The organism is Rhizobium sp. 01L419 (genome assembly GCF_056400025.1).
Genome location: NZ_JBFTSM010000002.1, coordinates 113,712 through 169,702, shown reverse-complemented (window position 1 = coordinate 169,702; position 55,991 = coordinate 113,712). Strand labels below are relative to the sequence as shown.

Below are 55,991 nucleotides of genomic sequence, written 5' to 3'. Positions count from 1 at the left end.
CCATCGGGACACAGGTTCCCCTTGAGCACGGCGAGCGAACCCTCGTGATAGACCGGGTTCGACAATGGCCGGATAACGTCGTCATTGTAGACCTTCACTTCGTCGAGACCATCCATCAAGGGCTTGCCGGTGACGGTAATCGCGGTTGGATCCAACTTGTCCCCGAGTTGCTTCATCAGTGCGCGCAAGCCACCCGCATAGAAGAAATCCTCCATCAGGTAGGTCGAACCGGAAGGCCGTATGTTGGCGAGAACCGGCGTTGTGCGACCGATGCGATCGAGATCGTCCAGCTCCAGCGGAACGCCGGCGCGTCGGGCCATGGCGATCAGGTGGATGATCGCATTGGTGGAGCAGCCGGTCGCCATGGCGACCGTAACGGCATTGTCGACGGCCGCCGGAGTGATGATCTTGTCTGGCGTCAGATCTTCCCACACCATATCGACAATGCGCCGGCCACAGGCTGCTGACATGCGCTGGTGGTTGGCGTCGGCTGCCGGGATCGACGAAGCGCCCGGCAGCGTCAATCCCATAGCCTCTGCGATCGCCGTCATCGTCGACGCCGTGCCCATGGTCATGCAATGGCCGTAGCTGCGGGCGATCCCACCTTCGATGCCCTGCCACTCCTCCTTGGTGATCGTGCCGGCGCGGCGCTCGTCCCAGTACTTGAAGCCGTCGGTACCGGAGCCGAGCGTCTTGCCGGCATAGTTGCCGCGAAGCATCGGGCCCGCGGGAAGGTAAACGAAGGGAATGCCCATGCTGACTGCACCCATGACCAAGCCCGGTGTCGTCTTGTCGCAGCCGCCCATCAGAACGGCGCCATCGATCGGATGGCTCCGCAGCAGCTCCTCGGTCTCCATCGCCAGCATATTGCGATAGAGCATAGTGGTCGGCTTGACGAAGTTTTCGGAGAGAGAAAGCGCAGGGAGTTCCATGGGGAAACCGCCCGACTGTAGGATTCCCCGCTTCACCCAGTCGGCGCGTTCACGGAAATGCATGTGGCACGGCTGGGCTTCGGACCAGGTATTGATGACGGCAATGATCGGCCTTCCCTGCCAATCCTCCGGCGCATAGCCCATCTGCATCGTCCGCGACCGGTGACCGAATGAGCGTTGATCGTCCGGCAGCATCCATCGGGCAGACCGCAATTGCTCGTAAGTTTTCTTCGCGGTCACGGCTTTCTCCCACCTGTCCACTCGTCCACCTGCACGTTCGCTCTAACTGATATTTTAGTTCAACACATATATCAATCACATTTTTGCATTCTTGTGCATTAGGCGGCACGCAGCTATGAATGGAGTGAAAAGGATTGCCTCACATGAATTCCCAGTTCGCCTCCACATTCGGTCTCACCGCACCCGGTTTTCCAGTCGCCGCCGCCGGTACCGTCCAACGGGTCTATGATGATCTGCGAAAGCGCATCATCACCATTCAGCTGCCGCCAGACACCACGCTGTCGCGCACCGAGCTTACCGAGACCTATGAAGTCAGCCAGACTCCGATTCGTGACGCATTGCAGCTTCTCAAACAGGAGGGGCTGGTTCGCATTCATCCGCAGTCCCGCACTGTGGTGACCCGGATCGACGTCCTGCAAATTTACGAGGCGCATTTCCTTCGCATCGCACTGGAAACGGAAGTCTGCCGCCGCCTGGCGACCGATCCGGATCTGGATCCGAGCGTTATCACGCGAGCCCGCTCGATCATCAAGATGCAGTCGGCAGTCTCCGATGACGCCGATCAGATCGCGATCTTCCAAGAGCTCGACGAGCTCTTTCACCAGACATTGTTCGCTGGCGTGAAGCGTAGCAGCCTTCACCAACTGGTTCGCGAGCGGTCCGGCCATCTCGAGCGCATTCGTCGTTTGCATCTACCCGAAAAGGGCAAGATCATGACCATTCTCGAGGGGCACCACGCCATCATCGACGCGATTGCCGCTCGCAACGAACAGGGTGCCGTCGATGCGATCCGTGACCATCTGAGCCAGACCGTCGCAAAAGTCGAAGACCTGCGGAAGGAATTTCCGAATTATTTCGTCTGATGCTGCTGTGCCGTGGGTTGCCGCCGGTCTCAATTGACCGGGGTTAGCAGCGGCCTGCCCGCGAAGAAGGCAGCAAGGTTGTCGACCGTCAATTGCGCCATCCTGTCGCGCGTTTCCTCGGTACCGCTGGCGTGATGAGGATATAGCACAACGTTATCTAGCGTTGCGAAGCGCGGATCGGGATTGGGTTCGTTGAGGTAGACATCGATGCCGGCCGAAGCGATACGCCTTTCCTGCAAGGCCCCGATCAGGGCAGGCTCATCAACCACGGTGCCCCGAGCAATGTTGATGAAGCTGCCCGTTGGTCCAAGCGCATTCAGCACGTCCGCCGAAATCAACCCCTCGGTCGAGGGGCCGCCCGGTGTCGCCGCAATCAGGATATCGGCCCATTCCGCCAGTTTTACCGGGTTGTCGAAATAGGCAAAATCATTGTCGGATTTCTTCGTCCGCCCATAATAGCCGACGGTCAGCCCGACAGCTTCGCATCGCTTGGCAATCGCCAACCCTATCCGGCCGAGGCCGACGATCCCGGCCCTCTTGCCCGATGTCGATGTGGTCAGCGGCATCATGCCTTTCAGCGCCCAGTCGCCGGAGCGCACATAGCGATCGCCTTGCGGCAGGCGCCGACGCGCCGCCAGCATCAGAAGCAACGCCATGTCGGCAACGTCGTCGCAAAGCACCTCGGATGTGTTGGTAAGCCTGATGCCGCGCCGTGTCATCGCCTCGACATCCATCTGGTCGTAGCCGGCCGAGGAACAGGCTGCCAGCTTCAACGCCGGCAATTTTGAAAGCAGTGCATCGTCAATAGTCACATGGCCGTTGCAGACCAGAGCCGTGCAGATCGGGCCGGCTTTCCGCAAGAGGGTATCCCGTTCTTCGCCTCTTACAAGATCCAGCCGGTGCAGCGTGTAGCTCTCCTCCAGCATCGCCATCTGACGGGGCCGGAGCGGGTAGGCAATGATTACATCGGGCTTCATGCGGGAACGAGTCCTTCCTGTCTGTGACGTGCGGCGCGGCGGGCGGCCTGAACCTCCGGATCGGGATCGAGGCTGGCGGCAAGCAGCGCCTGAGTGTAGGGGTGGGAGGGCGCGTCGAAGATCTGGCGAACCGGCCCCTCCTCGACAATCTTGCCAGCCTTCATGACGATGACACGATCGGCAAAATCGCGCACCACCGGCAGGTCGTGTGCAATGAAAAGATAGGATAGGCCAAATTCGCGACGCAGGCCCTCGAGTAACGCGATCACCTGTGCCTGGACCGACACGTCGAGCGCCGACACCGCCTCGTCGCAGATAATCAGTTTCGGCTCCATGGCGAGCGCACGGGCAATCGCGATGCGCTGGCGCTGGCCGCCGGAGAACTGATGTGGATATCGATCCGCCATATCCGGTTTTAGGCCAACCTTGACCAGCAATTCGGCTACCTTTTCCTTCCACCTCGCTTTCGGCAGGATATCCGGGTGAATGACCCAGGCCTCGGAAATCAACCGGAACACGCTCATCCGCGGGTTGAGTGACTGTGTCGGATCTTGAAAGACCATCTGCAGATCGCGACGCAGCCCGAATATTTCCCTCGGGGTCATCGCAAGCAGATCGTTGCCGCGATAGAGGACCTGGCCCTCCTGCGGATCATCGAGGCGAACGATCGCCCGAGCAAGCGTCGACTTGCCGGAGCCGCTCTCGCCGACAACGGCAACCGTCTCGCCCGGCATGATGACGAAATCCACGCCTTTGAGAGCCTGGAATAGGCCATAGCTCTTCTTCAAGCCAATTGCGCGCAGCAGCGGCTCGCCCTGCCGGTCACGCTCTTGCGGCATCGCGCCCTTCCCGGGTGCGGCGGCAATCAGCTTCTTCGTATAGGGGTTCTGCGGGTTGCGGTAGACTTCGGCCGCATCGCCCGTTTCGACGATGCACCCGGAATTCATCACCACGACCCGGTCGGCGATTTCAGCAACGACGCCGAGATCGTGCGTGATCAGCAACATGCCCATGCCGGTTTCCCGCTGCAACTCCTGCAGAAGTTCGAGCACCTGCGCCTGCACCGTAACGTCCAGCGCCGTGGTGGGTTCATCCGCAATCAATATGTCGGGCTTGCAGGCGATCGCCATAGCGATCATCAGACGCTGCCGCTGTCCACCAGAAAACTGGAACGGATACTTGTGCATCGCCGCTTGCGGATCGGCTATGCCGACGCGCCCAAGCAATTCGAGCGCTCTCACACCGGCGCGCTCCGCGGACTGACCATGCGTGGTCATCATTTCGGTAATTTGCCAGCCGACGGTATAAACCGGATTGAGATGCGCCAGCGGGTCCTGAAAAATCATGGCGATCTTCGCGCCATTGATCGAACGCCGCTCCTCGGGCGTCATTTTCAGCATGTCGCGCCCATTGAGGAGAATGGCACCGCTGGTGATCTTACCGGGCGGCGTATCGATCAGATTCATGATCGCCGAGGCAGACACGGACTTGCCCGAGCCGCTTTCCCCAAGGATCGCCAGCGTCTCACCACGATCGAGATACCAGCGAACATCTTGTACCGCCTTGACGGTGCCGGTCACTGTGTGGAACTCGACCGAGAGGTCGCGCACTTCCAAAAGATGTTCAGCCATTCTTCCTGCCTCCTATTTCAAGGCGCCAGCGTTGTATCGGATCGAGCGCGATCCGCAGCCAGTTCGACAGAAGGTTGAGCGACAGCGTCGTCAGGATGATTGCAAGGCCCGGCCAGAAGGAAAGCCACCAGGCATTGGTGAGATAAGGCCGCCCTTGGGCAACCATGAGGCCCCAGGTGATCTCCGGCGCCTGAATGCCGATCCCAAGGAACGACAGCGAGGACTCGGCCAGCATGACGAAGGCGAAATCAAGCGTCGCGATCGTAACCAGCGTGGGCAGGATCACCGGCAAGATGTGACAAAAGACAATGCGCCAGTGCGATGCTCCCATGACCTTCGCCGCCTGCACGAACATCCGCTCGCGCACCTCAAGCACTTCGGCGCGTGTGGTGCGCAGATAGATGGGAATGCGGGTGATCGCCAATACCAGGACGATATTGGCGACCGAAGGTTCGAGCATATAGAGCACGATCACCGCCAGAAGCAGCGACGGAAAGGACATGATCACGTCGCCGAGGCGCATGATCCATTGAGCGGCGGAAGAGCGGCTGTAACCCGCCACCAGACCAAGCGTCGTCCCAACGATCGATGATGCGAGCACCGCTGCCGCGGCCACGAGGATGGTGTTTTGCGCCGCCACGACGACGCGGGCAAGAAGCGGTCTGCCCAGAGCGTCGGCGCCCAGGACATAAAGCAATCCGCGTGTAATATCGAACGGCGGCGCGTTGCGGCCCCGCAGATTCTGCTTGGTGGCAATGCCCTCCAGCAAGAACGGACCAAACAGCGCACAGAGAAGAACGATCAACAGAAAAACAGCAGCGAAGAAAGCGAGCTTGTCCGCCCACAGCATAGTCAGCCAACGTCCGATCGGGCCGTTCGGTTTTTTCCCGGCGAGGATTTGTGTGTCGGTCATCGTCATCGCTCAATACCGGATACGTGGATCGAGCAGCACATAGGCGAGGTCGATCAACAGGTTCATGATGAAGATCGCCAGTGCCGAAACCATGATGACGGCCAGCACGACGGCGAAATCGCGAAGTAGGATGGAATCGATCATCAGCTTGCCGATGCCCGGAAAGCCAAACACCGTCTCGACGACAACGGCACCGTTCAAGATGGCAGCCGCCTGGTCGCCTATGACTGTGATCACCGGAAGCATGGCGTTGCGCAGTCCGTGAATGAAGATGATCGAGTTCGAGCGGACACCCTTGGCACGGGCCGTCTTCACATAGGCGGAAGAAAGAACACTGATCATCGAGCCGCGGACCACCTGCAGGATCAGACCAAAGGGCCTGATGAACAGCACGCTGACCGGCAAGACCCAGTGCCAGACGCTTCCCGTTCCCGATGTCGGCAGCACATGCAGTTTAACGGCGAAAATGACGATCGCCACGATGGCCAGCCAGAAATCCGGCGCCGCAGCGCCGATCAGCGAGAAGAAAGTGGCGAGACGGTCGAATACACCGCCGACGCGAAACGCCGCTAGCGAACCAATGACGATCGCTGCGACCGTGACCAGCGCCATGGTGATGACAGCCAGCCAGAAGGTCCAGACGAAGGCCTCCAGCACGACATCTACGGCCGGACGGGCCTGTCGCAGTGACTGACCGAAATTGCCCTGTGCGAGATCGGAAACGTAACGGCCGAATTGCACGATCAACGGATCGTTGAAACCGTTCATCTCACGGAATTGCTGGCGCATTTCCGAGGTTGCGTCGATTGGCAGGTAGAGATCAGTCGGATCGCCCGTCAGCCGGGACAAGAAGAATACGATGACGATAAGCACCACGAGCGATACGCCACTGGCGATCGCCCGCTTGCCGATGAAACTTTTCATGCCACTCCTCCCGAGTGAAACCCATGTGGGTTCATGCGATCCAGTTTCCGTCTTCACCGTCCGGAGCTCGACTTGTCATGCCCCGCGGCGACGGGCTCGGCCCTAAAACGAGCAGCACCACAACTGAAATATTAGTGCTTCTAAAATTTTTGTGAAGCTTTTTTTGAGAAATCGTCATGCCTTGGGGATATTGCAGTGGAGCAAGGCCAGGTGCGAAGCACCACCGATGGAAATGTGACCACCTTTGAGGCTATTCCAATTGCTACGCCGCCCGGGGGCGACCTGCGGTGGCGGGCACCTGCCGCGGCGGCGTCATGGGGACGGGATGAGGAACGCCAGACGCGCGAGGCAGCCCCGCCTTCGTCTCAACCCTGCCTCTTTGAAGGTCAGCGAGATGCTGCCCTCGTCCCATCTTGATGTCGAGTTTCTTGTGGCTCGCCTGCGCGTGTCACCAGTTCTCCAAAACTGGGCCGCCCGAAAGTCCCCGAGCGCGACACGCGGATAGGCTTCTCACGCGTCGACCGGGCGCGAGGCCATAGAGTGGCCGCGATAATCAAGTGAACACGGAACGGGTCTCGCATATCCGGCTTCACCCGCGAGCGGCTCTATTTTCCAAAACGCAAACGCCGCCGCCCGCTAAACGATCATTCGCCTGCTCAGCTCTTCACCGACCCGGCTGCCATGCCTGCGAGGAAGTAGCGTTGAGCAATCAGATACAGGATCAGAAGCGGGAGCGATCCCAGCACGCTCATCGCCATCATCTCGTTCCATTCGAACGCATGCTGGCCCATCAGCAACTCGATACCGATGGGAACAGTCCGCATGTCCATCGACTTCGTCAAAGTCAGCGCAAAGAGGAATTCGTTCCATGCCAGCAGAAATGTGTAGACCGCGGTCGCGACGATACCGGGCACCGACAGCGGGATGATCACACGCCACAGCGCCGTCCAGCTTGACCCGCCATCGACAAGTACGGCCTCATCGAGCTCCCTCGGCAGGGTATTGAGATAGCCGGTCATCAGAAGGATCGCATAAGGCAGGGTGAAGACCATGTAGGTCAAAATCAGCGCAAAATAGGTGTTGAAAATACCGAAGGCGACGACCATGCCGAAATAGGGGATCAAAAGCGTGATCGGCGGAACGGTCTGTGTACTGATGATGAACACGTTCAGCGTTTTCTTGAGCCGGAATGAATACCGGCTGAAAGCATAGGCCGTCAGGATGGCGATCAGCACCGTCAGAACCGTTACCACTCCCGCGACGAGATAGCTGTTGAGAAAGAAGCGAACTTTCGTCGGGTCGTTGAAGATCGAAAGATAGGCGACGTTGGTGAATTGCTCGGGCAGCAGCCGCGGCGGCAGGGCAAAGATCTCGGTGTTTGACTTCAAGGATGTGAAGAACATCCACAGGATCGGAAAGCCCGCGAAGACCAGACCGACCGCGAGCCCGAGATAGGTGAGAAGGGTCGGTACTATGGTGCGACTGAGAGAGCGTTTTGCCATTGCCGGTCACCTGGCCTTCTGATGTTTGATGTAGAAGTACGTGGCGCCCATCGAGATGATCAGAATGAAGATTGCGCTCGCCGACGCGCGCGAAAATTCATAACTCGAAAACGCAAGCTTGTAGGTGTAGGTGCTGAGCACCTCGGTCGCGTAGATCGGACCGCCTCCCGTCGTCATCCACACAAGGGGGAAGACCTGCATCGTCCAGATGAAATCAAGCAAGGCAATGCTGATGATGATCGGCATCAGTTGCGGGATCGTGATGTAGCGGAATTTCTGGAACTCATTGGCGCCGTCAATGCCAGCTGCCTCGTAGAGATCCTTGGGTATGCCCTGAAGGCCAGCGAGAAGGCTGACCATATAGAGCGGATATCCCGCCCAGATATTCGCAAAGGTCAGCGCATGCAGCGCGGTTTTCGTCGAAGAAAACCACTCGACCTTGAAGTCAATGATATGGAGCGTCATCAGGATGCTGTTGACCACGCCATTTGGGTCCAGGAGCAGCCGCCAGATGATGGCGATGATCACCGCCGTGAAGAGCCAGGGCAAAATGTAGAGAACCCGCAGGATGCTTCTGATCAACGGATCGACACGCTGGCTGTTGAGCAGAAGGGCGAAGGCCAGACCGATCAGGAGATGGAAGATGACGCTCATCACCGTGAAATAGAGTGTCTGCCCGACCGACTGCCAGAAAACCGGATCTCTGAAGATCGTCACATAGTTCTGCAAACCGACGAAGGACGCGTCCTTTTTCGTGATCGCACCGTCCATGAGCGAATAGCGCAGGACAGTGATCATGGGAAACAGCATCAGGAGACAGAACAGAAACGTCGCTGGGGCAACATAGAAGTAGGGAACCAGCCTCTTTCTTGTTTTGTAAGACAGCATGCCACGCTTGCGTATTTTCGCTTGCGTCCGGATCATAGTTTCTGTGGCGAGGCTCATGAGATGTGATTTTCCGCCTGGTCGTGAAATCTATCAATTCGTCCTGATGTAGTGGCAGCGCAATAAACTCTATCGCGCTGCCGACGATTGGTCGGTGGGGTGCTTACTTGTTGAACTCGACCAACCATTGCTTCTGCGTATTGGCAGCCGCGTCCTTTGCGGTTTGCTGACCGTCGAACATCTTTTGAACTTCGACGTTCATCTGGCGCATGAGATCTTCGGCCACCGGCAGTCCGACGAATTCGTTGGCGAGCTTCCCGCTTTGGAATATCTTGAAGGCTTCTTCAAACAGCGGGTCGGACTTGGAGAAATCCGGTTTTGCGTTGATATTGCCCGGGAAGGCATTGGCGATCGACACGAGGCGGCTGTTCACTTCCGGGCTCATCAGATATTCGACGAGCTTCCAGGCTTCCGCCTTGTGCTCGCTTTTGTCGCTGATGCCGATACCCCAGGAAGCATAGGGAAGCCCGCGCTTGCCGGTATAGCCGTCGACGGCTGGAAGGGCGGAGATACCGAACTTGAGATTGGGGTTTCGCTGGCGAATGAGATTGATGTGGGCCAACGAGTCGATCATCATGCCGACACGCCCGTTGACGAATTCTTCGACCTTGTCCTGCTCCTTCTTGGCAAAAATACCAGGTGAGATGACGCCGGCATCCTGCAGCGACTTGATGTATTCAAGCGTGCCGACGACGGAGGCGTTTTCCAGATCGGGCTTGCCATCCTTGAGCATGGATGCTCCGGATGCCCAAACCCAGGACATCACGTCATTCTGGATGCCACCGGGATTTTGCAGCGAAAGCGGTAGCACCCAACCGTATTGGTTCTTGTCCGCATTGGTCATCTTCTTGGCGGCAGCGGCGAATTCGGTGCGGTTTGTCGGCAGCTTTTCGACGCCGGCCGCCTTTGCCAGATCGAGGTTTACGAAGACCGGGTAGACGAACGAGGCAAGCGGGAACATGACGCTTTGCCCGTTGACCTTGATGATGTCGGCGATCTGGCTCTGATCATATTTGGCGTCAGCCATCAGGCTGTCCATCGAGGCGATTGCTCCCTGCTTCGCCAAGCCGTTGACCCATGCGCCGTCCAGGCCGACCACATCGCTGAGTGTCCCCGACGCAGCGCCGACAACAATCTGATCATGGGTAGCGGAATAGGGACCGCTGACGAGCGTCACCTTGATGCCGGGGTTTTTGGCTTCAAAGTCATCCATGATGCTTCGCAGAGCACCGGCGGGCATTTCTGGCTCCCACCACTGGATGAACTCGAGATTGGTCTGAGCAAAGGCGCAGGTGGCGCATAGTGCCCAGGCGGCCACGGCCGACTGAGCCGCCACGATAAATCTTCTGACGTTCATGTTTCCCTCCCTGAAAACGATATTTCGTTCGATCCTCCCGATCGAGACCAAAGTAGGTTCCTTTAGGGGTCTGGCTGTCAATGAAGAACTGCAATCGGCAAAAGCAAGCAGGCGGCAAAGACCGGAAAAATCAACGTAAGCCATTGATTAATTGCGGTTTTATCCATGGATTTCGAGCTGCTTTTTTCTACTCCGCATATTTCTCGTGTCGCATTTTTTCTTTACTTTCGTAAACAAATGAAAGCCATTCCGCTCAAAGGAAAACAAATGAAAGGCTTGCGGATCGAAGAAAAGCGGGGTTCAGATCGGTCGTGGCGCCTGTCGATATCGCACCTAAAATGCGTTCAACCAACGGCCAGGTGTGCTCGGATTATCAACGAACACCGGAAGGACCCACCTCCGCAGCGAGCTTAAAGGCTGCGGGACGGTGTGACATCCCACGCTCTCGCGCGATGAACTTATCGGCGAACGCTTCTGAGCAACGGAACAAGCATCCCTTTGCGCTACGCAGGTCGACCGTAAGGATGGAAGGGAAAGCTAAGAGCCTGATCCCACCAACCAGCTCCGCTATTTGCGGATCATGCTAGATTGCCAGATGCGTCTGGGGATCGAAGAAGTGCAACTTGGCCACATCGATCGCCAGGTTGATCATTGCGCCCGGCTGGGCTGTACTGATGGATTCGAACTTCGCCACGGCGTTTGCCGCGCCGCTCAGATCCTCGACGGCATCGGGGTCACCGGAATCGATCCGCACCGCTTCGATCTTCAGATGGACGATCAGTTCGGAGCCCAGTTCCTCGATCGATTTTACAAGACCCGGGATCGTCGCGTAGCGCGATCCCGATTCCAGACCGCTGTCGTAAAGGTCTTCCGGGCGAATGCCGAAGATGATCGTCTTGCCTTCGAACGCCGCCAGACCGGGAGACTGCTCGAATGCGGTCGCCGCGACCGGTATGGAAAAGGTGGGCAGATCGATCCTGCCGTTCTGCAGGCGGCCTTCGAACAGGTTCATGGACGGCGACCCGATGAAACCCGCAACGAAGGCATTGACCGGTCGGCTGTACAATATCTTTGGCGTGTCGACCTGTTGAAGGACGCCGCCCTTCAAGACCGCAACCCGGTCACCCATGGTCAAGGCTTCGGTCTGATCGTGCGTCACATAAATCGTCGTCACGCCCAGCTGTCTCTGCAGGCTGACGATTTCGGCGCGCATTTGCACGCGCAGCTTGGCATCGAGGTTAGACAGGGGCTCGTCCATGAGAAATGCCGCCGGTTCGCGCACCATGGCGCGTCCCATGGCGACCCGCTGACGTTGGCCGCCGGAGAGCGCTGCCGGTTTGCTGTCGAGCAGCGTATGCAGCTGAAGGGTCTTGGCTATTTCGTGGACCCGCTTCGTGCGTTCGGCCTTGCTCTTCCCCGCAAGTTTCATCGAGAAGGCAATGTTGTCGAACACCGTCATATGCGGATAGAGCGCATAGCTCTGAAACACCATCGCTATGTCCCGGTCCTTCGGCGCGAGATCCTCGACATTCTCTCCACCGATGCTCAGGGTCCCGCTGCTGATCTCCTCCAGCCCGGCAATCATGCGTAATGCCGTCGATTTTCCGCATCCCGAAGGGCCGACAAGGATGAGGAACTCGCCATCATTTATCGTCAGGCTAAGATCTTTGATCGCGTGGAATTTGGTTCCAAAGGTCTTGCAAATCTTGTCCAGCACAACAACAGCCACTGCACTTCCTCCCTCGTATCATTGTCATCCAATCCTCAGGGGGACAGCCCTCCCGGCGCCGCCTTCAGATCGAACTCAAACAGTCATTTGCGCAGCGCCAATCCGATCGTCCAGGGCACCAGAGTGATGAACTCTCAGTCCGGTGACGCAATCGGTCTGGGCACGGGCGCATTTTCCTCAGCCATCCAGGCGAGACAGGTGCTTTGATCCGGCAGAGCCATGCGGCCGCCCGGGCCGGTCACAGAGATCGCGGCTGCCGCAGTTGCGTAGACGGCGCAGGCGACAGGCTGCTTTCCCTGTGTCAGCGCAAAGGCATAAGCGCCGTGGAAGCAATCTCCGGCGCCTGTCGTGTCGACCGCTTTGACCTCGTAGGCCGGAACATGCCACAAAACGGCATCTCCCGTCTGCCTGATATAAGACCCTCGCTCACCGTCGGTCAGAACGACTGCGGTGCGGTCGTCAGACCAAAGCTTGTGCAGGATCACCGTCGGATCGGTTTCGCCAGAATAAGTCTGTGCGAATTTCAACGGCAATACCAGATGGTTGGACAGGCTCATCAATCGTCCGGTCGCAGGCCCGATCGTCCATTCAATGTCTGCCACCACTGCCAGGCCCAGCATGCGGGCGCGCGCAACGATCGTATCTGCGTGAGTGGCATAGCCGTCGATCAACAGCACCTGGGCTTGTGCAAGAGTTCTGTCGGTCAGCGCGTCTGAGGTTCCGTGCGGCACATCATCGTCATAGGCAATAAACCTGTCGCCTTCGGGTCCGACCGTGATCACCGACCGTATTGGCCTAGCGTCGGGACGGCGCGGCGCAAAGGATATATCGACCCCGTGCCGTTCAAGTTCGCGGGCGCTGACATCGGTGAGAGGATGATCGCTCAGCCAGCCGATGAAACCGGCCCGTCCCCCCAGCCTTGCGACCGCAACAAGGGCTGTCGCGACATTGCCGCCGTGGTCCTGGGTGCGATTTGTCACCTTTCCCTTACCGGCACTCAGCGGTCGGTCGACATAGATGATATCGTCGATCGCGAGAGCCCCGAAGCCCAGAACCTGAAGGTTATTTATCACCTGTCAACCGCCCGCGGCAGCGAGCGCCTCTTGCGGCGCCATACCGCTGTGAATGACAAGCTTGAAGGCGCGCGCCGCCATCGTCGTATCGCCGTGACCCCAAAGGTTTCGCCCCACCACGGCACCCTTCGCCCCCGCACGCAAGGCATCGGCGGTCTGTGTCAGAGCACCGAGCAGATTTTCCGTTTTCGGACCGCCCGCGATAACGACGGGAACCGGGCAGGTGGCGACGGTTTCCCGGAAAGAGTCGAAGTCTCCGGTGTACCCGACCTTGATCACGTCAACGCCGGTCTCGAACCCGATCCGCACGGCATAGGCGATTTCGTCGGGGGTGAAGACGATCTTGCCGCCGTTTGAATAGTCGCGGGGATAGACATGCGCAACGACCGGCATTTCAAAGCGAGCGGCGGCGTTGACGGTATCGGTGAGCCAGCGAATGTATTCGCCTTCGGTATTGCCGCGCACCGGAATGGCAACGGCAAGAGCATCTGCACCGTATCGTACCGCATCCTCAGGGGTCGCGATCAACTGACGAATTCGGTCGTCGGGCGTAAAGCAACCGGCTTGAATGACCAATGCGGCCTTGCCTGCATAGGCGGGCCACAAGTGGCGCGCAGCACCAGGCTGAATGCTGATATAGTCCGGCTCTCCGGCCATCACCCGCTTTAGAGCGCCCGGCAGATCCGCGAGACCACCCTCACGGACATTGCCATAGCCAACGAAGTGGTCGACGGCGCCACCGAACAAATGCCCTGACGGATGTGAAAACAGCCGTGACAGGCGAATTTTGGTTCCAAGGCCCATATCGATGCTGTCCCTTTACAAGTTTGATTTCGTGTTGAGAAACACTAACTCGAAAATAAACGAATGTTCAATATTTCGATTTCTTTCGTTTTGATTTAAGATGGCTGCAACGCGCGGTAGGTTCCCATCGGCACTGCCTTTCCTCGCGCTTTTTGACTTAAAGTGGTTGTCGCGTATTTTCGAATTTCGAAACCTCGGCACCCTCGCTTATATGAAAGGAATTCGAGGTCACACATGCTGGCGGAACAACGGCGACATCAGATCATGCTGGAACTTCAGCGGACCGGCCAGGCGCGCACCAGCCAGCTGGCGGAAAACTTCGGCGTCTCCGAGGTGACCATCCGATCCGACCTGGAAATTCTGGATGCCAAGAAGCAGCTCATCAAGACGCATGGTGGCGCGATCGCATTGCCGGCCAGCTCTCCCGCAGCAGCCTTCGAAGAACGGATGAACCGCAATTTCGACGCCAAACGACGCATCGCGCAGATGGCGGCACGCCAGATCATCGACAACCAATCCGTTGTGTTCGACAGCGGCTCCACGCTGCTACAGGTCGCCATGCAAATGCCCCCGGTCAATAACGTCGTGGTGGCCACAACCGCCATGAACATCGCGCAGCATCTGATGTATCGGCCGGGGCTGGACGTGCATATGATAGGCGGCCGGGTCTTTCCGAGCACCGTCAGCACGATCGTGTCGGATTCCGACAAGGCCGTGGGCGGTCTCGTCGCCCATCAGGCGTTCCTCAGCGCTCATGCCATCGATCACGCATTCGACGTCGTCGACGTCTCGGAAGACATTGCGCGCACAAAACGTAATCTGGTCCGCATGGCGAGACGCGTGATCCTCGTGGCGGATTCCAGCAAGTGGGATATTGGTGCCTCGTCCAAGGCATTTTCGCTTTCACGGGTCGATCTGATCATCACCGACACTGGCATGCCGCATGGGATTCGCAGTCGGCTGGACAAGCTGGGGGTCGAGGTGCGCTACGTGTAGGGCGGCGGCGGTTGCGCCGCTGTTTGTGCTTGTGTAACAAAAAATTTTGCGCATGCGACATTGTCAGGCTAGAAACGCAATTCGAAAGCCCTCACACTGACCGCCTTTGCGATATCGGCTGACGCAGACGAGCCTTGGCGCAGTGCAACCAGAATTGCCAATGGACAAGATGACGATCAAAACCATGGACGATTTCGCCCGGTCCTGCGGCGTTTCCCGTCCAACGCTTTCGCGGTATTTCGATAGCCCGAGCAGTGTAAAGCCGGGGACGCGCAAACGCATCGAGGACGCGCTGTCGGCATCGGACTACCGTCCCAATCTCTATGCGCGCAACCTTAATCGCAAGAGGACACGTAACGTCGGCATTCTCGTGCCCGTCATTACAGATCCATTCTATGCCGAAATGGTCAATCGTCTCGAGTTGCGCGTCCGTGATGAGGGTTACTGGCCAATCGTCATCTCGTCCCACGGCTTGCCGGATCTCGAAGCCGAGGCTGTCAACACACTCTTGTCCCTGAAGGCAGCCGGCGCGATCATCGCCCCGCTGGGTCTCACTTCCGAGCCGGGCATCTTCGAAAAACTCCGAGAGAGCATTCCCATTGTCTACTTCGATACGTTCATCGAAGGCGACACGCCCTTCATTGGCAACAACAACGCCCAAAGCGTTGCGACGATCGTCGACTATCTGTGCCGATCGGGCGAGCCGCCTGCATATTTCGACATTCCGCATGTCAATCACAATTCCGGGGAGCGGCTGGCAAGCTATATCGCCACGATGGAGTCGCTCGGTTTCGAACCGGTCGTGTTTGGCGCCACCGAGAGCTACGGCTGGGATTTCGAACGTATGGGATATGAGCAGACCGATGCAATGATCGCGGCTGGAACGCTGCGGGGCAGGACAATCCTCTGCGCGAACGATCGCCTCGCCTTCGGCGCGATGGCCGCCGCCCATTCTCGCGGCCTTCGCGTCGGCCGCAGGAGCGATAGCGATCTTCGCATCGCCGCCCATGACGACCATCCCCTCAGCCGCTATACCTGCCCGCCACTGACGACGATGGCGCAAGACTTCACCGCCATGGCACGCAGCAGTGTCGACACACTGCTTTCGATGCTGGACGAAGACAATGACACCACGCAGGTCGTTGCACGAAGGATCATCCTCGACGGTACATTGGTGATGCGTCAGTCGGCGTGATTGAGGAGGCTGCGCCATCCGGCAACCGCCTCTTCCACCGCCCGCCGCGCCGCCGGAATGTGCCGCCCCATGGAAACGAAACCATGGATCTGGTCCTGCCAACGCCGAGGGATTACAGGGACACCCGCCTCTGCAAGCCGGCGGGCATAGGCGTCGCCCTCGTCTGCGAGGATATCATGGCCGGCAATCGCGACGAAGGCCGGTGGCACACCCGCGATATTTCCGACGCGCAGGGGGGAAACGCGCCAATCAGCGATATCAGCCGCATCGCGGACGTAATGATCCCGGAACCAGCGCATCGTCGAGGTCGTCAACCCGTATCCTTCGGAAAACCTGACATAGCTGTCGGCCGTCTGTCCGGCATCGGTGTTGGGATAGAGCAGAAGCTGCGCAGAAATTTTCCGCGCGACGCCATCCCGCGAGAGAAGTGACAGGACAGCGGCCAGATTGCCGCCGGCGCTATCGCCCGCGACCGCGATCCGATCCGGATCGATACCGAACGCGCGTGCCTGCTCCACCACATAGGCAAGGGCCGATACGCAATCTTCCAAACCCGCCGGGAACTTGTGCTCGGGGGCCAGCCGATAGTCGGGGCAAAATACGATACAGGCGCCGATATTTGCAAACCACCGGCAGATCTCGTCGTGGGATTCAAGCGTGCCGACGACCCAGCCGCCGCCGTGAAGGTAGAGAAGTGCCGGCGCATCCGCGTCTGGAGCACCCACACCGCGATAGATCCTGAGCGGGATCGGGCCGCCTGCCCCGGCGATCGTTCTGTCCTCGATGGCAGCGACCGGCTCGCGATCACCCTGCAATGTCGGGCAACCCGCGTCATAGGCAGCGCGCGCCTCGTCTGCTGTGCCGCGCTCAAAGGGTGGCTGCTTTGCGGCGCGACCGAGCGCCAGGACATGCGCGGCGCCGGGATCCAATCGATCTTTCATCGCTTCACCTCAAGCAAGCAGGCTGCGGGCTTCATCTTCGCCGAGCAGCGGCGGTTGCGCAACTGTGCCCGCAATCGTAACCGCGCTCCTGATCTCGCTGGATGCCAGGGTCGCTTCCATGATCTCGAGCACGTGAAGCGCCAAATCGCCGGAAGCGCGCGGCGCCCTGCCCTCGCCAAGCGCGCGGACGAGATCGGCAACGCCCAGCATACGATAGTTGGCGCGGTCGGGAGCGCTATACGGCCAGTTCGGCGCGCCATACAGCTCGCCTTCACTTTCGAAATTCCTCCATTCGGCGCCGCGCTCGGAAAGCGAGACCGTTCCGCCGAACGTATCGGGATCGGGCAAGCGCAACGAACCTTCTGTGCCGTGCAACTCGATCGGATGATTGGAGTGCCGGAAGACGTCCCACGACGCACCGAAATTCACCGTCGCGCCCGACTGAAACTCAAGAAGCGAGAGCACGTTGGTCGGCGTCCCCACCTTGAACGTCGTGTTCTTGAAGGGGCCATCAGCCGTAATCAGCCGTTCTTCCTGGCCTTTCGTCGCCATCGCCATGACGCTTTTCACCGGGCCGAGCAGATTGACGAGCATCGTCAGATAGTAGGGCCCCATGTCAAAGAGTGGGCCACCACCAAGTTGATAGTAGAATTGCGGATTGGGGTGCCAATGCTCCATGCCACGGCCAAACATGAAGGCAGTGCCGCTGACCGGGCGGCCGATCGCACCTGCATCCATCAGGCCTCGTGCACGCCGGCCGGCGGCGCCGAGAAATGTATCGGGAGCCGAACCCAACAGAAGACCGCGACCTCCGGCTTCCGCCACTAGCTTGCGGCCCTCGGCGGCCGACGTCGCGAGCGGCTTTTCAGTGAAGACGTGCTTGCCCGCAGAAAGCGCCGACATCGTCACGTCGAAATGGACGGCCGGGATGGTGAGGTTCAGGACAAGGTCGATTTCGGGGTCGGCCAGGAGCGCATCGACCTCCATCGCCCGGATGCCATATTCCTTCGCCCTCAGCGCCGACATGTCGGATGAGATGTCGGCACAGGCCCTCAATTCGACGCCGGCAAACAGGGCGGCGTTACGCAGGTAGGTCATCGAGATATTGCCGCAGCCGATAATGCCGATGCCCAGCCTGGTTCCCGGATATGCTTTCATGAATTGGCCTCCCCACCAATTTCAGATGTTTCGCCCATCATCGATGGGCATCGCTGCCGCGACAATCGCTATAGAACATTTTATTTCTTGACGCGCGATAAATTTTTATAAACCATGCGGAAATAGCAATCCGATCGTGGCACGCGGCTCGCCAGGGGACGTCGCCACTTCACCATCATGCCAAGAGCGCGGTCATACCGGTCCAGCGACATATCAACGAAGGCCTAGGCAGGTCGAAGTCAAGGAATGAGCATGAGTATCAAAGACCTGAAAGTCGGCTGCCAGACATTCACCTGGGAAATGCTCGGGAGAAACTGGAATGGCAGCCCGGACGATCTGCTGGAAGCCATTGCAGAGGGCGGTTACGCGGGCATCGAGATTACCGACACGATGATCGGCCACTACGCAGATCGTCCCGATGATTTCGCCGCGAGCCTGAGGAAACATGGCCTGACGCTCGTGTCTCTTGCGATGGGCTCGAAAAGCGGCTTCACCATCAGGCAAGAGATCGAGACCGACCTCAGGACCACACAGCGCTGGATCGATTTCGCGGCCGCCTTTTCCGGCGCCCTCGTTTCGATCGGCTCGGCGACGGTGGTGTCCGAAGGACCGCGGGAGGCGAAATTCGAAATCGCCGCGGAGTTCTACAATCGGGCCGGCGAACTGGGCAAAGCTTCGGGCGTGGATATTGCTGTGCATCCGAGCTCGCATCACAATACGCTGCTGTTCGACCGTGCCGATTATGACCGGATCTTCTCGCTGATCGACAGGAACCTCGTCGGCTGGGTGCCGGATACCGGCCATATTCTGCGCGGCCACGACGATATTCTGGATACGCTGCGAACCTATCAGGACCGCGTCCGCTATCTGCATCTCAAGGACGTCGATGCAGACGGCAAATGGGCCATGCTTGGCAAGGGTGTCTGCGATACGCCTGCCGTGATCGACATCGTCGCTGCCGCGCCGCGCTTCAATGGCTGGCTGGTCTTGGAAGAAGAATCGGACACGGCCGCTGCCGATCCCGTGGCAGCCGTAAAGACCAACCGCGAAACGATGCGCCGCTACGGCGCCTGAGGAAGAGACATGATCCGTAAGGAAGACCGGCGGCTGCGTGTGGGCGTTCTCGGCTGCGGGCCGATCGCACAGTTCGCCCATCTCGAATCCTGCGTGAAGGCCGGGAATGCCGACCTCTATGCCATTTGTGACGCAGCACCCGACCTGCTTGCGCGCATGGGCGCGACATACGAACCTCGGAAGATGTATGCCGATTATGACGCGATGCTCGCCGATCCCGAGCTCGAAGCCGTCATCATCGCCACGTCGGACGCCTATCACGTGCCGATGTCGATCAAGGCGCTCGATGCAGGAAAGCACGTGCTCTGCGAGAAGCCTACCGGTGTGACGATCGAGGAGGGCCAGGCGCTCGCCGACGCCGTCAAGCGCTCCGGCAAAGTGCTGCAGGTCGGCCATATGAAGCGTTTCGACCCTGCGTTGGAGGCTGCCCGGGATTTTGTCCGTGACGATATCGGCGAGATCTTCGCACTAAAAGCCTGGTACTGCGACTCCACCCACCGCTACACCAATACCGACGCGGTCCAGCCGCTGCCGATCACCAGCAAATTCGCCAGAAAACCCTCCGGAAATCCCAAGGCTGACCTGCGCCAGTATTTCATGCTGGCGCATGGCTCGCATCTCGTCGATACCGCCCGTTTCCTGTGTGGCGAGATCGTCGCGGTGCGAGCCCGCCTTCTCGAGCGTGCCGGCGCCTATTGCTGGTTCGTGGAAACCGAGTTCGCCAATGGCGCGCTCGGTCATCTCGATCTGACGGTCGCGGTCCGCATGGACTGGCATGAGGGCTTCCAACTCTATGGCGAAAACGGTTCGGTGATCGCTAAGACCTTCAATCCCTGGTACCTCAGGGCGAGCGAGGTCGAGATCTTCCACGAAAAGGACGCGACCACGCGCAAGCCACTAGGCGCCGACGGGCACTTCTTCCGCCGGCAACTGGAAGGGCTTGCCGATACCGTGCTGAACGGCGCGCCGATGCGCGGCGCCAATATAGAGGACGGCATCGCCTCCATCCGCGCCATGGTCGCCATCGCCCGCTCGGTAGAAACCAGCGAACGCGTCGAACTCGCAACCGTCACAGGATCGGTCTGATGCAGCTTGGCATCTTTGCAAAGACCTTCCCCGGCACAGACCCCGAGCGCGTGCTCTCCGCCGTTCGTAACAGCGGATTTGCGACGACTCAGTTCAATTTCGCCTGCGTCGGTCTGCCATCGATGCCGGACGCAGTGGCGCCGGAAACGATTACCGCGATCCGGGCGGCATCTGAAGAGACCGGCGTTTCACTCGCGGCACTTTCAGGCACCTATAACATGGCCCATCCGGACAAATCCGTGCGGGAAAGGGGGCTCAAACAGCTTGGGGTGGTGATCGAAACAGCCGCAGCCTTGCAGATTCCGCTGGTGACGCTCTGCACCGGCAGCCGCCATGCCCAAGACCAATGGATGCATCATCCGGACAATGCGCTTCCGTCCGCCTGGGCCGATATGGCGATGGAAATGGAAAAAGCGCTGGAACTTGCCGAACGGCACGACATCGATCTCGGCATTGAGCCGGAACAAGCAAATATCGTCACCTCAGCCGCCGATGCGGTGCAGCTGATTCGAGAGATGGGTTCGAAGCGCCTGCGCATCGTGCTCGATCCGGCAAACCTCTTCGAGCAGGCGACACCGGCCGAAGTGTCCGACATCGTCGACAGGGCGATCGATATCTCGGCCGGGTACGTGACGATGGCCCATGCGAAAGATCGTTATGCCGATGGCCGCTTCGCGACAGCAGGTCAAGGTATCGTCGATTTCCCTGCCTTCATCGACGGCCTGCGCGTGACCGGTTTCGACGGTACGCTCGTCACGCACGGTCTTGCGGCAGAAGAAGCACCCGCCGTCGCCAGATTTCTTTCGGATCTGATCCGATGAAGACGCACGTCGCCTTCAGACGAGACGATACCGACCTTTCAGTTTACGACTGCGCAACAGGCAAAGCCTTGCTCTTTCAACACGGGCTAGGAGGCAATGAGGCGCAGGTCGCACAGGTCATCCCCGAAGGGCTCGACTGGCGGCGGATCACGACCGAGTGCCGCGGGCATGGGAGCTCAACGCTCGGCACGCGACGCCCCTTCTCGATTGCGATGTTTGCAGCCGACGTCATCGCCGCGGCGGACGAAAAGGGAATAGACCGGTTCATCGCCGGCGGCATCTCCATGGGCGCGGCCATCGCGCTGCATCTGGCAAAAACCCATCCCGAGCGGGTCACGGGTCTCATTCTGGTCCGTCCAGCCTGGTCGTTTGCCCGCGCGCCTGACAACCTTGCACCGATCCGCGAAATCGCGGACTTGCTGAGATCCCATCCGCCTGCCGAAGGCCAGGCACTTTTTGCTGGGTCGGCAACGGCGGAACGTCTGCGCGCGGAAGCGCCGGACAATCTCGCCTCCCTGCTCGGGTATTTCGAGCGTCCTGATGCCTTAGCCTTTGCCGCCGTGCTTGATGACATCGCTTCAGATGGCACCGACGTTTCGCGAGAGGACGCGGCAAAGCTGGCTATTCCCGCGCTCGTCCTCGGCAACCGGCAGGATGCCATTCACCCCCTCGCCGTCGCACAATCGATGGCTGACGCGCTACCCAATGCGCATTTCCTCGAAGTGCCCGCGAAGGCGGCGGATGCCGAAGCGCATTTCGCCGCGGTTCGAACGGTGATCCAGCAATTCCTCACCACAGAATTCAAACATCGGAGCGTCGCTCAGCCATGACATCGAAATCTCTCGCGAGCGGCGCCATCACCGCATTGCCCCGCCACAGGCTGCTCGGCGAGTTTTCGCTCTGGTCAGCGGATCTCGCCAATATGGAGCGCGACCTTCACCGCATCGAACCATATGTCGATCTCCACCATATCGACGTTGCCGACGCGCGCTTCACGCCCGGCTTCCTGTTCTTTCCCGATTTCGTCGCCCGCATCGCCAAGCTGACGGCAAAACCGATCCATGTGCATCTGATGGTCGAGGCCGAGATCGTCGAGGAGCAGACACGCCAGTTCATCGAGGCGGGCGCCGATCTCGTCAGTGTTCATGCGGAGAACGGTGAAGCAGGTTTGCGCGCGGTGGCGCTCGCAAAAGAGCTTGGGGCCGAAGCCGGCGTCGTTCTGCGGCTGGAAACCCCGGTCGCCGAGGCAGAACCGTTCCTCGCAGAGGTCGCTTTCTTCACGCTGCTCGGGACCTCGATCGGCGTCAAGGGACAAAGCCTTTCGGACAAGGCTTGCGACCGGCTGCGCGAAGCGCGGTCGCTGATGAAGCGCGCCGGACGTGAAAGGGAGATTGTTCTCGCAGCGGACGGCGGCATCCGCGAACAGACCGTTCCACTGTTGCGGGCAGCAGGTGCCGAGACGGTCGTGCTCGGATCACTGGCGTTCGGTGACACGGATCTGCCGGGCCGTATCGCCTGGCTGCATGCGTTGGAGACCCGGCCCTGATGAGCAGGATTGCGCTTGCATTCGATCTGGGTGGAACGGAGTTGCGCGCCGCACTGGTCGGCGACGCCGGCAAATTGCTGGCCTTCGCATCCGTGCCGACGCGCGCCAGGGATGGACCGGATGCAGTCATCGAGCAGATCACGATGCTTGCGGAAAAAACCTGCTCGGAAGTTCCCGACGCCAGGCCACTCGGTATCGGCATCGGAGCGCCCGGCCCGCTTGATCCGGTCGCAGGCATTCTTACTGCACCGCCGACGCTCTCGGGCTGGCGTGAAGTCCCCCTCGCGCGCCTTCTTCAGGACCGCTTGAACCTGCCTGTCCGGTTGGAGAACGATGCGAACGCCGCCGCTCTCGGCGAATGGCGTTTCGGTGCCGGCCGCGGCGCCGCCTCGCTGGTGTTCGTCACCGTGTCCACCGGCATCGGCGGTGGGGTGATCTCCGATGGCCGGATCGTGCACGGGCGCCGCGGGCTCGCAGGCGAAATCGGCCATATGACCATCACAAGCGAGAGCGAACGATGCCTTTGCGGGGCGGTGGGCTGCTTCGAGGCGGTGGCGTCGGGGACTGCACTCGGCCGACGTGCGACGGCTCTGACAAAGCCTGGCGACGGTTCGGCGCTTCGAACACTGTCCCACGACGGTGAAGTGACGGGCCGACACGTTGTCGAGGCTGCGCGCGGCGGCGACGAAGCAGCCCTTGCGCTGATCGACAGGGAAGCCCGCTGGCTGGGCATCGGTTTTACCAATCTGCTCCATCTCTACTCGCCCGACATGATCGTCGTGGGCGGTGGAATTTCCCACGGCTACGATCTCCTTCGCAAACCGATCGAGGCCACCATTCAGGAGCGGGCGATGCCCGCTTATCGCGATGTGCCGGTCGTGCCCGCGCAACTCGGAAGGCATGCCGGCTTGATCGGCGCCGCAAGCCTGATCCTTCTCAATTGAGAGATTTGAACCGCACCGGTTCAGCGGAGGCTTCAGCTCATGAGAGAGCGGAGCCGATATGATCATGACGACGAACAAGTTTTCACCTGAAGTCCGTGACCGGGCTATCCGCACAGTTTGATGATTGCTTTCGTTTTTTGCCGACGCGACCACGTGCTGGTCCAAAGTTTGAGTTGACCGCTTTCGATGGCGAGGCGACATTCCCAACCTGCAGCGAGGCAGGAGGAAAAACGATGGACGACCCAGACCATTGGCACCATATGGCAAACGCACCGAAAGACGGTAGTCGGATCCTGGTCACGATCCGCCAGTCCGAACAGGGCCCGGCAGAAGTTGACCTCGCTTACTGGTCGAAAGGCGATCGGTTCGGGGGAGAAGGCTGGCGCGCGTCTGATTCCTCGCCCGGGCAGATCATCGAATATGCCGAACCGGAATTGAAGTGTTGGATGCCGATGCCCTCGGCCAACCTCAGTCGCAACTCGATGCCCGCCCCCTGGGAAGGCGAGGACGACCAAAACTTCGACGGGTCAGGCATTTAAACAAGCCTCGGCGTCAGGTCGCCTTTAAGGAAGGCGAAAGGGTGTCGAAGCCACACCGTCAAACATTTTGTTTGTTAGCGGTTCTCGGCTTGCTGCATCCGCTGAGGCGCTCTTGTCTTGATCAAGGATGCTCATATTCACTAGTGTGCCGGCCACCTAAGAAACGAGTTATTCATGGCATTCGTCTTCCGCCTGCGTGTGCTTGTTGCCCTCGGTTGCGGCCTTTTTCGACGGTCTGACACGCGCAATCCTTCGATTGCAGCAAGGCGCAGACCGTAATCGAAAAGGCGGTTTGCGCCGCTCCCGCCCTGATTGCTCAGGATACCGACTTGGCGGCATCCTATCGGCAGGCATTGATGTGATATCAGTTGAGTTCAGTTCATGTGAACAGAAAGCCATTCAACTGCCCGCAACAGGCGAGGGTTGCAACCAGCAATTCGGATTGTCGTCGTGAATTCGGGACCCTAGCAAGATTGTCACGCTGTGTTTAATCCATCTAGCCTAGGGCGACGCTTTGCATCCCGGCCTCGGCCGTCACACCTTTTGAGGGCCCGATGGGGTTCAAGAGTGGGCCGAGTCCCGAAAATTGCATAACGATCACGAAGACCAGTTTCCCGACCTAAACCGCTCCAAGGCGTAAACCGCGATTAGGTCGAAAAAAGTCGACCTTTTCTTCCAGCGCGAAATCCGAGAACAACTACGGCCGACAGGCTTGCTCCGACCGCTGCTGACCGCTAAATTGCTGGTGCGATCAACTCTCAAACACGAGGATTTTCATGCCGACTGGCAAGGTCAAATTTTTCAACGCGGACAAGGGCTTTGGTTTCATCACACCGGAAGACGGCGGAACTGATGTCTTCGTCCACGTCTCCGCCCTGCAATACGGCGACGTCCTGAAGGAAGGCCAAAGCGTTTCCTACGATCTCGGTCAGGATCGGAAGACGGGCAAGTCAAAGGCGGAAAACGTCAGACCGCTCTGAGCGCGACAGACGCTCATTCACCTGTCCCACGAGCCTGCGAGAGGCATTTCGAGCAATCGGTCCCGCTCGACGACACGGACTGGAGATCCTCACTTTTTCACAAGTGACATCGCCGAGCGGGATTACGGTAACGCCAAATCGCGTCCGGTCGGAATGCTTCTCACGACTAAGCAGGTCATGTCAGTGTCTGGTGGCGGCCCGTGGTGTTTTGGTAGGCTTAGGAGGCGGCGTTGTCGTCGGAACGCTCTGCGCGCCGCTTCCGGTTTTCGGTTTGGCTTTCGTCTTCGCCGGCGCAGCCAGGGCCGCCGGCTTCTTCCCTCGAGACTTTTTGACAGCCTGGCCATCCGCCTCGGCACTCGCTGCGATCTCCTGGAACGCCTGCAGCCAGTGTTTCATATCCTCGCCTTGTGGCCGGCCTTCCCGTTCCCATATCTCATAGGCCCGCTGCCTGATCCGATCCTCTTTCGACCCCATCTTTTCCTCCATTCGAAACCGGTGTCTGAGCCAATCAGATGGCGCGCGAAGCTGCGGCGGCAAGAGCCGTGTCAGTCTTTGCCGCCATCATCGTTCAGGCTCCTCCCCTTCCGACTTTTTTCGCGAACACTTCGGGGCTGAACCGAAGGCGTTTCCCATCGATCGTGACCGCTTTCATCCGCTCGCAAGGCGTCGTTACCCGTGTTTCAAGCCGCCCTTTGAGAAGGCTCGCCACGTCCGGATCGCCGCCCATGCAGGCTAACGCATCGAAAAAGGAGATTGCGCGCAGGCTGTCTTCCTCAGCGTCGTACTCTCGGCTGAATACGATCCGGGGACATCCGGCCGTGTAAGGCTGGGCGGCGGCGTCCCGGTGTAACTGGAGGAGACCGATGTCGACGGTCGCAATGGAGCGACTGTTCGAGCCGTTCCCCCGATCCGCGGGAAACGGAAAGGAAGGCCTCCGGCCTCGGTCTGTACATTGCCAGCGAGATTGCCAAGCGCATGGTGGAACACTGGCGGTGGTGTCAAATCCAAGCGCGATCACCTTCGCTCTCTCCCTTCACCGCATCGCTGAGCACATTTGAAAAAGTTTTCGTAACTCTCGGAACAAACAGCATTTTCCTTTGTTTTTCATTGGCACATGAGGAAACACAAATGACCAAGATTACGACAATTTTGTTCGCCCTGCTGCTGTCGGCCACTATAGCCTACGCCCAGAGCGAGACCCCTTCCACGTCACAGACGACCCCTGCCGTCAACACGGAACACAACCCCGGCGCACCGGTGGCCGGCAAGAACAGCTTCACGGAAGCTCAGGCCAAGGAGCGTATCGAAGGTGCGGGCTATACAGACGTCACCGGATTGAAGCTCGACGACCAGGGAGTCTGGCGCGCGGCCGCTAAGAAGGATGGCAAGGATGCCGGCGTCTCCCTGGACTTCCAGGGCAATGTGACGATGGCCAAGTAAAAAATCCAAGGAGACGACCCATGCGAACAGTTACTGGACTCTATGACAGCTACGACGACGCCCGTGCGGCAGTGAAGGCTTTGGAAGACTCGGGCGTGCCTTCCGACGACATCAGTATCGTCACCAACAAGGCGAACGGTAAGACCGACGTCGAAGGCCAGGGCAGCTACGCTGCGGAAGGTGCGGGCACCGGCGCCGGTGTCGGTGCGGTCGCGGGCGGCGCCGGCGGCCTTTTGACCGGCTTGGGCCTGCTCGCCATTCCTGGTGTCGGTCCAGTCGTTGCAGCAGGCTGGCTGGCAGCGACGGCTGCCGGCGCTGCCGCGGGCGCAGTCGCCGGCGGCGCCGTCGGCGGCATTGTCGGCGCGATGGTCAATGAAGGTGTTCCGGAAGAGGAGGCGAACTTCTACGCAGAAGGGATCCGTCGTGGCGGTTCGGTCGTGACTGCGAAGGTCGATGATGGAAGGGTTGCGGAAGCGAAGGCCATCCTCGACCGGTCGCGTCCAGTCGATTTCGCCTCTCGCCGCTCCAACTATCAGGAACAGGGTTGGATGCGCTTCGACGAAGCTGCAGAGCCCTATACGCCGGAGCAGATCGAAGCGGAGCGTCAGCGCTACCGAGCAAACCGGCTGTAACTGACTACGCTTTCAAATGAAGCGGGCGGCCTATCGAGGCGCCCGCTTCCCATGCACCTCTTCGATGCGTTTGATATATGACTTGCATGCGGGCTCGCCTCCGGCATGGTATCTGTCGCGGATGATCATGAGCAGAATTTACTGGATCGCGATTTGCCAGGACCTGTTGATCGCCTAACGTTCGTTCGTAGCCGGTGCCTCGGAGGCTCCATGGCACGACTGAATTGAGCATGACACTGTCATGCTGGGGGGCTGGCGCGGTGGCGGCAGAAGGCTAGGCTTGTCTTGCCTTGCGGTTGGCGTAGCGACGGTCGCGTTCGGCCTTTCGCGCCGCCTCATCTTCGATCACCCGCGCTACACGAGCGTTTTGGGCGCTCTCGCGAGCTTCGGTCACGGCCAGCGCTTCGGCCTCCGCGGTTGCTCGCTGTTCTGCCGCCTCGGTCTCAACGCGCTTGCGCTCCTCGACCTTCAGGCGTTCGCGCTCCAGGCGTCGTTCCTCACGAGCCGAGACAATGGCAAGGCGTTCTGCCTGTCTTGCGATTTTACCTGGTTCGGCCGCAGTTTTTGCCGCACGGAAGGCATTGAGGAGAGCAGTCTTGGCGTCCGCGGATGCTGCACGGCGGTCAGAGAGCTCGCTGTTTCTAGCTTTCTTCAAATTTTTATCCTGATAATCGGTGTTGGCCAGTGATCAGCGCGTCTTGGCGCGTTTGGCAAGAAGGGCGGACGTTGCCGACGTCCGGTCGGCCAGTTCCTTGGCAAGACGTGCCTCTCGCAGCCTTAAGGTCTTGGCGTCCCGAGCCTGGGCGACGGATTCGAGCTCTTCCACCGCGTTATTCTTGGCAAAAAACTGCGTCTGGACGTTGCCGAAGGCGATCTCCGCCTGCTGGCGGGATTTGCTGTGTGCTTGTTTCATTGGGTTCCTGAGTAATTCGGCTGGCAAGCCGAAACGAAAAAGGCCAGGCGACACGCCTGGCCTTTAATTGGATAGGTGCTCCCGGCAGTGCCAGTACATCCGTGGTCAAAGGGAAGCAGATATCGATTAAGCGGACTGCAGATTGCAGGCCGACATCTTACCTGACTTCATGTCGCGCTCAAGGTCGAAGCCGATCTTCTGGCCCTCGACGAGTTCGCGCATTCCGGCGCGCTCAACGGCAGAGATGTGAACGAACGCATCGGCGCCGCCGTTATCAGGCTGAATGAAGCCGAAGCCCTTGGTGGAATTAAACCATTTAACTGTGCCAGTGGTCATGATGAACCCTTTCATAGCATAGAGTGAGGAACCGCGAAGCGAAGGCTCCGCAGACTGCGACAACGACTGTTTTTGAAAGGAAGTTCGCTTAAAGCGCGGTGCCACTCACGCGGTAGACAAAGTTCGGCAAGCAAAAGATCGATGAACACCTCTATAGTGTGGTCGGCTCGATTGGTCAACGATTAGCTTCTTCACCGATGGATTTTCTCCTTAAGGTTGCGACCAGCAAAAGATCCCTCACAAGAAATTCACCTGTGAAGTTCCTCGACAGGTTCATCTATCCCCTGGCAGTGCGGCCCGCCCCGCCAGCAATCCGATTGCGTTTCGCTACGCCTCCGACGCTGCTCCCCAACTTGGCGCACCATAGCGACCAGGTAAGATCAGGGACGTGTGGATCGCTCCAGCCATCAATCGCATGACCTGTCGGACGAGACCTGACGACATGCTTTTGGCAGGATCAACTGCTCCTGAGGGTAAAGTTCAGCCCCTGACTGAATGTCGGATGCGTTCACTTCACGACTATCCATTGATTTATAGGATCGACAGTTTTGGGTTCACTGAGCGCAGTCAGTTAAAAGCGGTTGGGGGCAACTGACCGCCTACCTTGTTCTCTCCACTTGTCGGCGTGGGTCGGATCGACATATAAGGCGCGATGAGTCCAGATTCCAAGATTTTCGTTGGCTTGCGGCCGACCCGCAAAAAGTTAGTTTCAGACCGAAACCCAGATGCTCCAAAATGCCAATGGGACGGGTGCGACAAGGGTGGCCTTCATCGCGCTCCGGTCGGACGTGATGCGGAGGGACTGTACCTGCTGTTCTGTTCTGAGCATGTGAAGGAATATGGCAAAGGGTACAATTTCGCGACCAATCTGTCCGATCCTGTCATCGCCCGCTATCAGAGAGAAGCGGCAAGCGGCGCCCGCCCGACCTGGGGACAGAGGATCCACCAGCCTTCTGAGATGCCACTCCCCTTCACAGTCCGTTCTGGTTCGGCAAAGGCGACGAATGCTCGCAAAAGCGCGGCAGAACGCCAGGCGGTAAAAGCGGATCTTCAACGACGTAAATTGAAGGTGCTGGAAGCCAAAGCTTTCGAAACACTCGGTCTTCCGCCAGAGGCAACACCCGCGGAGATCAGAAGCCGCTACAAGCAGAAGTTAAAGATGCATCATCCTGATGCTAACAGCGGAGATCGGAACTCGGAAGACGAGCTTCGGGCTGCAATCGACGCCCATAAGATTCTCAAGCTTAACGGCTTCTGCTGACACAAGAGACAAGGCTGCCAAGTCTCAAGCGCCCGGAGGAGGAAAGCCGGAGGAGGAAAGGTTGACCTGCATTCCAGGGACAGGCCTTTTTTGATCGCCGGCTACGCTCGGATCAACCTATTCGCATGGCGGGACGCTTGATCATTCTAGGCCCGCAACGGGGCCCTAATGACGGCATTGGCGCCAGCGATCCTCTGCTCTCAGCCTTTGGCAAGCTCGATCGTCGACTGCAGCAATAATCTCGCGCCTGAAACGACATGCCCGGGCGCGGTATATTCGGCTTCATTGTGGCTGAGGCCGTCACGGCAGGGTACGAAGATCATCGCCGAAGGCGCGATCCGATTGACGAACAGAGCGTCGTGGAAAGCGCCCGACACCATCCTTTTCGTCGCCAGCCCGGTGCCTTCCGCGGCGCGCTCCAGTACCGTCAGCAACTTTTCGGGGAAGGTTGCCGGTGGCATGTCAAAGCTTTGCTTGAACAAAACCTCGCAACGCTGAGCCTCAGCACGCTCGCGAAAGCATTGCTCGATCGTCGCGTTAAGCCGGTCGATCGTCAATGGATCGGGATGACGGATATCAATAGTGCAGCGCGCCAGCGCCGGAATGGCGTTGATCGCGCCCGGCTCCACCTCGATGCGCCCGATGCTAAATCGGGTGCTTTCGTCCTGCGGCATGACAGTGGAATAGAGCGTGTCCAGCGCCGAGATCATGGCGCGCAGAGGATCTCGGCGGTAGGAAAGAGCCGTCGTGCCGGCATGGGCCGTCTGACCCGATACGTCCACCTGCAGCCATCGCGTTCCTTGAATACCAGTCACGATACCGATCGGGATATCGTCCTTCTCCAGCGAAGGGCCTTGCTCTATGTGCACCTCGAGATAGGCATGGACCGGCATGCCAAGATCGCGCATCGCAGCCTGTGGAAGAGCCTCGAGCGTTTCCCTCAATTCGTCGCCGAACACGGCACCGTCCGTCGCAACAAGGTCGGGCCATGCGGCAGGGATCGCGCCCGCCGAAAAGGCGGACGAACCCATGCAGCCGGGTGCGAAGCGGCATCCTTCCTCATTGGTCCAGGCGACGACCTCGATCGCCCTATCCGTTTCGATACCAGCATCCTCGAGGCTTTCGAGAACCTCGAAGGCCGAGAGCGTTCCGAGCGCGCCGTCGAAACGACCGCCGGCTGGCTGGCTGTCGAGATGACTGCCGATTAAGAGCGGCGGCGCCCGGTCGTCCCTGCCAGAACGGCGGATGAAGAGATTGGCGACGGGATCCTGGAACACGGCAAACCCGCGTGTAGCGGCCAGCCCGGCCAGCAAGGATCGGGCTTCGCGATCCAGTTCGGTCAAGGCTTGACGGTTGACGCCACCCCGCGCGGTCGCGCCGATCTCGGCAAACTGGTCGAGGCGACCCAGCAGGCGCGCGCCGTTGATATCGATATCCGCAGTCATCGTACGGCCTTTCAGGAATAGGCTGCTTCGTGAAAGTCGATCTCAAGACGTTGCGCATGTCCGAATATCGCACTTAACCGCTTCCGTTCGGCAGAATCCATGGTTTCGCCCGCGTCGTCCAGAACAGCCTTCAGCCAGCGCGCCTGCGCTTCGAACTCCGGTTCTGCGTGAAGCTTGACCCATTCCTTGAGCAAGGGATCGCTGATTGCGGTCGAGTTCGCCGCCGTCGACCAGGTCCAGTACATCCATTCGGCCGCGAACATGGCAGCAATCGTGTCGAGAAAACCACCGTCACGGGCAATCGCCAGCATGCCGTCGCGGAAGGCCGCAACATCGGGCCGGCCTGTATCATGCCGTGAAGGGTCGATGCCGCGTGCCGCAAAGGTCTTTTCGAAATAGGCGATCTGCTGGTTTGCGAGCGCATCCAGAACGCCGATCAGCCACCGCTTCTGGCCGATGGTTTCGGCTTTGGCGGTGGCATAGGAGAAGATCGCAATCGCCGTGTCGACGAAAGCGCCCTCGAAGACGAGGTATCGCTCGAATGCTTCGTTCGAAAGGCGGTCGGCCTTGATATCCGCGACGAAACGATGATTCACCATGGCTTCGAAAACGTCACGGTTCTCGTCGAGCATCTGTTGCGAAAGGGGGCCGCCCATGATCGCTACGCCTCCAGGCCGGGTTTTGCGGCTTCGACGAAGGCTGCCACGCGGGCCGGGTCCACGGGGTTCCACCAGACGCCGCCCTCCTTGAGCGACGAGGCGACGATGACTCCGTCAGTGCGCTTGAGGATGTCGACGATATTGTCCTTGGTTACGCCCGAGCCGACGAGCAGCGGAAGGTGGGTGGCGGCACCGATTTCCTCGATCTCTTCCATCGTTGCGCTATTGCCCGTTCTCTGGCCGGTGGCGATCACCACGTCTGCATCGAAGAATGCGAGGTCGCGGGTCAGTTCGTCGATCGTGCGATCAGCGGTAATGGCGTGCGCGCCATGTTTCACATGGCTGTCGGCAAACACCTTGATATGCTCGGCGCGCAGAGCCGAGCGATAGCGCATGGCCTCAGCCGCCCGACCTTCCATGAAACCTTCATTGGCGACATAGGCGTTCGCCCATTGATTGACGCGGATGAAGCGCGCCCCGCCTGCCGCCGCGATCGCGAAGGCCGGGATCGGCGCATTGGCAAGCACGTTGATGCCCAGCGGCACGCCAGCGGCGCGCGCGATGCGGTCGGTCACGACCGACATGAAAGCCGCGGTCTCATGGCCGATATCCTCGGGCTTGGAAAAGGGAATATCGCCGTGATTTTCGACGATCAATCCGTGGATGCCGCCTTTGACGAGCGCGTCTGCGTCGCGCATGCACGTGTCGTAGATCGTCTCCATCGCTGCGCTAAGATAGCGTGGAGCACCCGGGAAAGGCGGGCAATGGATCATCCCGATCAACGCCTTGTCAGTGCCGAATATTTCCCGTATGGCGCTTGTGGCCTTATCCGATATCTGCTGCATTTTTCTTTCCTCTCTGAAAGCCAGCCATGCGTGCCTATGTCATCGGTAACGTCGCCATCGACGAAACCATTTCCGTAATGTCCATGCCCGAAGCGGGCGCCTCGATCCTCGGTCGGGAGGAGACCCGCGACCTTGGCGGCAAGGGCGCCAATCAGGCTGTCGTGATGGGCCGCACGGGCCTTCCCACGACGCTCGTCACGGCTGTCGGCGAGGATTTTCGCGCCCAGACGATCCGTGACCAGCTTGCCGGCGAGGCGCTGGATGCCCGTCTGTTGGGCAGCCCGCATCGCACCAGCGATTTCTCCATCATCTTCACCACGCCGGACGGCGAAAACGCCATCGTCACCACGACGGAATCGGCCGAAGCCTTGACCCTGTCAGAGGCGCTCGCCCCGCTTGGCGATGCCGTCAGCGGCGACCTCGTCGTGCTGCAGGGCAATCTCAGCGAAGACATCACCCGCGGCATTCTTGCCGAAGCCAGACGCCGCGGCCTTAAGACCGCCTTCAACCCCTCGCCGCTCCGCCCTTACTTCGCCGAGCTCTGGCCGCTTGTCGACATCGCCTTTCTCAACAGAGGCGAGGCCGAAAGTCTGACCGGATCGTCCGGCGAGGCCGCGATCCGTCGTCTTGCCGAAGCCGGAGTGTCACAGACCGTCCTGACGCTCGGTGGCAGCGGCGCTATCCTTGCAAGCGGACATCAGGTGCTTGCAACCGTTCCGGCCCGTGCCGTCGAGGTCGTTGACACGACCGGCGCCGGCGACACCTTCATGGCCGTAGCACTTGCCTCGGCCGCGCTCCGCTCCACCATGCTCGACGCCAAGGCCATCCATCATGCGACCGCTGCGGCTGCCATCACCGTCGGCCGCCGTGGCACGCGCTCGGCCTTTCCGAGCAAGGCGGAACTCGCCGGCATCCTTGCCGGCGATTGACGCCTATTTCGCCTCCGTCAGCCAGCCGAGGATGTTCTTCCAGAGACGCCCATAGCCTTCCCATTCGCAGAAGGCAGGCGAAAGCCAGTGTGGGCCGATATCGGACGTCCAGGCGGCCGTTCTGCCTTTGCCGAAGCGGCCGGTGACCAGAAGTGGGTGACCGCCCTGCGTATCCGGCAAACGGGCGATGACCTCAACATCGTCGCGCTCACGCACCTCTACCTCATTGACGCCGAGAAGCAGTGGCCATTCGCCCGGGAGACCAGCGACGGTCTCGTGACCCGACTTGACGAGGACAGGCGTCGTCCCCTCCGGGATTTCGACCCGATCGTCGTAAGGCAGGCAGGTGACCGGCAGAACATCCTCGACCGGCGTGCGGCGCCAGCGCGCCTTGCCATCAATGCCCTGGAAGGAAAAATAGCCGCCGACCATCAACAGGCCGCCGCCCTTTTCGACCCAGGCCTTGATGAGTTTCAGGCGGTTTGGAACGGTCTTCGAATGCAGCCAGACCGCCGGGGGAAGAAGCAGCGAATTGGCGCCGATATCTGACAGGATGATCGCGTCATAGGCATCGAGCCCTGCCATATCGAAGGGGAATTGTTCGACCGCTTCGTGCGCCGGCATGTAGGTGAGTTCGAACGCGCTGCCTTTGAGCGCCTTGACCAACGGCTCGGCGCCCAGATGGAAGGTGACGCTGCCGAACTGATCGAAACCTTTGTAGTGCGTGGCCGAACTGACCCAGCTTTCGCCGACGAGAAGAACCTTCTTTGTCATGATGTTTCCATTTCTTTTTATGTTTGTACTCAGGCACTTGCCTGAAAGACCGATCGCGGGTTGGCGCGCATGAAGATGTCGAGCGTTGCGTCATCGAGACCGTGGCGCTTCAGGCGCGGCAGGAAGTGACGCAGGATATAGGCGTAGCCATTGCCCCCATAATGCTTGAGCATCATTTTCAGGAAGACGTCGTGGGACAGGAGAAGACGGTCGGTGTGTCCCATCTCGACGAGCTTGACGATCGCGCGCGCCGCCTCCTCATCGCTCGGGCATTGCACCTGCTGGTCCGCATAGAAGAAATCCATGCCTATCATATCATATTCGAGAAATGCGCCGCGCGTGGCGAGTTCCGACTGATAGGCGAGATCGTCATGCGACGGGTTCATGTGGCACAGCACCGTGTGCCTGAGATCACCGCCCTCGGAGGCGACGACATCCAGAACCCTGTGCCCCAGGCGGAACCAGCCGGGAAGATGGACCATCAGGGGCAGCCCGGTGCGCACTTGTGCCTGGGCAGCCCCCCGCAGCGATTTTTCCTCTTCGGTGGTGAAATCCGAGGACACCCCGATCTCGCCGATCAGGCCGATCCTGACATCGGAGCCGTCGGTCCCGATCACCGCCTCGGACACAATCTCGTCAGCGATCTCGCCAACCGACATGCCTGCAACCTTTTCCGGGTGCGAGGAGCCGAGATAGAAGCCGGCTCCCATGACGATATTCAGTCCCGTCGCCTTGGAGATCCGTCGCAGGGCCAGCGGATCGCGGCCGATGCCCTGGCATGTCGGCTCGACGACAGTCCGCCCACCGAGACAGGCAAAATCCTTGAGCTCAGTGACGGCAAGCTTCTCGTCGTCGAGCGTGATGTTGTGCTTGTTGACGAAAGGATCTTGCCTGAGTTCGCCGAGGATCTCCATGCACACGAAACCTTCGGCAAGATACTGCCGTTCGGGTTCCTTCGGCGCGTGCCACCAGCAACGGCAATCATTGAGGATATGCTCGTGCATGAGCGTGACGCCAAGGTCCAACACCGGAACCGGCCCCTGGACCGTCATTACATTGCCGGAGCGCACGTGACCCGGCGAAAGCTCGCTCGTCGGCATCAGCTCTTCCTCCTGCCTGCCAAGCGGAAGTTGGCGGTGAAGATGCGGGTATTCAGCCAGATGGCAACCAGGATGATTGCGCCGGTGACGATCTGGGTGAAGAAAGGAGAGATATGCATGAGGATCAGGCCGTTACCGATGACGGCAATGGTCATCGTGCCGAGGACGGTCCCGATCATGGTGCCGCGTCCGCCCATCAGCGAGGTGCCGCCGAGCACGACGGCCGCGATCACCTGCAGTTCGAAGCCGACAGCAGCATTCGAAGAACCGGAACCGAGACGGGCCGCGATCAACAGGCCCGCCAGCGCCGAAGCGACCCCTGATACCAGATAGACCGAGGCGACGATCCATTTGGCGGGCATGCCGACTCGGCGTGCGGCCTCCATGTTGGATCCGACCGCCACGATCTGCCGACCGTATTTGGTAACGGCCATGATGACATATCCGACGATCGCGACCAGGATTGCGATCAGCGCCGGAACGGGAAAACCGGCAAGTTCCCCGCGTCCCAGGTAGAAGAAGCCTGGCTCGTTGTTGATCGGAATGGAATAGCCCTGCGTAAGGTAGAGCGCCACGCCACGCAGGATGGAAAGCCCGGCAAGGGTAACGATGAAGGCGGGGATATTCTGATAGGCAATGAACCAGCCCTGCAGAAGGCCGATCATACCGCCGAGGGCGAGCATGCCGAGGCAGACGACCGGCCAGGGAATGCCGGTGGCGAGCGTAATGGCCGCGACGGCGTTGATCAGCGCCAGCATCGAGCCGACCGAGAGATCAATGCCGCCGGTCACGATGACGAGCGTCATGGCGATCGCGACGGCGAGGATCGGTGCAGCCTGACGCACGATGTTCAGGATGTTGCCCGTCGTCATGAAAGTGGTGGTCGTCAGCGAAAAGAAAACGAGGCATGCCAGAAAGAAGAAGGCGATCGACAGGACCTGGGCGTTTTCACTCAGGAAGTCGGCCATCGGCGAGCCTTTGGCGCGTTCGGTGTAGACGGTCAATGTCTTTCTCCCCCGACGATGAGCTTGACGAGATCCTCGAGATTGGTCTTGGCGATATCGCGCTCGGCGACCTTCGTGCCCTCGTACATGACGGCGATCCGGTCGCAGACTCGGAACAGGTCCTGAAGGCGATGGGTGATGAGGACGACGGACACGCCCTTTGCCTTGACCCGATTGATCAGAGAAAGCACGGCTTCGACTTCGGCGACAGCAAGGGCCGAGGTCGGCTCGTCCATGATCAGAACCTTGGGGTTGAACGACGCCGCTCGGGCGATCGCAATTGCCTGGCGTTGGCCACCCGACAGCTTCTCAACCTTGGCGGAGAGGCGCGGAATGCGAATCTCCAGCGCATCCAGCATCCTGCGCGCCTCACTCATCATTTTCTGACGATCGAGAAAGGGACCTTTGGTCAGCTCACGCCCGAGAAACAGGTTGCCGACGACATCGATGTGATCGCACAGGCTCAGATCCTGGAAGACCATTTCGATATGGCGGTCGCGGGCATCCGCAGGCCCGGAAAGACGAACCTCTTCGCCGTTCAGTGAAATCGTTCCGTCATCCGGCAGATAGGTCCCGGAAATGATCTTGGTCAGCGTCGATTTGCCGGCGGCGTTGTCGCCGACGAGGCCGAGGCATTCGCCCGGAAAAAGGTCGAGGTCAACGCCACGCAGCGCCTGATGCGAACCGAAGGTCTTCTTGATGCCACGCAACGATACGGCTGGCATTCGCGCAGACGAGCCGGAGGAATGCGAGGAGGCTTGCGCCTCCCCGGCTCCGGCATAAACAGGCCGGTTGTCACTCATCATTTGAAGACGGCCCGGTAAGGCTCGACATTTTCCTTCGTCACGATCGTGATCGGAACGGAGATGCTCTTTTCGACGCTCTGGCCGGCGCTCAGCTTGGCGAGAGCCTCGACCGCGGCCTTGCCCTCGCCGGCCGGATCCTGCTGGACCACGGCAACGACATAGCCATCGTCAAGACCGGAGATCGCCTGCGCAGTCAGATCCCAGCCGAAGACCTTGATGCTGTCCTGCTTGCCCTGGCTTTGAACGGCAGCGATCGCGCCAAGGAGAGCCGGCTCGCCCGTTGCGTAGATCGCCGTCATGTCGGGATTGCCGGTGATGAGGTTTTCAGCAGCGGCAAGCGCATTGTCCTGGATATTCTGGCCGTCGACAACCCCTGACGTCTCGATCCCGTCGCTCTTGATGGCGTCCTCGAAGCCCTTCTGGCGAACGTTCTGGATATAGGAGTTGAGCGCGCCGACGACGCCAACCTTGGCTTTGCCGTCCATGTTCTTCTTCACGTAGTCGAGGAAATAGGCGCCCATGTCGGCGCCGGCCTTGCCGTTGTCGACGCCGATCTGCGACTTCTGGGGGCCGTCAGGCAGGATCGCATCGATGGCAACGACGGGGATGCCGGCATCCGACGCCTGCTTGACGGCCGGCATGATGCCGTTGACGTCGATTGCAACGACGATCAGGCCATCGACCTTCTGCTGGATGTAGTTTTCGATGGCGCTGTTCTGGGCGGCAGCTTCGTTGTTGGCGTTGAAGATGACCAGATTGTCGCCGGATGCATCAGCCGCCTTCTGGGCACCTTCATTGATCTGGTTGAAGAAAAGCGCCTGCTGATTGATCTGCACAAGCGCATAGGTTTTGCCGGCGGCCTGGGCAAGGGAGGCTCCTAGCGTGGCACCGGCAAGCGCGGTGAAGGCAAGCGCGGCTGTAAACGCGCGACGTCTGATCTGTTTCATGTTCTCATCCTCTGGTTTTGTTCTCGTTGCTTATTATGGGTCGACGGCGGCGCAACGGAGTTCCGCACGACGATTTCGACTGGCACGAGTTCTTCGGTGGCGAGCGATTTGCTCTCCTGCCAGTTTGTTTCGAGAAGAAGAGATAGGGCACGGCGGCCAATCGTGCGCACCGGCTGCCGGATCGCGGTCAAGGGGGGCGCAAAGAGGTGCAGCGGGCTGACGTCGTCAAAGCCGATGAGCGAGAGATCCTCGGGGATCGAAATCCCCCTCTCCCGCAGGACCTCGATCATGCCGATTGCGATTTCGTCGGAGCTGGCAAAGATGGCCGTTGCCGGCATGCCTTCGTCCAGAAACCGGCGCGCCATGTCGCGCCCGCAGCCAACAGTATATTCGCCGCTGTAGCGACTTATCGATATGTCGTCGCCAAAGCGCTCGCGTAACCCTTCACGCAATCCGTTGAAACGCCGCTGCGTGCTGATCATGGCATCGGGGCCGCCGACATAGAGCACGTCGCGATGGCCAAACTCAGCCAGATGGCGGCCCGCCAGATGCCCACCCTGAAAGTTGTCACAGAAGAGCTTGGGAACGGCTGCAAGCGGAACGTCTTCGTCGACGACAATGACCTTGCCGGTCCGGTTGATCAGCGCCGCCAGATCGCCGTTGTCAGGATGGTTGGTGACGAACACCAGTCCATCGACATGATTGTGCTCAAGGAGCCTGAGATAGGCAACCTCGCGACCGGTGCGATTGAGCGTCGCATAGAGCGAAACGGCAAGCCCGCGGTCATTCGCCTCCTCCTCCACGGCCGCCACCATGGTCGCGAAGAACGGATTGGCGATATCGGGAACGACGAGGCCAATCGTGTCGGAGCGACCGCGGCTCAGTCGCCGCGCGTGCGGATTCGGCTGATATTTGAGGGAGGCGATGGCATTCTCGATGCGCTGCCTGGTGAGGGCTGGAAGATCCAGCGAACCATTCAGCATGCGCGACACCGTCGTCACCGAGACACCGGCGGCTTTCGCAACATCCTTCAACCCTGGGGTTCGTTCCTGCGCCATCGAGCTTGTAAACCGCTTTAGTAAACCGCTTTACTTACACTCCACGACAAGAGAGGAGCTGTCAAGAGACCGTATGCGAAGGTTTCACATATGCGTTCTTGTCGAATGGATGTTCAATAAGCGATCCGATGAAACCTCAGACGTCTGCGTCCAGCCAAAGGGTCTTCGCAGGAACGCATCTCGCCGGAATTCTGAGATTGATCGGTCTTATGTTGGCGTGCCCAGCGGGGGAAGGAGGACGTAACCGTCTCGATATCGGCAGCTTTTGCAAGAGTGTTGGAACTTGACGTCTCACATACCTTTGCGCGAAAGCCAAATGCGCGTCGATCGGCCAGAAAACGGAAACAACGCGGACTTTGGAAAACCTCTCGGTGCCATCAGTCCTCTATCGGGAAGGCAAAGCCAGCTTTCACTCGATCCATCACAACCATCGTTTTGAAACCTTTGATATCGTGGTTCTCATAGAAGAATCGACGCGTAAAGGCTTCGTAGTCCTCCATGTCCTTCGCCGTAATCACCAGGATGAAATCGGCATCACCCGTCACGTAATAGCCGATCATCACTTCCTTGGTGGCGCGGATCGCCGCCTTGAATCGATCGACGATATCGGCCCGTTCACGCTCCAGCGAGACAAGAACGATCATGGTGACACCGCGCCCCGCAGCCTTGGGCGAGACGATCGATACGTCTGCCTCGATCACCCCTTCTTCACGCAACCGCTTCAGCCGTCGCTGACAGGCAGTCGGCGAGAGATTGACGATCTGCGCCAACTCTTCCGAGGTCAGGCGATTGTTTTTCTGAACGGCGGCGAGCAGCGCTCTGTCGGCTCTGTCGAGAGTAGTCATGCAGAAATCCTGCGGTCAGTGTCCAGTTTGAGCATAATTCCTGCATGAAGGATGAAATCAATGCAGCCATCCGATCATGGCGCGCGGTTAGTCTCTCTGTAAACCCCACTTGGAGCTCCGCATGAAAGGCATCGCCAGCACTGCGCTGAAAAACCTGAACCGACCCGATCTGATCGAGGGCCGGGCCTTTCTGAACGGCACATGGGTCGTGCGCAGAGAGATCCTGAGCGTCATCGATCCGGCAACCGGTGAGCAGATCGCAGATGTCGCGGCCTGCTCGCTCGAAGATGCCGATGCAGCCGTCGAAGCCGCAAGAAATGCCTTTCTCGACTGGCGTGACAAGCTCCCCGTCGAACGCGGTCAGGTCCTGCGCGCGTGGGGCAGGCTGATGCGCGATAACGCCAAGGATCTCGCCGTCATCATGACGGCCGAACAGGGCAAGCCGCTGGCAGAGTCGCTCGGCGAGATTTCCTACGCCGCGAGTTTCCTTGAATGGTTTGCCGGCGAAGGCGAGCGCGCCTATGGCGAAACTCTTCCGAGCCACCTGCCTGGCAGCCGCCTTTCGGTACAGATGCTTCCGCTTGGCGTCACTGTCGCGATCACGCCGTGGAACTTTCCCTCCGCCATGATTACCCGCAAGGCGGGTGCTGCACTGGCGGCCGGCTGCACCATGATCGTCAAGCCTGCCCCGGAAACACCGCTTTCAGCACTTGCCTTGGCAAAGCTTGCGCAGGAGGCCGGGATGCCCGCAGGTGTCTTCCAGGTGCTCACAGGCGAAGCCGCGCCGCTTGCGCGCCGTCTGCTGGAGCACACGGACGTGCGGGCCTTTTCCTTCACCGGCTCGACAGAAGTAGGACGCATCCTGCTTACACAATCGGCGGCGACCGTGAAGAAGGCCTCGCTGGAACTTGGCGGCCATGCACCTTTCATCCTGTTCGACGACACCGAGCTTTCCAAAGCCGTAAAGGGCTGTGTCGGCGCAAAATTCGCCACGTCGGGCCAGGATTGCCTTGCCGCCAACAGGATTTACGTCCAGCGCGGCCACTACGATCGGTTCGTGGATGCCTTCGCCAAGGCGACCCAAGAGCTGAAGGTCGGCCATGGTCTTGAACCCGGCACCGATATCGGGCCGATGACGCGCCCTTCGGTCGCGGAAAAATGCCGCCAGCAGATTGCGCAGGCGCTTTCTGCCGGTGCACGTCTCGTCTGCGGCGGGCAGGACAGCCCGCTCGGCGGCAATTTCGTCACGCCGACCGTGCTTGCAGATGTCACCGACGACATGCTGATTGCGCGCGAAGAAACCTTCGGCCCGGTCGCTGCAATACTGCCGTTCGATAACGAGCAGGACGTGCTCGCCCGTGCCAATGCCACCGAGATGGGACTGGCAGCCTACGTCTACACCAACGATCTCGGCCGAGCGATGCGCCTCACCGATCGGCTTGAATACGGCATGATCGCCGTCAATACGCCGAAATTCACCGGGGCCCCGATACCCTTCGGTGGCTGGAAGCAATCCGGCCTTGGTCGCGAAGGCTCGCGCCACGGCCTCCTGGAATATCTCGAAGCAAAATATGTCTGCTTCGGCAACCTCGCTGCATGAAAGGATCCGTTGTTATGACCATCAATCCCAACCAGATCGCCGAGATGGACCGCAACTCGGTCCTGCATCCCTTCACGCAGCTCAAGGATTTCGCCAGCGGCAAGTTGGGTGATCCGACGATCGTTGAAACCGGAAAGGGCATCCGCATTCAGGATGCGAACGGCAAGCAGCTGATCGACGGTTTCGCCGGTCTCTACTGCGTCAATGTCGGCTATGGCCGCACCGAAGTCGCCGAGGCAATCTCGCGCCAAGCCTACCGCCTGGCCTATTACCATACCTATGCCGCCCACACGACGGATGAGCTCGCGATCCTCTCCGATCGTCTGGTGAAAATGGCGCCCGGCAAGATGAGCAAGGTTTTCTACGGCATGTCGGGTTCCGATGCCAACGAAACGCAAGCAAAGCTCGTCTGGTACTACAACAACCTGCGCGGCAAGCCGAACAAGAAGAAGATCATCTCCCGCGAACGGGGCTATCATGGTTGCAGCGTCGTCTCCGGCTCGATGACCGGCATGAGTTTTTACCACGACCACATGGACCTGCCGCGTGCCGGCATTCTCCACACCGGCGCACCGCATCACTATTGGGGCGCGGAAGCAGGTGAGACGGAAGTCGAATTTTCCAAGCGCCGCGCTGACGAGCTTGAAGCCCTGATCCTGCGCGAAGACCCGGACACGATCGGTGCCTTCATCGCCGAACCGGTGCTCGGCACCGGCGGCATCACCCCGCCGCCGCAGGGCTATTGGGACGAAGTGCAAAAGGTCCTCCGGAAATACGACATCCTGCTCATCGCCGACGAAGTCATCACCGGTTTCGGTCGTACCGGCTCGATGTTCGGATCGCAGCAGTACGGTATCGAACCCGATCTGATCACCGTCGCCAAAGGCCTCACCTCGGCTTACTTCCCGCTATCGGGGGCCATCGTCGGCGAGAAGGTCTACAAGGTGATGGAAGAAGGGGCCGACCGCGTCGGCGCTTTCTCGCACGGCTACACCTATTCCGGCCATCCGATTGGCGCCGCAGCAGCAAACGCCGTTCTCGACATCGTCGAGAAGGAGGATCTGCCAGGGAATGCGCGCACGGTCGGCACCTATTTCCAGGCGCAGCTGAAGGCCAGGTTCGCTCAGCTTCCGATCGTCGGCGAAGTGCGCGGCGTCGGCTTGATGGGCGCCATCGAATTCGTTGCGGATCGGGAAAAGAAGGTGCGTTTTGCACCCGGCCTCACTGTCGGCGCACGGATCTCAAAGGCGGCGCGCAGTCGGGGCCTCATTGCCCGTGCCATGCCGCATGGCGATATCTTGGGTTTTGCACCGCCACTCGTCACGACAAAGGAAGAAGTCGACGAGATCGTTGCCATCGCCGAATCCTCTGTCCGCTCCGTCATGGACGAATTGGTCCAGGCTGGCGAGACGATCTGAGGCAAGCACAGCTGCCGGGCGAGATAAGCCTCGCCTGGCAACGCCCGTTTCTCAGTAAAAATCGCGACGATCGTGATTATTCCTGAAGCAATCACGGTTCACGATGCATAAGGCTTCATCTTTTGCGATGAAGCGTGCATAATGTCATGAAATAATCGTCCTTAAAACGAGACAATTTCATGCGACGTCAGGCCAATCCCCTCAACCTTGATCCGATCACGGCAACAAAGCCGGTGGCATGGCGGCCGAACCTCGCCAAGCAAAAGGGTGAGACGAAGCATGCCGCGCTCACCGAGCGCATTATCGCCGATATCGATGCCGGCGTCCTTAAGCCGATGGATCGCATGCCGACGCATCGCGATCTGGCGCGGGAACTCTGCCTTTCTGTGCAGACCGTCAGCCTCTCCTACAAGGAGGCTGAGCGGCTTGGCTATCTGAGCGGTGAGATTGGGCGCGGCACCTTCGTCAAGGCACGCGTGACGGACCGTGCCGGACGCATGATGCTGGATCATAGTGCCAACGAGGTGCTCGACCTTTCCATTATTCGCGGCGTCTATCTCGATGCGCATGAAACCGCGTCGCGCGAGATCCTTCGCGAGCTGGCCGACGGCGACAATGCAAGCTTCATGCGTCCCTGCCGCCCGATCGCCGGCCTTGATCGTCACCGGGAGACGGCGCGCATCTGGTTGCGCACGCTCGGCGTCACGGCCGGGGCAGACCGCATTCTAGTTACCAACGGTGCCGCCCATGGTATTTTTCTCGCTTTGACCTGCATTGTCCGCTCCGGCGATGTCGTCTTGTGTGAAAATCTCACCGATCACGGTATCATCGGGCTTTCCAATATCCTCGGCTTCAGCCTGAAGGGCTTACCCACGGACGATGAGGGCATTTTGCCCGATGCGCTGGAAACCGCCTGTGCGGCAGGCGGCGTCCGGGCACTGGTGCTCATTCCGACGCTCAATAATCCGACAAGCCATGTCGCAGGCGCCGCACGCAGACGCGAGATTGCTACAATTGCGGCGCGTTATAGTGTTTTCGTCATCGAAGATGAGGTCTATCGTCCGATGATCGAGGAGGACCTGCCTTCGATCACCGAGATGTTGCCCGATCTCGGTTTCTTCGTCACGAGCTTCACCAAGGCGGTGCTGACAGGGTTGCGCGTTGGCTATCTCGTCGTTCCGCCCGCCTATTCCATTCGCGCCGCCTCAATCCTGCGCGTATCAAGCTGGAGCGGCACCTATCTGACCGGCGAAATCGCCACGCGCTGGGTCGAGAACGGCACGGCGCAACGATTGCTGGAAATCCAGCGTGACGAGGCGCGCGCGCGCCAGACCATCGCAACGGAAATCCTCGGCGACCATATCGCCTCCAGTCACCCGCTGTCGCTCTGCGCCTGGCTCAAGGTCCCATCACACTGGACTGAGGACGGTCTGGTCCGCTCGCTGACCAACCAGAACGTCGCGGTCACGCCCTCCGAACCCTTCATTGCCGGACCGGGCCATGGTGGCGGCATTCGTATCTGTTTGGGCGGACGCCTGAACCATGCAAGCCTGGCCAAGGCGCTGACGACCGTGAGGCAAGCCTTCGAGCAACTGCCGCCGGTCTATGATATCGGCTCGATCGGCTAGAGGCCCGCACGACAATCATTGAATCATTACAATATAATAATTGACATGATTTTACTTCGCTCTCAACATGACAATCATGAAGAGCGAAATCCTGTCCAGATCGACTGAAGAAAAGGTGCTGCCAGTCATGCTGGCGGACATCGAGCAGGCTGCCGCCCGCATCGCCGGCAGGGTGGCGCGCACACCACTCGTTCGTTCCAGCACGCTCTCCCAACGCACCGGTCAACCCGTCCATCTCAAGCTCGAAACATGCCAACCCATCGGCGCCTTCAAGCTGCGCGGCGCGATGAGTGCGATCCTGTCGCTGGGTGATGCTGAGCGCAAGCGCGGCCTCGTCACCGCCTCGACAGGAAATCACGGTCGCGCCGTCGCGTATGCCGCACGCGAATTGGGCGTTCCGGCCACCATCTGCATGTCATCGCTCGTTCCAGCCAATAAGGTCGAAGCAATCCGCACGCTCGGGGCCGAAGTCCGCATTGTCGGCGCATCGCAGGACGACGCACAAGACGAAGCCGAACGCCTGATCGAAAGCCGTGGCCTCACTCCGATCCCGCCTTTCGACGATGCGAACGTCGTTGCGGGTCAAGGCACGATCGGCCTCGAAATTGTAGTGGATCTGCGCGAACTTACGACCGTGTTGGTGCCTCTTTCCGGCGGCGGCCTGGCGGGCGGCATTGCCGTTGCCGTCAAGGCTTTGAAGCCTGAGATCCGCGTCATCGGCATCTCGATGGAGCGCGGGGCAGCCATGCATGCGGCGATTGCCGCCGGCAAGCCTGTCGCGATCCGCGAGGAGGAGACGCTGGCGGACTCGCTTGGTGGCGGCATCGGTCTTGCGAACCATGTGACCTTCACCCTCTGCCGCGATCTCCTCGACGACATCGTGCTTCTGACCGAAGACGAGATTGCTGAAGGCATCCGCCATGCCGCGCGCCAGGAGAACATAACCGTCGAGGGTGCCGGTGCGGTCGGCATTGCCGCCATCCTCGCAAACAAGGTCGAACTGTCAGGCCCCACTGCCATCATCATCTCAGGCGGCAACATAGACCCGGCGCTGCACCAGAAAATCGTCGCGAGGGCCGCCCCATGAGCCGCATCAGCATCCTGATGGAGAAAGACCTTCGCGCCATCGTCAAGCTCGACGTCTCCGCCGTCGATTGCGTCGAGCAGGCCTTTGCTGCGCTCGCCACCAAAGCCGTTGCCATGCCTCCGATCCTGCGCCTGGACATTCCGGACTTTCGTGGTGAAGTGGACGTCAAGACGGCCTACGTGCCGGGCTTTGACGGGTTCGCCATCAAGGTCAGCCCCGGATTCTTCGACAACCCCAAGATCGGTCTGCCGAGCCTCAACGGGCTGATGATCCTGCTGAGCGCCAAGACTGGATTGGTCGAAGCCCTTTTTCTCGACAACGGTTATCTCACGGATGTGCGCACGGCAGCCGCCGGTGCGGTCGCCGCGCGGCACCTGTCACGCCAAGACGCCTGCGTCGCGACGATCTTTGGTGCAGGCATGCAGGCGCGGCTGCAGCTCGCGGCTCTCCTGCTTGTGCGCCCGATCACAGCGGCGCGCATCTGGTCACGCGACCACGCAAAGGCGCAGAAGCTTGCCACTGACGTCGCTCGCGACCACGGGATCGAGGTCGCCGCCATTGGCGATCCGCGCGAAGCCGTCCGTGGTGCAGATACTATCGTCACGACGACGCCCGCAGAACAGCCGATCCTGATGGCTGAATGGCTCGAACCTGGTCAGCATCTGACCGCCATGGGATCGGATGCAGAGCACAAGAACGAAATCGATCCGGCCGCCTTTGCTCGGGCGACTTACGTCGCGGATCGGCTCTCGCAGACCCGCATCCTCGGCGAGTTGCACCATGCCATCAAGACCGGCGCAGTCACGCCGGACCGGCAGTTTGCCGAACTCGGAGCTGTCATCGCCGGCAAGGCAGTCGGCCGCTCGAGCGCAGATGAAATAACCTTCGCAGACCTCACAGGCACCGGCGTGCAGGATACTGCCATCGCCAATCTGGCCCTTGCCCGGGCGAAAGACGCGGGAAGCGGCCAAACGATCGAAAACGACATCAAAATGGGAGATGCAGCGTGAGCGTGACGCTGAACTTTACGCGCGAGGAATATGCCGCGCGCCTTTCCAAAACCCGTCATGCGATGGAAAAGGCGGGGATCGACCTCCTGATCGTCACGGATCCATCCAACATGCACTGGCTCACCGGTTATGATGGCTGGTCCTTTTATGTGCACCAGTGCGTTCTGGTGCCGCCGAGCGGCGAACCAATCTGGTACGGCCGCAAGCAGGACGCCAATGGCGCAAAGCGCACCGCTTACCTGCACCATGACAATATCATCGGCTATCCGGATCACTACGTCCAGTCGACCGAACGCCACCCGATGGATCTCCTGGCGCAGATCATCGATGAGCGCAAATGGGCCAACCTCACGGTTGGTGTTGAGATGGACAATTACTACTTCTCGGCAGCCGCCTTCGCATCCCTGCAGAAGCATCTTCCCAATGCCCGCTTCAAGGATGCGGCAAGCCTCGTCAACTGGCAGCGCGCGGTCAAGAGCACGACTGAACTCGACTATATGCGCAAGGCAGGCAAGATCGTCGAGCTGATGCATAAGCGCATTGTCGACGTCATTGAGCCCGGCATGCGCAAATGCGATCTCGTTGCCGAGATCTATGATGCCGGCATTCGCGGCACGTCGGAATTCGGCGGCGATTATCCGGCAATCGTGCCGCTTCTGCCGTCGGGTGCGGACGCCTCCGCCCCGCATCTGACCTGGGATGACAAGCCGATGCGCTTGGGCGAAGGAACATTCTTCGAGATCGCCGGCGCCTACAAGCGCTACCATTGCCCGCTGTCGCGTACCGTATTCCTGGGCAAGCCGACGCAGGCCTTTCTCGACGCGGAAAAGGCGACGCTCGAAGGCATGGAAGCCGGTCTTTCCGCAGCAAGGCCGGGCAATAGCTGCGAAGACATCGCCAATGCCTTCTTCGCCGTGTTGAAGAAATACGGGATCATCAAGGACAACCGCACCGGCTATCCGATCGGTCTGTCCTATCCGCCGGACTGGGGCGAACGCACCATGAGCCTTCGCCCCGGCGACCGCACGGAGTTGAAGCCTGGTATGACCTTCCATTTCATGACCGGTCTCTGGCTCGAAGATATGGGGCTGGAAATCACCGAGAGCATCGCGATCACCGAAACCGGCGTCGAATGCCTGTCGAACGTGCCACGCCAGCTGTTCGTGAAGGGCTGATGCGATGCTGACCAGCACGCCCCGCCCCTCGCCGATCACCCCTTCCGTCGATTTCGACGCGAAGGGCGTGCAGCACGGGCATCTACGCCTGCCCTATAGCCGTGATGACAGCGCCTGGGGCTCGGTGATGATCCCGGTCTGCGTCATTTCCAACGGGGAAGGCCCGAGCGCTCTTCTCACCGGTGCCAATCATGGCGACGAGTATGAAGGTCCGGCGGCCCTCTTCGAACTGGCGCAAACGCTGGATCCGGCGCAGGTGAGCGGGCGTATTATCATCGTCCCGGCGCTCAATTATCCCGCGTTTCGCGCCGGCACACGCACGTCGCCGATTGATCGCGGAAACCTGAACCGCAGCTTTCCGGGTCGCCCGGATGGTACGGTGACGGAAAAGATCGCGGATTATGTCACCCGCCATCTGATACCACTCGCCGACATCGTGCTCGACTTCCATTCGGGCGGCAAGACACTGGACTTTCTGCCCTATGCAGCAGCACACGAACTGCCCGACAAGGCCCAGGAAGCGCGCTGTTTTGATGCCGTTGCGGCTTTCGCTGCGCCCTACTCGATGAAGATGCTGGAGATCGATGCGGTCGGCATGCTCGATACGACGGTCGAAGAGATGGGCAAGGTTTTCGTCACTACCGAGCTCGGCGGCGCGGGCACTGCCAGCGCAAGATCCATCGGCATTGCCCGACAGGGCAGCCTCAACCTCCTGCGTCACGCCGGAATTCTGAAGGGGGTACCAGACGCTCGGCCGAGCAGTTGGCTGGATATGCCATCGAGCGATTGCTTCAGCTTCGCCCAGGATGAGGGATTGATCGCATTTGCACTTGATCTCGGCGATCCCGTCAGGACCGGCGAGATCATCGCCTGCGTCTATCCCATCGGAAAAACCGGCATCAAGCCGATCGAGTACCGCGCCTCCATGGACGGCGTGCTCGCGGCGCGCCACGTACCCGGCCTGATCAAGGCCGGAGACTGCCTTTCCGTCATCGCCACGATCACGGAGAAAACCAACCACAAAACCCCGTGAGATCCGAAAACGGACCACGAAAACCAAACCAGAGGAGTATTCGCATGCATATCATGAAAATCGCCGGGCTCTCTGCCCTCGCTCTTGGCATTGGAATCACGTCTGCCAGCGCGCTCACCGTCGAAGAGGTCAAAAAGGAGGGATATATCCGCGCCGCGACGGCCAACGAAGTGCCCTATTCCTACATGCAGCCCGACGGCACCTCCGCCGGCATCGGTCCTGATGTTGCGAACGCCGTGCTGAAGTCGATGGGAATCGAAGAGACCAACTGGACCGTCACGCCATTTGGCACACTCATCCCGGGTCTTAAGGCAAAACGCTTCGATTTTGCCGCCGCCGAGCAGAACATCTCGCCGGAACGGTGCAAGCAGGTGGCCTTCACCGAGCCAAACTCGTCCTATGGCGAGGGGCTTCTGGTCAAGAAGGGCAATCCTAAGGGGCTAAAAACCTACGCAGACATCGCCAAGGATCCTTCGCTCACCGTGGCTGTCGTTTCGGGCGCCAACAATGTGGACTTCCTGCGCGCCGTTGGCGTCAAGGATGAGCAGATCGTCTTCATCCCAGCCAATGCCGACGCTATCCCGACCGTTCAAAGTCGGACTGACGCGTATGCGGCGACCGAGCTGACAGTCGCCGCACTCGCCAAGGACCAGGCGCAGGTCGAGCAGGTAGCACCGTTTGAAGATCCGATCGTCAAAGGTGCACCGGTGCGCAACTACGGCGGCTTTGCCTTCCGCCCTGAAGACAAGGAGCTCCGCGACGCCTTCAATGCAGCCCTTGTCGAATTTCGCAAGACGGACGAGTACAAGAAGATCCTTCTCAAGTACGGCGTCTCAGAACAGAGTATCGCCGCGGCTGCAGGAAAGAACGTCGCCGACCTCTGCGCCGGCAAGTAATGGCAGAAGGCGCTCGATCCCAATCGAGCGCCATTCGTAAAAATCGGGAGATTTCCGGATGGGCTGGACAGCCTACCTGCCAATGCTCTGGCAAGGTGCGATCGTCACGATGACAATTACATTGGCGTCGATCGCCATCGGCGCGGTGCTCGCTTTTGTGTTCGGCATACTGCGTGTTGAGGGCGGACCGATCCTATCGGCTATCGCGCTGTGTTATACGGAGGTCTTCCGGGGCACCTCACTCTTTGTCCAGCTTTTCTGGTTCTACTATGCACTGCCGCTTGTCGGCTTGAGCTTCGACCCGATCACGACAGGCATTCTGGTGCTCGCCGCGCATGCCGGCGGCTACGGCGCGGAAATCGTGCGCGGCGCGCTCTCGTCTGTCTCAGCGCAGCAGCTGGAAGCCGCCCGCGCGCTGAATTTCAACCGTTTCCAGACGCTGTTTCGCATTTCCTTGCCGCAGGCGGTCGTCGAGATGATGCCGGCATTCGGCAATCTCGCGATCGAAACGTTGAAGCTTTCCTCGCTGGTTTCGCTTATCTCGATCGCCGATCTCACCTTCGCAGCCCAGTCGATCCGCAACATGACGCTCGATAGCGCCAGCATCTATTCGATCACGCTCGTCTGCTACTTCGCCATGTCGCTCCTCTTGATGGTTGCGATCCGTGTGATCGAGCATTTCGTGCGACGCGGCGACGTCTTCCCCCGCGGCAGCCACTCGTGAGGACTTTACCGTTATGATGTACGGTTACGAATGGGACACGACGACCTGGGTTACCTACACGACCTCGATCCTTCCCATCATCCTGATTGGTCTGACGGTCACATTGAAGGCGGCAGCCGCCGGCTTTTCGATTGCCCTGGTACTTGGCCTGGTGTTTGCCTTGCTGCGCCGCAGCCGTGTCACGCTAATCTCCTGGACGACCGCCTTCATCGTCGAGTTCCTGCGCGATACGCCGCTTCTGGTGCAGTTGTTCTTCCTTTATTACGTACTGCCCGATTTCGGCATCGTGCTGCCCGCCTTCCTCACCGGTGCGCTGGCACTCGGTCTGCAATATGCGGCCTATACGTCGGAGGTCTATCGCGGCGGCATTGAAGCCGTGCATCGTGGCCAGTGGGAAGCAGCAACCGCGCTCAATCTGACCCGTATGCAGACCTATCGCGACATCATCCTTCCCCAGGCAATTCCGCGCATCGTGCCGGYCATGGGCAATTATCTCGTGGCTATGATCAAGGAAACGCCTGTGCTCTCCGTGGTCACCGTTCTCGAGATGATGGGGCTTGCCAACATGATCGGCGAACGCACTTTCGAATATCTCGTGCCGCTGACGCTTGTCGGCCTGATCTTCCTTCTGCTGACGCTGATCTGCTCGGCAGGCCTCCACCGCTTGCAGAAAGCGCTTCCAAAAGCAGGAATACCCTTGCGATGACCAATAACATCGATCCGCCCATCATTGAGTTTTCCGATGTCACCAAGCGCTTCGGCATTCTGACAGTGCTCGACAACTTCAATTTCAGCGTTGCGAAGGGTGAGAAAGTCACGCTCATCGGACCGTCAGGCTCCGGCAAGTCGACGGTCCTGCGTATTCTGATGACACTCGAACCCTTCCAGGAAGGCAAGCTGACGCTTGCTGGTACGCCCTACCACGAGCCGGGAGGCAAAGGGCCTTTCCAAGCGTCGGAAAAACACCTGCGTCAGATCCGCAATCACGTCGGCATGGTCTTCCAGAGCTTCAATCTCTTTCCTCACATGACGGTGCTTCGCAACGTTGTCGAGGCGCCGGTGCGGGTGCTGGGAATGGCGCGGGCGGAAGCGGAGGCGCGGGCGATTGAACTGCTGCAGATGGTGGGGCTGGCGGATAAGAAGGACCAGTACCCGGCGCAGCTTTCCGGCGGGCAGCAGCAGCGTGTGGCAATTGCCCGTGCGCTTGCGATGCGTCCACGGGTTCTGCTTTTCGATGAACCGACTTCGGCACTTGATCCGCAACTGGTGGGCGAAGTGCTTTCCGTCATCCGCGGACTGGCGCATGAACATGATCTGACCATGCTGCTCGTCACTCATGAAATGCGCTTTGCCCGAGAAGTGTCCGATCGCGTCTGCTTTTTCGATAGGGGTCGCATTTGCGAGCAGGGTGCACCGGAAAAGATATTCGGCGCTCCGCAAGAGGAGCGGACGCGCGAATTTCTGTCATCCGTTCTAGGTTGATCAGGAAATTCAGCGGCAGCAAAGTCGTCGGCGGCAGCCTAAAAAATGGTCGAGCAGTCGAATGCTGCGTCCCATACGCTCGCGACCGAAGTTGCGGCATTGTCCGATCCCTCGCGCAGTTCCGGCTCGGCGTCTCTTCACCCTCCGGCAACCACAACGCAATCGCAGAACGCCATGGCGAGCGACGGCCGCGCGCAGCACAGATTTCGCTTGTTCAAGGAGGAGCAACACCTTCCCCTGCTCGTGCCACGAAACAGAAGCTGACGGCAGCGTTCAGCAGCGGTTCGTCTTCTGCTATCGCCACGGATCGGCAAGCGGCATTTGCGAGTGGATGGAGTCAGCCCCTCGGTTTGACAAGGATCAGCGCCAGAGGCGGGTGGTATTCGAGTGAAACATGAGGGGCGTACCGAGTCTGCACTCGACGACGTGCGGATCCGCGATCGACATGCCATGATGAGTCAGATGATGGCGGCCGGCCGGGGTGAGATATGACATACGAGGAATACAATGCGTTTTGCGGCATGCTGCCGGCCACGAGCTACGTCGTCCAATGGGGCGGGTCGCATGTCTGGAAAGTCGGCGGCAAGGTGTTCGCGATTGGCGGTTGGCACGACGACGAACCAAGTTTCACCTTCAAAGTCAGCGAAATTGCTTATGAGATGCTGAAGGAACAACCTGGTTTGCGGCCCGCCCCGTATCTCGCATCGCGCGGCATGAAGTGGATCCAGCACTTCGCAAAGCCCGGCCTCTCGGACGCCAGCTTGCGCGACTACATCTGCGAGTCGCATCTCATCGTCTCGCGGGGCCTCCCGAAGAAAAGGCGGCTCGAGCTAGGCCTGATGACGTCATAGACGCTGGCGGGTCCGATTTGAGAAGTGGACGCTCGACCGTTGGAATGTCAGCGTCGAAAAGGACCACGAGCAGCATCGGTAAGCCCGCTCCCTTCCGCGAGAAGGCTCCGTGGATGACCCGTCGGCCCAATGACAGCGTGCCAGATCAGAATTTGGCGAGACGTGGGCGCAAACGCTTGGGAATCTCGACGACATTTAATCTCACTCACCGCAGCTGGTACGACGCTTGTATTCGGATGGGCTGCATCCCACGAGGAGTTGAAATTGTGACGACAGATGGAAAGCCGAACTGAAGCCCAGAAGCCCGGCCACTTCCTTGATAGATTTATCCGTATTGGCAAAAATATCCTGGGCCCGCCGTATTCTTAGGGATACGAGGTGCTGTTTGGCCGAGACGCCCGTCCTCTCACGGAAGACGCGCCGAAAATACGAATAGCTGACACCAAGTTCCTGGGCGACATCCTCGACCGATACTCGCTGCGTGCAGCGCTCCATCAGGATGACGCGTGCCCGTTCCACGAGACGATCCGCCGGCGCGGCCGATGCCAGCTCTCGTTGTTGGGAGAGCAAAGCCAGAAGCTGCAAGCCGAGGGTTGAAAGAAGCGGTTGGTTGGCAAGCCCTTCCTCCGCCGCGAGGCTGTGGATCTTTTCGAAAACTGCCGCGAAATCCGGGCTCGACGGCAGCACGGAATGCGCAGGGTCAATCAATCCAGCGGTGCGGGCGAAATCGAAAGCCGTGCTGCGACATTCGATCCAGTTTTCAGTCCAGCCCAGCTCGGGATCGGGCGCGAAGCGATGCCAGACGCCAGGAAACAGAAGGACAATGGACCCGGCCTCGACCGGCTGGCGCCTGCCGCGGCGTCCGAATTCGAACAGGCCGCGTCCTTCCGCGATAAAGATGACCTGATAGGCCTGCAGGACACGGCCCCTCTTCCAGTCGAAATGATGATCGTCTGGATGGCGAATGGGAGGATATATGGAATGAGGCAGGATTTTCGTATGCCCGCTGGAGATTGCCGTGCATCCCCAGGCAGAACACAGCCGATTATCGGGTAAATAGAGGAAATAATTCTGTGTCATGTAACTTTTCCGAGGATCATTTTTTGTATGCTTCAGATCATTTTTGAAGAAATGAGCGTGATGTCAACTGGCATCGGCGATGCTACGGTTTATCAAGAGGACGGAACCGACAGCGCAAGTTGCCGCTGAAGGCAGATGATCGAACCGCAACTCCAATTGCGGCTCTGGAGGAGAAATGTCAGTGTTTTCGTTGCTGAGCGCAGCCGGGCTATGCCTGCTGCCATGCCCAGTTCATTGCCCGGCGTCGGACCGCGCATGACGGACCGCAAGCTGAAGGTTGGCCTGTTCGGGATAGGCCTTGCAACATATTGGCCCCAATTCGAGGGGCTGGAAGAAAGACTTTCAGCCTATGTCGGGCAGATGGCCGGGAAGCTTGCCCGCCCGGATATCGACGTCGTCAACCTTGGCCTGATCGATACGCCCGAAAAGGCATTGGAGGCTGGCCATCGCTTCCGCGAAGCCGATGTCGATATCATCTTCCTGCATGTGACGACCTACGCGCTTTCATCCACGGTCCTGCCCGTTGTGCGCCGGGCACGCGTTCCGGTCATCATCCTCAATCTGCAGCCGGAAGCCGCGATCGACTATCGCCGCGTCAACGCACTCGGCGACCGCACGAGGATGACCGGTGAATGGCTCGCCCATTGCGGCGCCTGCCCCGTCCCGGAACTCGCCAATGTCTTTCGCCGGTCCGGTGTCGCTTTCCACCAGGTCACGGGCATGCTGCATGGCGACGCGCATGTTGAGCGCGAAATCGCCGACTGGATCGATGCAGCCCGTGTCGCCCATGTGATGGCACATAACCGGCTTGGCGTCATGGGGCACTACTATAACGGCATGCTCGACATCTATTCCGATCTGACGGCGCAAACCGCAGCCTTCGGCACGCATATCGAAATCGTCGAGATCGACGAACTGGCGCGCCTGCGGCGCGAATTGGCCGACGAAGAGATCACGGCCTCGCTTGCGACGATGAAGGCCGAATTCGACATCGATGCGGATTGCGATCCGGCCGAATTGCGCCGAGCGGCCGCTACCGCGGTGGCCCTGCGCAAGTTCGTCGATAACAAGAAGCTCGGCTCGCTCGCCTATTATTACGAATCCACGCCCGGCCATGAATACGAGGACGTGATCACCTCGGTCATCGTCGGCTCCTCCCTGCTAACGGCGCAAGGCGTGCCGGTGGCCGGCGAATACGAGGTCAAGAACGCCCAGGCGATGAAGATCATGGACACATTCGGAGTCGGCGGATCCTTCACCGAATATTACGCCATGGATTTTGTCGAGGATGTCGTGCTCATGGGACATGACGGGCCGGGCCATATCAAGGTCGCAGAGGGCAAGACGAAGATCCGGCCGCTGAAGGTCTATCACGGCAAGGTTGGATCCGGCGTCAGTGTCGAAATGTCCGTTCGGCATGGCCCGGTGACGCTTCTCTCGGTCATCGAGCGTGAGGGCCGGATCGTGCTGATCTGCGCCGAGGGCCAGTCCGTTGCAGGACCGATCCTGGAGATCGGCAATACGAACAGCCGTTACAAGTTCGAGATCGGTGCCCGCCGTTTCGTCGAGGATTGGAACGCTGAGGGTCCGGCCCATCACTGCGCTGTCGGCACCGGACATATCGCAACGAAAATCAAAAAATTTGGCAAGCTTCTGGATATCGAGGTGGTCCAGATCTGCTGAACAGTCTCGTGCATAGGCTGGGTGTCGCCCCGGTCAACAACAGATCAACAGGTGAGGAGGACCTGACATGCCAACATGGAATTCGAAAGACCCAGTCCGCGGACGCGGCTTCAAAGGGCTGCTGATCGCAGCCGTCCTTGCTCTGGCAGGCCAGACGGCA

General features: G+C 59.7%; 58 protein-coding genes (2 of these 58 cut by a window edge). 30 read left to right on the top strand and 28 right to left on the bottom strand.

Annotated elements, in window-relative coordinates:
• Positions 1–1,172: the 5' portion of an L-arabinonate dehydratase gene (gene araD, locus AC1DUP_RS04690; protein WP_477832194.1), read on the bottom strand. The gene continues 565 nt to the left of window position 1, outside the view; only the first 1,172 of its 1,737 coding nucleotides appear in the window; its start codon is at positions 1,170–1,172; its stop codon lies beyond the left edge, outside the window.
• Positions 1,173–1,315: 143 nt separating this feature from the next.
• Between araD and AC1DUP_RS04685 the strand changes: the two genes are divergently transcribed.
• Entirely contained in the window at positions 1,316–2,035 is a 720-nt protein-coding gene (locus tag AC1DUP_RS04685) for a GntR family transcriptional regulator (protein WP_113301375.1), read from the top strand.
• Between the two features lie 29 nt (positions 2,036–2,064).
• Here the strand turns inward: AC1DUP_RS04685 and AC1DUP_RS04680 are convergent, their stop codons facing one another.
• From AC1DUP_RS04680 to AC1DUP_RS04665, 4 genes are read right to left on the bottom strand one after another with little or no spacing between them, the layout of a single operon-like run.
• Positions 2,065–3,012, bottom strand: coding sequence for a 2-hydroxyacid dehydrogenase (locus AC1DUP_RS04680; protein WP_477832193.1), 948 nt, complete (start codon positions 3,010–3,012; stop codon positions 2,065–2,067).
• Positions 3,009–4,643: an ABC transporter ATP-binding protein gene (locus AC1DUP_RS04675; RefSeq protein WP_477832192.1), complete on the bottom strand. Its 1,635-nt coding sequence runs from the start codon at positions 4,641–4,643 to the stop codon at positions 3,009–3,011. Before AC1DUP_RS04675 ends, AC1DUP_RS04680 begins: the two co-directional genes overlap by 4 nt.
• Positions 4,636–5,556 carry an ABC transporter permease gene (locus tag AC1DUP_RS04670; protein ID WP_113309075.1) on the bottom strand — a complete coding sequence of 307 codons (921 nt, stop codon included), beginning with the start codon at positions 5,554–5,556 and terminating at the stop codon, positions 4,636–4,638. The genes AC1DUP_RS04675 and AC1DUP_RS04670 overlap by 8 nt, the downstream gene beginning before the upstream one ends.
• Before the next feature lie 9 nt (positions 5,557–5,565).
• Positions 5,566–6,480 carry an ABC transporter permease gene (locus tag AC1DUP_RS04665; RefSeq protein WP_113301372.1) on the bottom strand — a complete coding sequence of 305 codons (915 nt, stop codon included), beginning with the start codon at positions 6,478–6,480 and terminating at the stop codon, positions 5,566–5,568.
• Between the two features lie 195 nt (positions 6,481–6,675).
• Between AC1DUP_RS04665 and AC1DUP_RS04660 the strand changes: the two genes are divergently transcribed.
• Positions 6,676–6,897 (top strand): carboxylesterase family protein, encoded by a 222-nt coding sequence (locus AC1DUP_RS04660; protein WP_477832191.1) that lies wholly within the window; start codon positions 6,676–6,678, stop codon positions 6,895–6,897.
• Between the two features lie 239 nt (positions 6,898–7,136).
• Here AC1DUP_RS04660 and AC1DUP_RS04655 read toward each other — a convergent pair whose 3' ends face one another.
• The 6 genes from AC1DUP_RS04655 to AC1DUP_RS04630 form a co-directional block, all read right to left on the bottom strand.
• A complete protein-coding gene (locus AC1DUP_RS04655; RefSeq protein ID WP_113309018.1) occupies positions 7,137–7,982 on the bottom strand; it encodes a carbohydrate ABC transporter permease in 846 nt (281 codons plus the stop codon).
• 6 nt (positions 7,983–7,988) lie between these two features.
• A complete protein-coding gene (locus tag AC1DUP_RS04650) occupies positions 7,989–8,906 on the bottom strand; it encodes a carbohydrate ABC transporter permease (RefSeq protein ID WP_477832274.1) in 918 nt (305 codons plus the stop codon).
• A gap of 124 nt (positions 8,907–9,030) precedes the next feature.
• The gene (locus AC1DUP_RS04645; protein WP_113309016.1) at positions 9,031–10,284 is read right to left on the bottom strand and encodes an ABC transporter substrate-binding protein; all 1,254 of its coding nucleotides are present in this window, start codon (positions 10,282–10,284) and stop codon (positions 9,031–9,033) included.
• A 583-nt stretch (positions 10,285–10,867) separates the two neighbouring features.
• Complete coding sequence (locus AC1DUP_RS04640; protein ID WP_477832190.1) at positions 10,868–12,013, bottom strand: ABC transporter ATP-binding protein; 1,146 nt, start codon at positions 12,011–12,013, stop codon at positions 10,868–10,870.
• 134 nt (positions 12,014–12,147) lie between these two features.
• Entirely contained in the window at positions 12,148–13,086 is a 939-nt protein-coding gene (locus AC1DUP_RS04635) for a PfkB family carbohydrate kinase (protein WP_113510213.1), read from the bottom strand.
• Positions 13,087–13,089: 3 nt separating this feature from the next.
• Positions 13,090–13,890, bottom strand: coding sequence for a class I fructose-bisphosphate aldolase (locus AC1DUP_RS04630; protein ID WP_113301365.1), 801 nt, complete (start codon positions 13,888–13,890; stop codon positions 13,090–13,092).
• 234 nt (positions 13,891–14,124) lie between these two features.
• Here AC1DUP_RS04630 and AC1DUP_RS04625 point away from each other — a divergent pair, with 234 nt between their 5' ends.
• Positions 14,125–14,886, top strand: a complete 762-nt coding sequence (locus tag AC1DUP_RS04625; RefSeq protein WP_037123396.1) for a DeoR/GlpR family DNA-binding transcription regulator — start codon at positions 14,125–14,127, stop codon at positions 14,884–14,886.
• Positions 14,887–15,046: 160 nt separating this feature from the next.
• Positions 15,047–16,081: a LacI family DNA-binding transcriptional regulator gene (locus AC1DUP_RS04620; RefSeq protein WP_477832189.1), complete on the top strand. Its 1,035-nt coding sequence runs from the start codon at positions 15,047–15,049 to the stop codon at positions 16,079–16,081.
• On the opposite strand, the gene AC1DUP_RS04615 is transcribed toward AC1DUP_RS04620, so the two are convergent.
• A complete protein-coding gene (locus tag AC1DUP_RS04615) occupies positions 16,069–17,022 on the bottom strand; it encodes an alpha/beta hydrolase (RefSeq protein WP_477832188.1) in 954 nt (317 codons plus the stop codon). The genes AC1DUP_RS04620 and AC1DUP_RS04615 overlap by 13 nt on opposite strands.
• A 9-nt stretch (positions 17,023–17,031) precedes the next feature.
• Positions 17,032–18,180: a Gfo/Idh/MocA family protein gene (locus AC1DUP_RS04610; RefSeq protein ID WP_477832187.1), complete on the bottom strand. Its 1,149-nt coding sequence runs from the start codon at positions 18,178–18,180 to the stop codon at positions 17,032–17,034.
• Positions 18,181–18,432: 252 nt separating this feature from the next.
• On the opposite strand from AC1DUP_RS04610, the gene AC1DUP_RS04605 reads away from it, so the two are divergent.
• The 8 genes from AC1DUP_RS04605 to AC1DUP_RS04570 all read left to right on the top strand — a co-directional run bounded on the left by AC1DUP_RS04605 (position 18,433) and on the right by AC1DUP_RS04570 (position 25,170).
• Positions 18,433–19,254: a sugar phosphate isomerase/epimerase family protein gene (locus AC1DUP_RS04605; protein ID WP_477832186.1), complete on the top strand. Its 822-nt coding sequence runs from the start codon at positions 18,433–18,435 to the stop codon at positions 19,252–19,254.
• Between the two features lie 9 nt (positions 19,255–19,263).
• Positions 19,264–20,340: a Gfo/Idh/MocA family protein gene (locus tag AC1DUP_RS04600; protein ID WP_115037820.1), complete on the top strand. Its 1,077-nt coding sequence runs from the start codon at positions 19,264–19,266 to the stop codon at positions 20,338–20,340.
• The gene (locus AC1DUP_RS04595; RefSeq protein ID WP_115037821.1) at positions 20,340–21,161 is read left to right on the top strand and encodes a sugar phosphate isomerase/epimerase family protein; all 822 of its coding nucleotides are present in this window, start codon (positions 20,340–20,342) and stop codon (positions 21,159–21,161) included. The genes AC1DUP_RS04600 and AC1DUP_RS04595 overlap by 1 nt, the downstream gene beginning before the upstream one ends.
• Entirely contained in the window at positions 21,158–21,991 is an 834-nt protein-coding gene (locus AC1DUP_RS04590; protein WP_115037823.1) for an alpha/beta fold hydrolase, read from the top strand. Before AC1DUP_RS04595 ends, AC1DUP_RS04590 begins: the two co-directional genes overlap by 4 nt.
• Positions 21,988–22,707, top strand: a complete 720-nt coding sequence (locus AC1DUP_RS04585) for a ribulose-phosphate 3-epimerase (RefSeq protein ID WP_115037825.1) — start codon at positions 21,988–21,990, stop codon at positions 22,705–22,707. Before AC1DUP_RS04590 ends, AC1DUP_RS04585 begins: the two co-directional genes overlap by 4 nt.
• Entirely contained in the window at positions 22,707–23,651 is a 945-nt protein-coding gene (locus tag AC1DUP_RS04580) for an ROK family protein (protein ID WP_115037826.1), read from the top strand. The genes AC1DUP_RS04585 and AC1DUP_RS04580 overlap by 1 nt, the downstream gene beginning before the upstream one ends.
• 233 nt (positions 23,652–23,884) lie before the next feature.
• Positions 23,885–24,190 (top strand): hypothetical protein, encoded by a 306-nt coding sequence (locus AC1DUP_RS04575; protein WP_113301355.1) that lies wholly within the window; start codon positions 23,885–23,887, stop codon positions 24,188–24,190.
• A gap of 776 nt (positions 24,191–24,966) precedes the next feature.
• Positions 24,967–25,170: a cold-shock protein gene (locus AC1DUP_RS04570; protein WP_113301354.1), complete on the top strand. Its 204-nt coding sequence runs from the start codon at positions 24,967–24,969 to the stop codon at positions 25,168–25,170.
• Between the two features lie 180 nt (positions 25,171–25,350).
• Here AC1DUP_RS04570 and AC1DUP_RS04565 read toward each other — a convergent pair whose 3' ends face one another.
• On the bottom strand, positions 25,351–25,644 hold the full coding sequence (locus AC1DUP_RS04565; RefSeq protein WP_477832273.1) for a DUF2934 domain-containing protein: 294 nt from the start codon (positions 25,642–25,644) through the stop codon (positions 25,351–25,353).
• A gap of 654 nt (positions 25,645–26,298) precedes the next feature.
• Between AC1DUP_RS04565 and AC1DUP_RS04560 the strand changes: the two genes are divergently transcribed.
• Both AC1DUP_RS04560 and AC1DUP_RS04555 read left to right on the top strand, forming a co-directional pair.
• The gene (locus tag AC1DUP_RS04560; protein WP_115037832.1) at positions 26,299–26,610 is read left to right on the top strand and encodes a PepSY domain-containing protein; all 312 of its coding nucleotides are present in this window, start codon (positions 26,299–26,301) and stop codon (positions 26,608–26,610) included.
• 20 nt (positions 26,611–26,630) lie between these two features.
• Positions 26,631–27,242 carry a general stress protein gene (locus AC1DUP_RS04555; RefSeq protein ID WP_115037834.1) on the top strand — a complete coding sequence of 204 codons (612 nt, stop codon included), beginning with the start codon at positions 26,631–26,633 and terminating at the stop codon, positions 27,240–27,242.
• Between the two features lie 274 nt (positions 27,243–27,516).
• On the opposite strand, the gene AC1DUP_RS04550 is transcribed toward AC1DUP_RS04555, so the two are convergent.
• From AC1DUP_RS04550 to AC1DUP_RS04540, 3 genes are all read right to left on the bottom strand, one after another.
• Complete coding sequence (locus tag AC1DUP_RS04550) at positions 27,517–27,897, bottom strand: DUF6481 family protein (RefSeq protein ID WP_113301350.1); 381 nt, start codon at positions 27,895–27,897, stop codon at positions 27,517–27,519.
• A gap of 33 nt (positions 27,898–27,930) precedes the next feature.
• Entirely contained in the window at positions 27,931–28,155 is a 225-nt protein-coding gene (locus AC1DUP_RS04545; RefSeq protein WP_113301349.1) for a hypothetical protein, read from the bottom strand.
• A gap of 126 nt (positions 28,156–28,281) precedes the next feature.
• Positions 28,282–28,491 (bottom strand): cold-shock protein, encoded by a 210-nt coding sequence (locus tag AC1DUP_RS04540; RefSeq protein ID WP_112547310.1) that lies wholly within the window; start codon positions 28,489–28,491, stop codon positions 28,282–28,284.
• 652 nt (positions 28,492–29,143) lie between these two features.
• On the opposite strand from AC1DUP_RS04540, the gene AC1DUP_RS04535 reads away from it, so the two are divergent.
• Positions 29,144–29,752 carry a J domain-containing protein gene (locus AC1DUP_RS04535; RefSeq protein ID WP_115037836.1) on the top strand — a complete coding sequence of 203 codons (609 nt, stop codon included), beginning with the start codon at positions 29,144–29,146 and terminating at the stop codon, positions 29,750–29,752.
• Between the two features lie 200 nt (positions 29,753–29,952).
• Here AC1DUP_RS04535 and AC1DUP_RS04530 read toward each other — a convergent pair whose 3' ends face one another.
• The 3 genes from AC1DUP_RS04530 to AC1DUP_RS04520 are packed head-to-tail and all read right to left on the bottom strand — an operon-like array spanning position 29,953 to position 32,701.
• A complete protein-coding gene (locus AC1DUP_RS04530) occupies positions 29,953–31,197 on the bottom strand; it encodes a Zn-dependent hydrolase (protein WP_477832185.1) in 1,245 nt (414 codons plus the stop codon).
• A gap of 11 nt (positions 31,198–31,208) precedes the next feature.
• A complete protein-coding gene (locus AC1DUP_RS04525; protein ID WP_115037839.1) occupies positions 31,209–31,853 on the bottom strand; it encodes a TenA family protein in 645 nt (214 codons plus the stop codon).
• 5 nt (positions 31,854–31,858) lie between these two features.
• A complete protein-coding gene (locus AC1DUP_RS04520; RefSeq protein WP_115037841.1) occupies positions 31,859–32,701 on the bottom strand; it encodes a BtpA/SgcQ family protein in 843 nt (280 codons plus the stop codon).
• A gap of 26 nt (positions 32,702–32,727) precedes the next feature.
• Between AC1DUP_RS04520 and AC1DUP_RS04515 the strand changes: the two genes are divergently transcribed.
• Positions 32,728–33,630 (top strand): PfkB family carbohydrate kinase, encoded by a 903-nt coding sequence (locus tag AC1DUP_RS04515; protein WP_113308998.1) that lies wholly within the window; start codon positions 32,728–32,730, stop codon positions 33,628–33,630.
• A 3-nt stretch (positions 33,631–33,633) separates the two neighbouring features.
• On the opposite strand, the gene AC1DUP_RS04510 is transcribed toward AC1DUP_RS04515, so the two are convergent.
• The 7 genes from AC1DUP_RS04510 to AC1DUP_RS04480 form a co-directional block, all read right to left on the bottom strand.
• The gene (locus AC1DUP_RS04510) at positions 33,634–34,404 is read right to left on the bottom strand and encodes a glutamine amidotransferase (RefSeq protein ID WP_115037843.1); all 771 of its coding nucleotides are present in this window, start codon (positions 34,402–34,404) and stop codon (positions 33,634–33,636) included.
• A 29-nt stretch (positions 34,405–34,433) separates the two neighbouring features.
• Positions 34,434–35,504, bottom strand: a complete 1,071-nt coding sequence (locus AC1DUP_RS04505) for a phosphotriesterase family protein (RefSeq protein ID WP_113308997.1) — start codon at positions 35,502–35,504, stop codon at positions 34,434–34,436.
• Entirely contained in the window at positions 35,504–36,508 is a 1,005-nt protein-coding gene (locus AC1DUP_RS04500; protein ID WP_113510181.1) for an ABC transporter permease, read from the bottom strand. Before AC1DUP_RS04500 ends, AC1DUP_RS04505 begins: the two co-directional genes overlap by 1 nt.
• The gene (locus tag AC1DUP_RS04495) at positions 36,505–37,314 is read right to left on the bottom strand and encodes an ATP-binding cassette domain-containing protein (protein WP_477832184.1); all 810 of its coding nucleotides are present in this window, start codon (positions 37,312–37,314) and stop codon (positions 36,505–36,507) included. Before AC1DUP_RS04495 ends, AC1DUP_RS04500 begins: the two co-directional genes overlap by 4 nt.
• The gene (locus AC1DUP_RS04490; RefSeq protein WP_477832183.1) at positions 37,311–38,261 is read right to left on the bottom strand and encodes a substrate-binding domain-containing protein; all 951 of its coding nucleotides are present in this window, start codon (positions 38,259–38,261) and stop codon (positions 37,311–37,313) included. Before AC1DUP_RS04490 ends, AC1DUP_RS04495 begins: the two co-directional genes overlap by 4 nt.
• The gene (locus tag AC1DUP_RS04485) at positions 38,258–39,319 is read right to left on the bottom strand and encodes a LacI family DNA-binding transcriptional regulator (RefSeq protein ID WP_113308993.1); all 1,062 of its coding nucleotides are present in this window, start codon (positions 39,317–39,319) and stop codon (positions 38,258–38,260) included. Before AC1DUP_RS04485 ends, AC1DUP_RS04490 begins: the two co-directional genes overlap by 4 nt.
• A gap of 377 nt (positions 39,320–39,696) precedes the next feature.
• A complete protein-coding gene (locus AC1DUP_RS04480; protein ID WP_113301337.1) occupies positions 39,697–40,164 on the bottom strand; it encodes an Lrp/AsnC family transcriptional regulator in 468 nt (155 codons plus the stop codon).
• A 121-nt stretch (positions 40,165–40,285) separates the two neighbouring features.
• Between AC1DUP_RS04480 and AC1DUP_RS04475 the strand changes: the two genes are divergently transcribed.
• The 12 genes from AC1DUP_RS04475 to AC1DUP_RS04420 all read left to right on the top strand — a co-directional run bounded on the left by AC1DUP_RS04475 (position 40,286) and on the right by AC1DUP_RS04420 (position 53,068).
• Positions 40,286–41,764, top strand: coding sequence for an NAD-dependent succinate-semialdehyde dehydrogenase (locus AC1DUP_RS04475; RefSeq protein WP_113510176.1), 1,479 nt, complete (start codon positions 40,286–40,288; stop codon positions 41,762–41,764).
• 14 nt (positions 41,765–41,778) lie between these two features.
• A complete protein-coding gene (locus AC1DUP_RS04470; protein ID WP_115037849.1) occupies positions 41,779–43,182 on the top strand; it encodes an aspartate aminotransferase family protein in 1,404 nt (467 codons plus the stop codon).
• Between the two features lie 179 nt (positions 43,183–43,361).
• Positions 43,362–44,810, top strand: a complete 1,449-nt coding sequence (gene ehuR / locus AC1DUP_RS04465) for a MocR-like ectoine utilization transcription factor EhuR (protein ID WP_115037851.1) — start codon at positions 43,362–43,364, stop codon at positions 44,808–44,810.
• Positions 44,811–44,877: 67 nt separating this feature from the next.
• A complete protein-coding gene (eutB, locus tag AC1DUP_RS04460; protein WP_162805106.1) occupies positions 44,878–45,897 on the top strand; it encodes a hydroxyectoine utilization dehydratase EutB in 1,020 nt (339 codons plus the stop codon).
• Positions 45,894–46,907, top strand: coding sequence for an ectoine utilization protein EutC (gene eutC / locus AC1DUP_RS04455; RefSeq protein ID WP_115037853.1), 1,014 nt, complete (start codon positions 45,894–45,896; stop codon positions 46,905–46,907). Before eutB ends, eutC begins: the two co-directional genes overlap by 4 nt.
• Complete coding sequence (doeA, locus tag AC1DUP_RS04450) at positions 46,904–48,082, top strand: ectoine hydrolase DoeA (protein WP_477832182.1); 1,179 nt, start codon at positions 46,904–46,906, stop codon at positions 48,080–48,082. Before eutC ends, doeA begins: the two co-directional genes overlap by 4 nt.
• A 4-nt stretch (positions 48,083–48,086) precedes the next feature.
• Positions 48,087–49,115: a N(2)-acetyl-L-2,4-diaminobutanoate deacetylase DoeB gene (gene doeB, locus AC1DUP_RS04445; RefSeq protein WP_115037857.1), complete on the top strand. Its 1,029-nt coding sequence runs from the start codon at positions 48,087–48,089 to the stop codon at positions 49,113–49,115.
• A 44-nt stretch (positions 49,116–49,159) separates the two neighbouring features.
• Positions 49,160–50,011, top strand: coding sequence for an ectoine/hydroxyectoine ABC transporter substrate-binding protein EhuB (ehuB, locus tag AC1DUP_RS04440; protein WP_113301330.1), 852 nt, complete (start codon positions 49,160–49,162; stop codon positions 50,009–50,011).
• Positions 50,012–50,069: 58 nt separating this feature from the next.
• The gene (gene ehuC / locus AC1DUP_RS04435) at positions 50,070–50,735 is read left to right on the top strand and encodes an ectoine/hydroxyectoine ABC transporter permease subunit EhuC (protein ID WP_113301329.1); all 666 of its coding nucleotides are present in this window, start codon (positions 50,070–50,072) and stop codon (positions 50,733–50,735) included.
• A gap of 13 nt (positions 50,736–50,748) precedes the next feature.
• Positions 50,749–51,441 (top strand): ectoine/hydroxyectoine ABC transporter permease subunit EhuD, encoded by a 693-nt coding sequence (gene ehuD / locus AC1DUP_RS04430; RefSeq protein ID WP_477832181.1) that lies wholly within the window; start codon positions 50,749–50,751, stop codon positions 51,439–51,441.
• A complete protein-coding gene (ehuA, locus tag AC1DUP_RS04425) occupies positions 51,438–52,217 on the top strand; it encodes an ectoine/hydroxyectoine ABC transporter ATP-binding protein EhuA (protein WP_115037859.1) in 780 nt (259 codons plus the stop codon). The genes ehuD and ehuA overlap by 4 nt, the downstream gene beginning before the upstream one ends.
• A gap of 488 nt (positions 52,218–52,705) precedes the next feature.
• Positions 52,706–53,068 (top strand): MmcQ/YjbR family DNA-binding protein, encoded by a 363-nt coding sequence (locus AC1DUP_RS04420; RefSeq protein ID WP_115037861.1) that lies wholly within the window; start codon positions 52,706–52,708, stop codon positions 53,066–53,068.
• 201 nt (positions 53,069–53,269) lie between these two features.
• On the opposite strand, the gene AC1DUP_RS04415 is transcribed toward AC1DUP_RS04420, so the two are convergent.
• A complete protein-coding gene (locus AC1DUP_RS04415) occupies positions 53,270–54,148 on the bottom strand; it encodes an AraC family transcriptional regulator (protein WP_115037863.1) in 879 nt (292 codons plus the stop codon).
• Positions 54,149–54,403: 255 nt separating this feature from the next.
• Between AC1DUP_RS04415 and AC1DUP_RS04410 the strand changes: the two genes are divergently transcribed.
• Together AC1DUP_RS04410 and AC1DUP_RS04405 are read left to right on the top strand one after the other, a co-directional pair.
• Positions 54,404–55,831: an arabinose isomerase gene (locus AC1DUP_RS04410; RefSeq protein ID WP_477832180.1), complete on the top strand. Its 1,428-nt coding sequence runs from the start codon at positions 54,404–54,406 to the stop codon at positions 55,829–55,831.
• Positions 55,832–55,898: 67 nt separating this feature from the next.
• Positions 55,899–55,991, top strand: the 5' portion of a protein-coding gene (locus AC1DUP_RS04405; RefSeq protein WP_113301323.1) for a sugar ABC transporter substrate-binding protein. The gene runs 969 nt beyond the window's last position; only the first 93 of its 1,062 coding nucleotides appear in the window; the start codon lies at positions 55,899–55,901; its stop codon lies off the right edge, out of view.

Bases quoted from the DNA above. Each gene is read 5' to 3' on its own strand.
- AC1DUP_RS04685 (WP_113301375.1), top strand. From the start codon at position 1,316: ATGAATTCCCAGTTCGCCTCCACATTCGGTCTCACCGCACCCGGTTTT.
- AC1DUP_RS04680 (WP_477832193.1), bottom strand. From the start codon at position 3,012: ATGAAGCCCGATGTAATCATTGCCTACCCGCTCCGGCCCCGTCAGATG.
- AC1DUP_RS04675 (WP_477832192.1), bottom strand. From the start codon at position 4,643: ATGGCTGAACATCTTTTGGAAGTGCGCGACCTCTCGGTCGAGTTCCAC.
- AC1DUP_RS04670 (WP_113309075.1), bottom strand. From the start codon at position 5,556: ATGACCGACACACAAATCCTCGCCGGGAAAAAACCGAACGGCCCGATC.
- AC1DUP_RS04665 (WP_113301372.1), bottom strand. From the start codon at position 6,480: ATGAAAAGTTTCATCGGCAAGCGGGCGATCGCCAGTGGCGTATCGCTC.
- AC1DUP_RS04655 (WP_113309018.1), bottom strand. From the start codon at position 7,982: ATGGCAAAACGCTCTCTCAGTCGCACCATAGTACCGACCCTTCTCACC.
- AC1DUP_RS04650 (WP_477832274.1), bottom strand. From the start codon at position 8,906: ATGATCCGGACGCAAGCGAAAATACGCAAGCGTGGCATGCTGTCTTAC.
- AC1DUP_RS04645 (WP_113309016.1), bottom strand. From the start codon at position 10,284: ATGAACGTCAGAAGATTTATCGTGGCGGCTCAGTCGGCCGTGGCCGCC.
- AC1DUP_RS04630 (WP_113301365.1), bottom strand. From the start codon at position 13,890: ATGGGCCTTGGAACCAAAATTCGCCTGTCACGGCTGTTTTCACATCCG.
- AC1DUP_RS04625 (WP_037123396.1), top strand. From the start codon at position 14,125: ATGCTGGCGGAACAACGGCGACATCAGATCATGCTGGAACTTCAGCGG.
- AC1DUP_RS04620 (WP_477832189.1), top strand. From the start codon at position 15,047: ATGGACAAGATGACGATCAAAACCATGGACGATTTCGCCCGGTCCTGC.
- AC1DUP_RS04615 (WP_477832188.1), bottom strand. From the start codon at position 17,022: ATGAAAGATCGATTGGATCCCGGCGCCGCGCATGTCCTGGCGCTCGGT.
- AC1DUP_RS04610 (WP_477832187.1), bottom strand. From the start codon at position 18,180: ATGAAAGCATATCCGGGAACCAGGCTGGGCATCGGCATTATCGGCTGC.
- AC1DUP_RS04605 (WP_477832186.1), top strand. From the start codon at position 18,433: ATGAGTATCAAAGACCTGAAAGTCGGCTGCCAGACATTCACCTGGGAA.
- AC1DUP_RS04600 (WP_115037820.1), top strand. From the start codon at position 19,264: ATGATCCGTAAGGAAGACCGGCGGCTGCGTGTGGGCGTTCTCGGCTGC.
- AC1DUP_RS04595 (WP_115037821.1), top strand. From the start codon at position 20,340: ATGCAGCTTGGCATCTTTGCAAAGACCTTCCCCGGCACAGACCCCGAG.
- AC1DUP_RS04590 (WP_115037823.1), top strand. From the start codon at position 21,158: ATGAAGACGCACGTCGCCTTCAGACGAGACGATACCGACCTTTCAGTT.
- AC1DUP_RS04585 (WP_115037825.1), top strand. From the start codon at position 21,988: ATGACATCGAAATCTCTCGCGAGCGGCGCCATCACCGCATTGCCCCGC.
- AC1DUP_RS04580 (WP_115037826.1), top strand. From the start codon at position 22,707: ATGAGCAGGATTGCGCTTGCATTCGATCTGGGTGGAACGGAGTTGCGC.
- AC1DUP_RS04575 (WP_113301355.1), top strand. From the start codon at position 23,885: ATGGACGACCCAGACCATTGGCACCATATGGCAAACGCACCGAAAGAC.
- AC1DUP_RS04570 (WP_113301354.1), top strand. From the start codon at position 24,967: ATGCCGACTGGCAAGGTCAAATTTTTCAACGCGGACAAGGGCTTTGGT.
- AC1DUP_RS04565 (WP_477832273.1), bottom strand. From the start codon at position 25,644: ATGGGGTCGAAAGAGGATCGGATCAGGCAGCGGGCCTATGAGATATGG.
- AC1DUP_RS04560 (WP_115037832.1), top strand. From the start codon at position 26,299: ATGACCAAGATTACGACAATTTTGTTCGCCCTGCTGCTGTCGGCCACT.
- AC1DUP_RS04555 (WP_115037834.1), top strand. From the start codon at position 26,631: ATGCGAACAGTTACTGGACTCTATGACAGCTACGACGACGCCCGTGCG.
- AC1DUP_RS04545 (WP_113301349.1), bottom strand. From the start codon at position 28,155: ATGAAACAAGCACACAGCAAATCCCGCCAGCAGGCGGAGATCGCCTTC.
- AC1DUP_RS04540 (WP_112547310.1), bottom strand. From the start codon at position 28,491: ATGACCACTGGCACAGTTAAATGGTTTAATTCCACCAAGGGCTTCGGC.
- AC1DUP_RS04535 (WP_115037836.1), top strand. From the start codon at position 29,144: ATGAGTCCAGATTCCAAGATTTTCGTTGGCTTGCGGCCGACCCGCAAA.
- AC1DUP_RS04530 (WP_477832185.1), bottom strand. From the start codon at position 31,197: ATGACTGCGGATATCGATATCAACGGCGCGCGCCTGCTGGGTCGCCTC.
- AC1DUP_RS04525 (WP_115037839.1), bottom strand. From the start codon at position 31,853: ATGGGCGGCCCCCTTTCGCAACAGATGCTCGACGAGAACCGTGACGTT.
- AC1DUP_RS04520 (WP_115037841.1), bottom strand. From the start codon at position 32,701: ATGCAGCAGATATCGGATAAGGCCACAAGCGCCATACGGGAAATATTC.
- AC1DUP_RS04515 (WP_113308998.1), top strand. From the start codon at position 32,728: ATGCGTGCCTATGTCATCGGTAACGTCGCCATCGACGAAACCATTTCC.
- AC1DUP_RS04510 (WP_115037843.1), bottom strand. From the start codon at position 34,404: ATGACAAAGAAGGTTCTTCTCGTCGGCGAAAGCTGGGTCAGTTCGGCC.
- AC1DUP_RS04505 (WP_113308997.1), bottom strand. From the start codon at position 35,504: ATGCCGACGAGCGAGCTTTCGCCGGGTCACGTGCGCTCCGGCAATGTA.
- AC1DUP_RS04495 (WP_477832184.1), bottom strand. From the start codon at position 37,314: ATGATGAGTGACAACCGGCCTGTTTATGCCGGAGCCGGGGAGGCGCAA.
- AC1DUP_RS04490 (WP_477832183.1), bottom strand. From the start codon at position 38,261: ATGAAACAGATCAGACGTCGCGCGTTTACAGCCGCGCTTGCCTTCACC.
- AC1DUP_RS04485 (WP_113308993.1), bottom strand. From the start codon at position 39,319: ATGGCGCAGGAACGAACCCCAGGGTTGAAGGATGTTGCGAAAGCCGCC.
- AC1DUP_RS04480 (WP_113301337.1), bottom strand. From the start codon at position 40,164: ATGACTACTCTCGACAGAGCCGACAGAGCGCTGCTCGCCGCCGTTCAG.
- AC1DUP_RS04475 (WP_113510176.1), top strand. From the start codon at position 40,286: ATGAAAGGCATCGCCAGCACTGCGCTGAAAAACCTGAACCGACCCGAT.
- AC1DUP_RS04470 (WP_115037849.1), top strand. From the start codon at position 41,779: ATGACCATCAATCCCAACCAGATCGCCGAGATGGACCGCAACTCGGTC.
- ehuR (WP_115037851.1), top strand. From the start codon at position 43,362: ATGCGACGTCAGGCCAATCCCCTCAACCTTGATCCGATCACGGCAACA.
- eutB (WP_162805106.1), top strand. From the start codon at position 44,878: ATGACAATCATGAAGAGCGAAATCCTGTCCAGATCGACTGAAGAAAAG.
- eutC (WP_115037853.1), top strand. From the start codon at position 45,894: ATGAGCCGCATCAGCATCCTGATGGAGAAAGACCTTCGCGCCATCGTC.
- doeB (WP_115037857.1), top strand. From the start codon at position 48,087: ATGCTGACCAGCACGCCCCGCCCCTCGCCGATCACCCCTTCCGTCGAT.
- ehuB (WP_113301330.1), top strand. From the start codon at position 49,160: ATGCATATCATGAAAATCGCCGGGCTCTCTGCCCTCGCTCTTGGCATT.
- ehuC (WP_113301329.1), top strand. From the start codon at position 50,070: ATGGGCTGGACAGCCTACCTGCCAATGCTCTGGCAAGGTGCGATCGTC.
- ehuA (WP_115037859.1), top strand. From the start codon at position 51,438: ATGACCAATAACATCGATCCGCCCATCATTGAGTTTTCCGATGTCACC.
- AC1DUP_RS04420 (WP_115037861.1), top strand. From the start codon at position 52,706: ATGACATACGAGGAATACAATGCGTTTTGCGGCATGCTGCCGGCCACG.
- AC1DUP_RS04415 (WP_115037863.1), bottom strand. From the start codon at position 54,148: ATGACACAGAATTATTTCCTCTATTTACCCGATAATCGGCTGTGTTCT.
- AC1DUP_RS04410 (WP_477832180.1), top strand. From the start codon at position 54,404: ATGACGGACCGCAAGCTGAAGGTTGGCCTGTTCGGGATAGGCCTTGCA.